The sequence below is a fragment of the Vibrio sp. 10N.261.55.A10 genome (assembly GCF_041470825.1).
GTDB classification, from domain to species: Bacteria; Pseudomonadota; Gammaproteobacteria; order Enterobacterales; family Vibrionaceae; genus Vibrio; species Vibrio crassostreae_C.
Map to the genome: position 1 here is coordinate 1 of NZ_JBFRNC010000071.1, position 57,671 is coordinate 57,671.

Annotated in this window: 47 protein-coding genes (1 of these 47 running past the window's edge); 24 read left to right on the forward strand and 23 right to left on the reverse strand. The window is 44.2% G+C overall.

All coding sequences use genetic code 11. The annotated features are described in order from the left end of the window. The coding region (locus AB4274_RS19620) for a CHASE domain-containing protein (protein WP_372113012.1) at positions 1-532 on the reverse strand (532 nt) is incomplete at its 3' end. A 348-nt stretch (positions 533-880) separates the two neighbouring features. Here AB4274_RS19620 and AB4274_RS19625 point away from each other — a divergent pair. The 3 genes from AB4274_RS19625 to AB4274_RS19635 all read left to right on the forward strand — a co-directional run bounded on the left by AB4274_RS19625 (position 881) and on the right by AB4274_RS19635 (position 6,465). Further along, positions 881-1,513 (forward strand): DUF2760 domain-containing protein, encoded by a 633-nt coding sequence (locus AB4274_RS19625; RefSeq protein ID WP_017091262.1) that lies wholly within the window; start codon positions 881-883, stop codon positions 1,511-1,513. Beyond that, positions 1,513-3,471, forward strand: coding sequence for an Hsp70 family protein (locus AB4274_RS19630; RefSeq protein WP_372113014.1), 1,959 nt, complete (start codon positions 1,513-1,515; stop codon positions 3,469-3,471). The genes AB4274_RS19625 and AB4274_RS19630 overlap by 1 nt, the downstream gene beginning before the upstream one ends. Before the next feature lie 153 nt (positions 3,472-3,624). Further along, entirely contained in the window at positions 3,625-6,465 is a 2,841-nt protein-coding gene (locus AB4274_RS19635) for an Hsp70 family protein (RefSeq protein ID WP_372058513.1), read from the forward strand. A 171-nt stretch (positions 6,466-6,636) separates the two neighbouring features. On the opposite strand, the gene AB4274_RS19640 is transcribed toward AB4274_RS19635, so the two are convergent. The 8 genes from AB4274_RS19640 to AB4274_RS19675 form a co-directional block, all read right to left on the reverse strand. Beyond that, positions 6,637-6,852 (reverse strand): hypothetical protein, encoded by a 216-nt coding sequence (locus tag AB4274_RS19640; protein WP_017065431.1) that lies wholly within the window; start codon positions 6,850-6,852, stop codon positions 6,637-6,639. Between the two features lie 268 nt (positions 6,853-7,120). Continuing rightward, positions 7,121-7,594: a DUF2947 domain-containing protein gene (locus AB4274_RS19645; RefSeq protein WP_017060433.1), complete on the reverse strand. Its 474-nt coding sequence runs from the start codon at positions 7,592-7,594 to the stop codon at positions 7,121-7,123. A gap of 152 nt (positions 7,595-7,746) precedes the next feature. Further along, positions 7,747-8,334: a ribosomal protein S5-alanine N-acetyltransferase gene (gene rimJ, locus AB4274_RS19650; protein WP_017060432.1), complete on the reverse strand. Its 588-nt coding sequence runs from the start codon at positions 8,332-8,334 to the stop codon at positions 7,747-7,749. An 18-nt stretch (positions 8,335-8,352) separates the two neighbouring features. Beyond that, on the reverse strand, positions 8,353-9,897 hold the full coding sequence (gene tyrR, locus AB4274_RS19655; RefSeq protein WP_372113016.1) for a transcriptional regulator TyrR: 1,545 nt from the start codon (positions 9,895-9,897) through the stop codon (positions 8,353-8,355). A gap of 123 nt (positions 9,898-10,020) precedes the next feature. After that, positions 10,021-11,073, reverse strand: coding sequence for a YcjF family protein (locus AB4274_RS19660; protein ID WP_372113018.1), 1,053 nt, complete (start codon positions 11,071-11,073; stop codon positions 10,021-10,023). A gap of 14 nt (positions 11,074-11,087) precedes the next feature. Continuing rightward, positions 11,088-12,461, reverse strand: a complete 1,374-nt coding sequence (locus AB4274_RS19665; RefSeq protein WP_372051713.1) for a YcjX family protein — start codon at positions 12,459-12,461, stop codon at positions 11,088-11,090. A 199-nt stretch (positions 12,462-12,660) separates the two neighbouring features. Continuing rightward, positions 12,661-12,846, reverse strand: coding sequence for a hypothetical protein (locus tag AB4274_RS19670; protein WP_004734731.1), 186 nt, complete (start codon positions 12,844-12,846; stop codon positions 12,661-12,663). A gap of 164 nt (positions 12,847-13,010) precedes the next feature. Continuing rightward, complete coding sequence (locus AB4274_RS19675; protein WP_102320448.1) at positions 13,011-14,528, reverse strand: fumarate hydratase; 1,518 nt, start codon at positions 14,526-14,528, stop codon at positions 13,011-13,013. Between the two features lie 254 nt (positions 14,529-14,782). On the opposite strand from AB4274_RS19675, the gene pabB reads away from it, so the two are divergent. Continuing rightward, the gene (gene pabB, locus AB4274_RS19680) at positions 14,783-16,162 is read left to right on the forward strand and encodes an aminodeoxychorismate synthase component I (RefSeq protein ID WP_102320449.1); all 1,380 of its coding nucleotides are present in this window, start codon (positions 14,783-14,785) and stop codon (positions 16,160-16,162) included. A gap of 142 nt (positions 16,163-16,304) precedes the next feature. On the opposite strand, the gene AB4274_RS19685 is transcribed toward pabB, so the two are convergent. Together AB4274_RS19685 and AB4274_RS19690 are read right to left on the reverse strand one after the other, a co-directional pair. After that, positions 16,305-18,023: an ATP-binding protein gene (locus AB4274_RS19685; protein WP_102320450.1), complete on the reverse strand. Its 1,719-nt coding sequence runs from the start codon at positions 18,021-18,023 to the stop codon at positions 16,305-16,307. 1 nt (position 18,024) lies between these two features. After that, on the reverse strand, positions 18,025-18,567 hold the full coding sequence (locus AB4274_RS19690; protein WP_065584176.1) for a heme NO-binding domain-containing protein: 543 nt from the start codon (positions 18,565-18,567) through the stop codon (positions 18,025-18,027). Positions 18,568-18,870: 303 nt separating this feature from the next. Between AB4274_RS19690 and AB4274_RS19695 the strand changes: the two genes are divergently transcribed. From AB4274_RS19695 to AB4274_RS19705, 3 genes are all read left to right on the forward strand, one after another. Beyond that, the gene (locus AB4274_RS19695; protein ID WP_102320451.1) at positions 18,871-19,470 is read left to right on the forward strand and encodes a CoA pyrophosphatase; all 600 of its coding nucleotides are present in this window, start codon (positions 18,871-18,873) and stop codon (positions 19,468-19,470) included. Positions 19,471-19,779: 309 nt separating this feature from the next. Further along, positions 19,780-21,033, forward strand: a complete 1,254-nt coding sequence (locus tag AB4274_RS19700; protein WP_102320452.1) for an aromatic amino acid transport family protein — start codon at positions 19,780-19,782, stop codon at positions 21,031-21,033. A 120-nt stretch (positions 21,034-21,153) separates the two neighbouring features. After that, on the forward strand, positions 21,154-22,515 hold the full coding sequence (locus tag AB4274_RS19705) for an L-serine ammonia-lyase (RefSeq protein WP_017060420.1): 1,362 nt from the start codon (positions 21,154-21,156) through the stop codon (positions 22,513-22,515). 119 nt (positions 22,516-22,634) lie between these two features. Here AB4274_RS19705 and AB4274_RS19710 read toward each other — a convergent pair whose 3' ends face one another. After that, the gene (locus AB4274_RS19710; protein ID WP_017060419.1) at positions 22,635-23,777 is read right to left on the reverse strand and encodes an amino acid permease; all 1,143 of its coding nucleotides are present in this window, start codon (positions 23,775-23,777) and stop codon (positions 22,635-22,637) included. Between the two features lie 81 nt (positions 23,778-23,858). Continuing rightward, positions 23,859-24,056 (reverse strand): hypothetical protein, encoded by a 198-nt coding sequence (locus AB4274_RS19715; protein WP_048611631.1) that lies wholly within the window; start codon positions 24,054-24,056, stop codon positions 23,859-23,861. Positions 24,057-24,557: 501 nt separating this feature from the next. Here AB4274_RS19715 and AB4274_RS19720 point away from each other — a divergent pair. After that, positions 24,558-26,180: a methyl-accepting chemotaxis protein gene (locus AB4274_RS19720; protein WP_017065420.1), complete on the forward strand. Its 1,623-nt coding sequence runs from the start codon at positions 24,558-24,560 to the stop codon at positions 26,178-26,180. A 102-nt stretch (positions 26,181-26,282) separates the two neighbouring features. Here the strand turns inward: AB4274_RS19720 and AB4274_RS19725 are convergent, their stop codons facing one another. Further along, positions 26,283-27,773, reverse strand: coding sequence for a SulP family inorganic anion transporter (locus tag AB4274_RS19725; protein ID WP_229647224.1), 1,491 nt, complete (start codon positions 27,771-27,773; stop codon positions 26,283-26,285). A 557-nt stretch (positions 27,774-28,330) separates the two neighbouring features. On the opposite strand from AB4274_RS19725, the gene asnS reads away from it, so the two are divergent. Continuing rightward, positions 28,331-29,731, forward strand: coding sequence for an asparagine--tRNA ligase (gene asnS / locus AB4274_RS19730; RefSeq protein ID WP_017060416.1), 1,401 nt, complete (start codon positions 28,331-28,333; stop codon positions 29,729-29,731). Between the two features lie 133 nt (positions 29,732-29,864). Here asnS and AB4274_RS19735 read toward each other — a convergent pair whose 3' ends face one another. Both AB4274_RS19735 and AB4274_RS19740 read right to left on the reverse strand, forming a co-directional pair. Continuing rightward, complete coding sequence (locus AB4274_RS19735) at positions 29,865-30,071, reverse strand: hypothetical protein (protein ID WP_004734707.1); 207 nt, start codon at positions 30,069-30,071, stop codon at positions 29,865-29,867. Between the two features lie 127 nt (positions 30,072-30,198). Then, positions 30,199-31,602, reverse strand: coding sequence for a PLP-dependent aminotransferase family protein (locus AB4274_RS19740; protein WP_017065418.1), 1,404 nt, complete (start codon positions 31,600-31,602; stop codon positions 30,199-30,201). Between the two features lie 218 nt (positions 31,603-31,820). Here AB4274_RS19740 and AB4274_RS19745 point away from each other — a divergent pair, with 218 nt between their 5' ends. The 3 genes from AB4274_RS19745 (at position 31,821) to AB4274_RS19755 (ending at position 35,304) form a co-directional block, all read left to right on the forward strand. Continuing rightward, positions 31,821-32,120 (forward strand): hypothetical protein, encoded by a 300-nt coding sequence (locus AB4274_RS19745; protein ID WP_017060414.1) that lies wholly within the window; start codon positions 31,821-31,823, stop codon positions 32,118-32,120. 249 nt (positions 32,121-32,369) lie between these two features. Further along, positions 32,370-33,911 (forward strand): HD-GYP domain-containing protein, encoded by a 1,542-nt coding sequence (locus AB4274_RS19750; RefSeq protein ID WP_372113020.1) that lies wholly within the window; start codon positions 32,370-32,372, stop codon positions 33,909-33,911. Between the two features lie 202 nt (positions 33,912-34,113). Further along, positions 34,114-35,304: an amino acid aminotransferase gene (locus AB4274_RS19755; RefSeq protein WP_017065416.1), complete on the forward strand. Its 1,191-nt coding sequence runs from the start codon at positions 34,114-34,116 to the stop codon at positions 35,302-35,304. A 124-nt stretch (positions 35,305-35,428) separates the two neighbouring features. Here the strand turns inward: AB4274_RS19755 and AB4274_RS19760 are convergent, their stop codons facing one another. Continuing rightward, on the reverse strand, positions 35,429-36,070 hold the full coding sequence (locus AB4274_RS19760) for an outer membrane beta-barrel protein (protein WP_017068768.1): 642 nt from the start codon (positions 36,068-36,070) through the stop codon (positions 35,429-35,431). 150 nt (positions 36,071-36,220) lie between these two features. On the opposite strand from AB4274_RS19760, the gene AB4274_RS19765 reads away from it, so the two are divergent. After that, a complete protein-coding gene (locus AB4274_RS19765; RefSeq protein WP_017060410.1) occupies positions 36,221-38,110 on the forward strand; it encodes a DUF294 nucleotidyltransferase-like domain-containing protein in 1,890 nt (629 codons plus the stop codon). A gap of 5 nt (positions 38,111-38,115) precedes the next feature. Continuing rightward, entirely contained in the window at positions 38,116-38,832 is a 717-nt protein-coding gene (locus AB4274_RS19770) for a 3'-5' exonuclease (protein WP_017060409.1), read from the forward strand. Positions 38,833-39,043: 211 nt separating this feature from the next. Here AB4274_RS19770 and AB4274_RS19775 read toward each other — a convergent pair whose 3' ends face one another. The 4 genes from AB4274_RS19775 to AB4274_RS19790 form a co-directional block, all read right to left on the reverse strand. Continuing rightward, positions 39,044-40,933, reverse strand: a complete 1,890-nt coding sequence (locus AB4274_RS19775) for a GGDEF domain-containing protein (RefSeq protein ID WP_229647311.1) — start codon at positions 40,931-40,933, stop codon at positions 39,044-39,046. Positions 40,934-40,953: 20 nt separating this feature from the next. Continuing rightward, positions 40,954-42,102: an extracellular solute-binding protein gene (locus AB4274_RS19780; protein ID WP_372055821.1), complete on the reverse strand. Its 1,149-nt coding sequence runs from the start codon at positions 42,100-42,102 to the stop codon at positions 40,954-40,956. Between the two features lie 351 nt (positions 42,103-42,453). Then, entirely contained in the window at positions 42,454-43,548 is a 1,095-nt protein-coding gene (gene serC / locus AB4274_RS19785; RefSeq protein WP_017065411.1) for a 3-phosphoserine/phosphohydroxythreonine transaminase, read from the reverse strand. 163 nt (positions 43,549-43,711) lie between these two features. Next, positions 43,712-44,974 (reverse strand): DUF945 family protein, encoded by a 1,263-nt coding sequence (locus tag AB4274_RS19790; protein ID WP_017060405.1) that lies wholly within the window; start codon positions 44,972-44,974, stop codon positions 43,712-43,714. A 183-nt stretch (positions 44,975-45,157) separates the two neighbouring features. Here AB4274_RS19790 and AB4274_RS19795 point away from each other — a divergent pair, with 183 nt between their 5' ends. The 3 genes from AB4274_RS19795 (at position 45,158) to AB4274_RS19805 (ending at position 48,420) form a co-directional block, all read left to right on the forward strand. Further along, positions 45,158-47,101, forward strand: a complete 1,944-nt coding sequence (locus tag AB4274_RS19795) for an ATP-binding protein (RefSeq protein ID WP_017060404.1) — start codon at positions 45,158-45,160, stop codon at positions 47,099-47,101. Then, complete coding sequence (locus AB4274_RS19800; RefSeq protein WP_017065410.1) at positions 47,094-47,591, forward strand: response regulator; 498 nt, start codon at positions 47,094-47,096, stop codon at positions 47,589-47,591. The genes AB4274_RS19795 and AB4274_RS19800 overlap by 8 nt, the downstream gene beginning before the upstream one ends. 286 nt (positions 47,592-47,877) lie before the next feature. Next, positions 47,878-48,420: a hypothetical protein gene (locus AB4274_RS19805; RefSeq protein WP_017065409.1), complete on the forward strand. Its 543-nt coding sequence runs from the start codon at positions 47,878-47,880 to the stop codon at positions 48,418-48,420. 161 nt (positions 48,421-48,581) lie between these two features. Here AB4274_RS19805 and AB4274_RS19810 read toward each other — a convergent pair whose 3' ends face one another. After that, positions 48,582-49,163, reverse strand: a complete 582-nt coding sequence (locus AB4274_RS19810; RefSeq protein WP_017060401.1) for a TfoX/Sxy family DNA transformation protein — start codon at positions 49,161-49,163, stop codon at positions 48,582-48,584. A gap of 357 nt (positions 49,164-49,520) precedes the next feature. On the opposite strand from AB4274_RS19810, the gene AB4274_RS19815 reads away from it, so the two are divergent. The 5 genes from AB4274_RS19815 to AB4274_RS19835 all read left to right on the forward strand — a co-directional run bounded on the left by AB4274_RS19815 (position 49,521) and on the right by AB4274_RS19835 (position 55,077). Then, positions 49,521-50,441 (forward strand): HDOD domain-containing protein, encoded by a 921-nt coding sequence (locus tag AB4274_RS19815; RefSeq protein WP_017066065.1) that lies wholly within the window; start codon positions 49,521-49,523, stop codon positions 50,439-50,441. Positions 50,442-50,495: 54 nt separating this feature from the next. Further along, positions 50,496-51,401, forward strand: a complete 906-nt coding sequence (locus tag AB4274_RS19820) for a lysine exporter LysO family protein (protein WP_017071961.1) — start codon at positions 50,496-50,498, stop codon at positions 51,399-51,401. A gap of 173 nt (positions 51,402-51,574) precedes the next feature. Next, positions 51,575-52,102 (forward strand): hypothetical protein, encoded by a 528-nt coding sequence (locus AB4274_RS19825; protein WP_017066066.1) that lies wholly within the window; start codon positions 51,575-51,577, stop codon positions 52,100-52,102. A gap of 118 nt (positions 52,103-52,220) precedes the next feature. Next, the gene (gene panP / locus AB4274_RS19830; RefSeq protein WP_017068759.1) at positions 52,221-53,864 is read left to right on the forward strand and encodes a pyridoxal-dependent aspartate 1-decarboxylase PanP; all 1,644 of its coding nucleotides are present in this window, start codon (positions 52,221-52,223) and stop codon (positions 53,862-53,864) included. A gap of 358 nt (positions 53,865-54,222) precedes the next feature. After that, positions 54,223-55,077 carry a MurR/RpiR family transcriptional regulator gene (locus AB4274_RS19835; protein ID WP_004734686.1) on the forward strand — a complete coding sequence of 285 codons (855 nt, stop codon included), beginning with the start codon at positions 54,223-54,225 and terminating at the stop codon, positions 55,075-55,077. A gap of 123 nt (positions 55,078-55,200) precedes the next feature. Here AB4274_RS19835 and AB4274_RS19840 read toward each other — a convergent pair whose 3' ends face one another. Next, the gene (locus tag AB4274_RS19840) at positions 55,201-56,493 is read right to left on the reverse strand and encodes an iron-containing alcohol dehydrogenase (protein WP_017060396.1); all 1,293 of its coding nucleotides are present in this window, start codon (positions 56,491-56,493) and stop codon (positions 55,201-55,203) included. A 406-nt stretch (positions 56,494-56,899) separates the two neighbouring features. Between AB4274_RS19840 and AB4274_RS19845 the strand changes: the two genes are divergently transcribed. Further along, entirely contained in the window at positions 56,900-57,163 is a 264-nt protein-coding gene (locus AB4274_RS19845) for a GrxA family glutaredoxin (RefSeq protein ID WP_009847069.1), read from the forward strand. 249 nt (positions 57,164-57,412) lie between these two features. After that, positions 57,413-57,671: the start of an aspartate:alanine antiporter gene (locus AB4274_RS19850; protein ID WP_017060395.1), read on the forward strand. The gene runs 1,424 nt beyond the window's last position; only the first 259 of its 1,683 coding nucleotides appear in the window; it begins with the start codon at positions 57,413-57,415; its stop codon lies off the right edge, out of view.

The window sequence follows — 57,671 nt, forward strand, 5'->3', positions numbered from 1 at the left end:
CTAATCCGCGATGAACCAAATAAAAGCCAACTACATTGTCGTTTGCTTGTGTGTTGGGATACAGGTCACTAGCAATGAACGCCGGCTCACCATCTAAGATGTAACCAAAGACTTTGGCTTCGTGTTTTGGAATAGTGAACAGCTCGCAAGACGGGTATTTTTCTTTCATCTTAGCGGTATGCTCGGCAATCTCGTCTGCTGCCACTTTTTGCATCCACTGCAAGCCAATTAGACTTTTTGAAACATTAATCGTTTGTTGTGCAAAACGATCAAACTTATCCCAGTTTTCAGGATCATTTGCGTAGAAAAAATTAGCACCAGAACCAATGTAAGCCACGTCATTAGCGATAAACGCTTCCAAACTCAGTGTCTGGTGAGTAGCAAAGCTATCCAAATTCATATTTAACGCGCGGTTTTGGTTTAACGCGACTAATATAAAACACAACACAGTAATCAAAAAACTGACCAAAAATACGACCAATGGGAGAGTTCGTCTCTTCAACCCTGTAAGTGGGTCGGTAGTTTGCGGCATGTGGCTTCCAAATAGTCTCTAATGAGTTAAAAGTATATAACGGAAGGGAATCATGCTCCATTTCTGTTTAGTCTTAAAACTGACATAAAACGGGCATTGTTTACCTTGCCCTCACATCGACGACCAATATTCGACCGAATCTCGACTAAATTTCAAGCTAACACACCAAAAACCCACTTGATTAAAAACATTAAATACCACTCTTAAGCCTTGAATATGCTAGTATCCATCCATATTTATAGCTTGAAAGTGACCGTTTCGGCTTAGTGCCAATGAGTTTCTTTCCAACCTGTATATTCCTTTGAACCGACGAATATACCGTTAAATCAATTTTAAAGAGAAATCACTATGATCGTTGATTTGAACCTAATCCCACAAACGTTTGATATGCTTCACGCAGGCCTAACTGCATCAAGCGTTTTACTACTGTTAATTGCCGTTTCTCGTAAAACCAAAGTGGTTGAGAAAGTCGTAGAAAAACCAGTAGAAAAGATCGTTGAAGTTGAAAAGCCAGTTGAGAAAATTGTCGAAGTAGAGAAAGTAGTAGAAGTTGAACGTGTGATCGAAAAAGTAGTAGAAGTTGAATCTAAGCTTGCTACAGCACCAACAGACTCTGCAATGCAGCTACTGTCTATCATGCAGCAAGAAGCGCGCCTTATCGACTTCTTAAAAGAAGACCTAACGTCATTCTCTGATGAAGAAGTTGGCGCAGCAGCTCGTGTTATTCACACTGGCGGTCAAAAAGTATTGGCTGATTACGTAACGCTGTCTCACATCCGCACTGAAGATGAAGAAACACGTATCACTATCGCTGAAGGTTTCAACCCTCAAGAAATTCGCCTAACTGGCAACGTAACGGGCAATGCACCATTCAACGGCACACTAGTTCACAAAGGTTGGAAAGCAACTGACATGAACCTGCCTAAGCTTGCTGAAAACTACGATGCATCTGTAATTGCACCGGCAGAGGTGGAGCTATAATGGAACACCAAAGTCATTCAGCTCAAGAGCCATCTTCTCAAGAGCAAAACCAGGTACCCAAGTTCAGTGTTGGTATCGATTTAGGTACTACACATTGCGTTTTGTCTTACATAGACACAAGCAATGAAGACGCTCGCGTTGAGGTGATGCAAATCCCTCAACTGACGGCGCCAGGTACAGTAGAAACTCGCAGCCAACTTGGCTCGTTCCTATACCAACCGCACGAACATGAAATGAATGCGGGCTCTCGCGTTCTTCCTTGGTCTTCAGAGCCAAAAGCGCTAGTGGGTGCAATTGCTCGTAACCTTGGTTCTAAAACCCCTATCCGTTTGGTAGCAAGTGCAAAATCTTGGTTATGCCACGGTGGTGTTAACCGTCGCGATGCTTTCCTTCCTGCAGGCAGCCCTGAAGAAGTTGAAAAAGTATCTCCGCTTAAGACAACTGAATTGTACCTTGAGCATCTTAAAGACGCATGGAACCACGCAAACCCAGAACACAAACTGGCAGACCAAGATGTAACGATCACGGTTCCAGCTTCGTTTGATCCTGCGGCTCGTGACCTAACAGCAGAAGCTGCACGTAATGTTGGTTTCACTCACCTAACGCTTCTTGAAGAGCCACAAGCGGCTCTGTACAGCTGGATTGATAACAGCAACGACACATGGCGTGATGAAGTAAACGTTGGTGACATCGTTCTTGTTGTCGATATCGGTGGTGGTACAACCGACCTTTCGTTAGTTGAAGTAACACAAGATGACGGCAACCTAAGCCTGAACCGTATCGCAGTAGGTGAACATATCCTACTTGGCGGCGACAACATGGACTTAGCACTGGCTTACCGCTTGAAGATGAAACTGGCGCAAGAAGGCAAAGAACTGGCTCATTGGCAGGTTCAAGCAATGACTCACGCATGTCGTGATGCGAAAGAAGCACTGCTTAACGATGCTGAACTGCAATCTGTGCCTATCGTTGTTCCAAGCCGTGGTTCTAAACTGCTTGGCGCAACACTGAAAACAGAACTGACTCAGCAAGAAGTTCAACAAACATTAGTGGACGGCTTCTTCCCTAAAGTTGCTGTAACTGAGCACCCTGTACAAAAGACGCGTGGCGCACTGACTCAAATGGGTCTGCCTTACGCTCAAGACGCAGGTATTACTCGTCACATTGCCGCATTCCTTTCTAAGCAAGCGAACGCGCTTTCTGGAAATAGCGAAACGGCTCAGCAAGATTTCAACCCGTTTGCAAACATGCCCGGTATGCCCGGTACGCAAGGGTCAGAAGCGCCAGCGGCAGACTTCATCAAGCCAACAGCAATCCTGTTCAATGGTGGTGTTCTAAAATCGAACCTACTTGCTGATCGTCTTTCAGATACGATCAACGAATGGTTGATCAATGCTGACGAAGAGTTCGCAAAACAGCTTTCAGGTTTAGATTTAGACCTAGCGGTTGCAAGTGGCGCTTCATACTACGGCGCAGTTCGTCGTGGCCAAGGCGTTCGTATCCGCGGTGGTATCGCTTCTTCTTACTACGTAGGAATTGAAAGCGCGATGCCAGCTATCCCAGGTATGGCTCCTCCGATGGAAGCTTTGTGTGTTGCACCATTTGGTATGGAAGAAGGTTCAAGCGTACAAGTACCTAGCCAAGAATTCGGTCTAGTGATTGGTCAGCCAGTACACTTCCAGTTCTTCGGTTCAACCATTCGTCGTGAAGATGAAGCGGGTACGCACCTTGATCACTGGGCGCCTGAAGAGCTTGATGAGCTTCCTGAAATCCAAGTGACATTGCCGGTTTCTGAAGGCCGTCGCGAAGGTGAAGTGGTTCCAGTGACTTTGGCTTCTCGCGTTACTGAGCTAGGCACCTTACACCTAGAAGCGATTGCTACTGACAACGGTCAGAAGTGGCACGTTGAGTTCGATGTTCGTGAAGACTCGAATAACGACTCAAACGAACAAGCATAATGAATCAACGGCACCTTAGCGGGTGCCGTTACTTTATCAATGCATTTCTCAATCTAGTCCTGCCTGTTTCTCAGGAATGACGTTTACGAATAACAACAATAAGACCAAAGCTATCAAAAAACTGGTCATCACTCTGGAAGAATAAGGTTTTGTATGGCAACTCCTCGTTTTTTAGTCGGCATTGACTTAGGTACAACCAATACGGTTGTCGCTTACTGTGAAATCAACGACGACCTACAACATGCTCCCGTTTCTCTTTTCGATATTGACCAACTCATCGGCCCCGGTGAAGTGGTTCGCAAGCCCCTACTTCCATCCTTTCGTTACCACCCAGCACAAGGTCAAATCTCCCCTTCTGACCTGACGATGCCGTGGGAACCAAGCCCCGTTGAAGGCGATATTAAGAACGTTATCGTCGGTGAATGGGCTCGTGAATTAGGCGCTAAGGTTGAAGGCCGCCAAGTATCGAGTGCTAAGAGTTGGCTATCACACCAAGCGGTTGATCGTAACTCCGACATTCTGCCTTGGGCTGGCGCAGCTGATGTCGATAAAGTCTCGCCAGTTGTGGCGAGTGCAAGCTACCTCAACCACATTCGCCAAGCATGGAACTACCGTAACCCGAGCAACAAGCTGGAAGACCAAGATGTTGTGGTTACCGTTCCTGCTTCCTTCGATGAGACAGCACGTAAGCTAACACTCGAAGCCGCAGAACTGGCGGGCTTAGGTAAGATTCTATTACTCGAAGAGCCGCAAGCCGTTTGTTATGACTGGTATGCCCGTCACCAACAAACCGCAGCAGATGAACTTCAACAAATCCCACTGATTCTAGTGTGTGATGTTGGAGGTGGTACCACCGATTTAAGCTTAATTGAAGCCAAATTCGATGCGAACAGCGACGGTAATAACGAGCTCGCACTCGACCGTATTGGTGTTGGTGAACACTTGATGCTTGGTGGTGATAACCTCGATTTAGCCCTTGCCCACCTTGCAGAGCAACGCTTCAATCAAAACAAAAAGCTGAATGCCTCTAGCCTAACCAAACTGATTCAACAGACTCGCGCCGCAAAAGAGAGCCTGCTTTCTGCCAATGCGCCCGATGATGTAAAGATCACCATGCTGGGCAGCGGTTCAAAACTGCTTGGCGGTACTAAGAGTATTGGTTTAACTAAACAAGAAGTCCATCAAATCGCATTGGAAGGTTTCTTCCCGCTTTCTGAGTTTACTGAAACACCCGACAAACGCCGCAGTGCTGTGGTTGAGTTTGGTCTGCCTTACGTGGCTGACCCTGCGGTGAGTAAGCACGTTGCAGAATTCCTAGCAACGCACCAACAAGTGTCTAAAGCCGCATTGGAAAACTCAGACTCTATTGAGTTCGATGACACCAAACCTGCAATTCCAGTTGGCGTGCTGCTCAATGGTGGTGTGTTTAACAGTGAACTGGTAACAGAGCGAATTACTCAGCTACTGGGCAACTGGAACGGTTCTCCTATCACAGTGCTTGATAACCCTCATCCAGATTGGTCTGTTGCCCTTGGCGCGGTTGCCTTTGGTAAAGCACGCCGCGGTGCACAGCTGAAAATCGGTGGCGGTGCTGCCCGTTCTTACTTCTTGCATCTGCAAGAGAAAAACAAGATGGGTAAAGCGCTTTGTCTGCTTGCCAAAGGAACCGAAGAAGGCCAAGAGATACGCTTGAACAGCCGTCGTTTCTCGCTGACTTTAGGCGAACCGGTACGATTTAATCTTCTGACTTCAACACACGATCAAATTGCTCATGACACCGCTATTCAAAATGGTGTGATGGTCAATGTCGACGCTGACTTGTTCTCCCCTCTTCCACCGTATATTTCTACACTGGAAGGTTCAGGTACTGCAGAGCTCCAAGCCAACCAAAAAGAACGCGTCGAAGTATTGCTCGCGTGTCAATTAACGGAAGTCGGCACACTGAAAATGGAATGTGTGAGTACAGAAGATGACTCTAAACGTTGGTTGCTCGAGTTTGAAGTAAGAAACAAGCAAGGTGATGAGTCTGATACCGCTAAACTTCACCCAAGACTGGATGAATGTAAGGAATTGATTTCTCGTCTGTACAGCGGCAACAAGAAGAGTGCTGAATCAAAAGAGATCAAAACACTATCGAAAGATCTTGAGAAGCGACTCGGTAAGCGTGATGAATGGGATTTCACGACCCTTCGTCATCTATTTGATACCTTCTCATTAGGTCGTAAACGTCGTCGCCGCTCAGAAGCACACGAGAAGAACTGGCTACGTTTGGCGGGATACTCGCTACGTCCTGGCTTTGGCGATCCGACTGACTCATGGCGTATCGAACAGATTTGGGGCCTTTACCAACAGAACATTCAGTTCAAGAACCACCAAGGCTGGACAGACTGGTGGGTATTCTGGCGTCGTGTCGCTGGTGGGCTAAACCAAGAGCAGCAAGAGAGTATCTTGGCTGACATCGCTAAATACCTTCACCCAGGTGCAATGAAGAACCCTAAGACAGCCAAAGATGCGCAAGATAATGGTTATGAAGCCATGGTCCGTTTAGCGGCGTCACTTGAGCAACTTGAGGTTGAAGACAAAGTGCTGCTGGCAAGTTGGTTCTTAAGCAAAGCGATCAACCATAACCAATTTGAACAGGCTCACTGGTGGGCGCTAGGACGATTAGCATCAAGAACGCCTTTGTATGGCAGCCAACACAGCGTAATTCCTAGAGAGCAAGCTGAACAGTGGTTACCAAAACTGCTTGAACAGAACTGGCAGAAAGAGCAGATGATCGCCTTCGCAGCGGTGATGATTTGTCGAAAAACCGGTGACCGTCAGTTTGATATCTCTGACGACTATCGCAATCAAGTGATTGAGAAGCTTAAGCAAAGCAAGGTACCTGACTCATGGTTAACACTAGTGAGTGAAGTGACTGAGCTTTCTGAGAGTGAATCTAAGCGTGTGTTTGGTGATGCGTTACCAAGCGGATTAAGCCTAATCAATAACTAGGTTTGAAAACGATTAGCTTTCGTTGCTAATGGTAAAGAAGCTAGCAAGAAAAGAAAAAGCCACTTTCGATTCGTTGAAAGTGGCTTTTTTATTGGTGGCTTAAGGCTGGTATGTGTAATCGACTTATAGCTTTTTGGTTAAGAGCCTTAGCCGTGTTGCAGTTCATCATTGTTAATGTTTGGTTCCAGTTGGGTTGATAGGAAAATCCGTATTTTCATAAATGTCAGATAGTTTTTTCGGTTTATTCTCTTTTGCTCCTTTGTTCGATTGATTATGAGTTTCGCTTAAAAGCCATTCCTCATGCATTTTTGCTGAATCCAAAAACTCTGGATCCTCCATTGCTTCCTTGCGAAGTTTATTTACACGTTCGAGAGTATCCCAAATCATAATACTTCACCTCCACTAAGGCAGTAATATAAAGATAGCTCAACCCCATGAAACTTCAACTAACCCAATGAGATAGCGATCTCAATTTCGTAATTCACTCGCTTTAAATGAGTGGATATGGTCACCTTTAGTTGGGCTCAAATAGTGGGTCTTTCCCCATGATCTTCGAAGATCATTAGGCACAAAAAAAGCGAGCTCGATGCTCGCTTTTTGTTTTTCTATCTGTTGATCGAAACACCAACACTCACTCGATTAAATCACACCGAGATTAAGCACGGTTACCGATTTTCACCTTGCCATTGGTAGCAAACCAAAGGGCTTCTGAACGACGACGACCGATTAAAATCGGGCCATCATCGTAGAACAAAAAGTTCTTCCAATGCTTCTTGAAAATCGCCCATTTGGTTTCAAGAACATTGTACTTTTCATAACAAAAATAAACAGTTACGTCATCTTGCCAATCAATAAAGTTAAGAATCTCTTCTGGCATTTCAGGCTCATCCGCTTCCCAATGCGCCATCCAGCTGATCTCTTCATTCCAGTTCGATGCTTTGCTTGGCCAGTCTTGCGAGCTCAGTCGTTCTGCGTCTGGGCTTTGAGGGCTCACGTTCTCTTTCCAGAACTGAGAAGCTCTCGCCTGTGTCATTGGCTTAATCTTTTCCAAGTCCTCTGCCGGCAGCGGCATTGACTGGTGTGTGAAAATCCATTTTCTTTGGTATTCGTCCAAAGTTGTGTATGACATCAAAATTCCTCAAATATCTTCTCAGGCTGATGGATTTACCATGCCTATCTGTTCTTTTTGATGCAGTGACGGTTTCATTTTATCTATGTCGTCACTGCCTCTAAATCTGTATTTACGCTTAATTGGTACTTACGCCTAATGACTATTGATCTCTATACAGCGCGTCTATCTTCCCAGTTTGGGTTAACTAATGCCGTCAGTATATGGTCTTCCCATTTACCGTTAATCTGTAGGTAGTCTTTAGCAAAACCTTCTCGGACAAAACCAAGATGTTCTAATACACCAGCACTGCGTTCGTTGTGAGGCATGTAGCCCGCCATTAAGCGGTGCATGTTCTGCACATCAAACATGTAGTCTTTGGCCATGCTCAAACCTCTGCGCATGTAACCGTGGCCTTGTGCACTTTGCGCCAATGAGTAACCGACATTACAAGCGTAGAACGGGAAACGCGACAAATTACTGAACGATATGGTGCCTAACATTTCATTAGAGTCAGCGTTAATCAGTAAACAGTAATAGCCTAGCCCCATTTTATGAAGCTCGTTTAACTTAATCAGTCGCTGCGCCCAACTCGCTCTATCAAAGAACGCGTCTTCGCGAATCGGTTCCCAAGGTTTCAGATACTCTCTGTTAACCTGAAAGTACTCGCTGATCATGCCAGCATCATCGATTTCAGCCGTGCGTAGAATCAGATTACCATCATGCTTATAAATGCGCTCTGGTGTACTCAAATCTTCCATAATCTTGTTCTTATTCGATCAGTTCTTTCTGATACCGTAATCACGAAGCTTATTCGCAATTGAGGTATGAGATACATTCAAACGTTTTGCTAGCTTACGGCTTGATGGGAAAGACTGATAAAGCTTCTCTAGAATCTGAGATTCATAGTCTTTCATGATTTCATCGAGCGAACCATCTAAGCTCAGGTTCGCCATTCCTGCCGTCATTGTTTCAAGCTGTGGCAAGTGGAATTGCTCAACCGTTAGCGTGTCTGAATCCAACTCTGTTAGTGCGCGTAGAACCATGTTGTCTAACTGACGAATGTTGCCCGGCCATTGGTAATTACCAAGCTGGTCGACTAACTCTTGAGTCAATTTTGGTTTTAACATACCTAACTGCTGCGCGTACTTTGCAACGAACAGTTCCAATAGCGGTGCTACGTCGTTTGAGCGCTCACGCAATGCAGGGATAGACAGAGTCAGTACATTCAAGCGGTAAAACAAATCTTCACGGAACGAACCCGAGTCGGCTAATTCAGAAAGACGGTGGCGCGTTGATGCAATAATACGAACATCAGCGTGCATCTCTTCTTCTTCACCAACACGACGGAATGAACCATCTTGTAGGAAACGCAGCAATTTGATTTGTAGATGCGGGCTCATCTCGCCAATTTCATCTAAAAATACGGTACCGCCATTCGCTTGTTCGAAAATACCTTTATGACCTTGCTCATGGTTGAATGAACCCGGCGCATGACCAAACAATTCCGTTTCCGCTACGTCATCAGGCATCGATGCACAGCTTAGAATCAAGAATGGGAAAGACGATCGATTTGAACGGTTATGACACGCTTTTGCCAACATCTCTTTGCCTGTCCCTGTATCGCCTTCAATTAATAGAGGCTGATCCAGCATAGCCAATTTCTTAGCTTGGCTGATCAAGGCTTTATGGCGATTAGAGACACCAACAAAGTGTTCGAAACCAAGGTTGTTCTGTTCTGGGATTAAATCTGGCGAGTTCATCTCTTGATTACAAGAGCGAATCGTCATTACTGCGCTTGCCAGTACCGCTTCGTTGACATCACCACCAAGGTAAATCGGCAGGATCTCAATAGAGAAATCTAAGCCATCCAACACGACAACTTCACGATGGCGCGTTACATCGCCTTCGATCCAGCGAGCAAAGTTAAAACTAGGAACAAACGTCGCGAGCGGTTCACCGATGACTGCGTCTTCTTGCTTATTAAAAAGGTTCAATGCAGCGTGGTTAGCCATATCGACTGAGCCTTTAAGGTCAATCGCAATAACAGGATCAGGTAGGTTTGCCAGCAGAGCAATCAGCTCTGTGTTATGCCTTTCGCTTGGCATAAATTGGATTTTACGTACATCCTTCACACCTGAAATTCGGCGAATTTCAGCCATAAGTTCACTAAAAGCATCAAAATCGATATCAGGGCAGTTTAGGTAAATAATACCTTTAACATCAATTTCGATTCCTCTTAAATCAATGCTTTTTGAGGCCAAGATATCGAGCAACTCACGTGTTAAGCCGAGTCTGTCTTCACACAATACTTCAAGACGCACAAATAGTCCTATTATAGGTGTCAGGATAAGTTGACAGTAGTGTGGATTAAGCTCTGAGTTCAGTCAAGAAGAAGAGTAAACATATGTTTACTCTTCTTCTCAAACTATTGAGCTTTAAATGCTTTATTTGAGAGTGATACGCTTTATTTCTGAAAGGACGGCTTTGCGGAGGTCTGCCAGTTTTACTTTTCTCTCGTTATGCCAAGGCATAGGTCGAAGCAATGTCATGGCTTTTAGACCCAGTCTTGCAGTAAGAATACCAACACCTAGCCCCTGCCCTGCTCGAGCTGAGACTTTGCCTGCAAGATCCATCGAGACGAGATCCATACTTGCATCAATTGCGAGTTCACTGGCTCCCGCTGCTGCCATGTTGATTAACACCAATTTAAATAGCTTAATCCTAGACCAGTAGCCAAGCTCAATGCCATACACATCAGCAAGCTTGTCGATCATGGTGAAATTTCGCCAAGCCACCAGCAACATATCAGCCGCCGCCAATGGACTCACTGCAACCAAAGCCGCCGATTCGGTCGAAAACTTAGTGACGATTTGAGTCGCTACTTTGTCTTGTTGACTCACGACTAACGCATCGTACATATCCAACACTTCTGCATCACTGTGTGCTGGGTTAATGCTGTTTCGCCACTTATCGTACGAAGGAGACTCAGCGATAATGCCACCTTGCTTGGCGATGTTTTCACAGAACGCTTTGCCCTTGCCGACACTTTGACTTTGGAGTAGCTCTTCACTCTGCTCTTGCACACTAAAGTGATCTTTAAGTGAACGCAGTTTCCACAGCTCTTTGCCTATTGCGCCTAAACCCAATGAAGCAATGGCAGCAATAAAGCCTGCCCAACCTAACGCAAGCCAATCAGCAGTTTGAATTGCGGTAATGACCGATTCAATTGCTTGCCATCCAACTAGGCCAGAAAAAGCGACCAATAAACCCGTTCCAAACCACTTCTTCTTTTTGCTCGGTCGAATCACTTGTTCCAATTGCTGCTCAGCTTCACCATCAAGTTCGGCTTCCACTTGCGGTGCGACAGGGACAAATTTCTCTTGCTCTGTGAACAGTTGTTGAGCACCTAAATCCGGGCCAACGTCACTCTTGTCTTGCTCATCAAAAGAGGTCTTCAACGGTTCATTAAAGACCTGCTTTGTTTTTAATTCACTCATTTTGATTGCCTCAATTACTTCAACTTGTCGCCAATGAGATACTCTAAAACCTTGTCGACTCTTAGATGTTGGCAAGGCTCATCGGAATGTTGCTCCATCGGTCTAAAGCTCGTGAAATCAAACTGGTTGGTTTCCCAATACTGTTTGTTGGGCAACTTACGCGGCACCTCTCCCGGATACATGGTTTGAGGGACATTATCCAAAGTCACACCTTGCAACGCCGGAACATTGTCTGAGCCAGACGAGATATAACCCGCGCTGGTCGCTTGAATAGACGCGATACTCATACAACTCATGTCGATGTGTTCAAACGCCGCCTGCTGCCAAGCCGGATGTACCATCTGTTGTAACAGTGACACCAAGTTCGGATGTTGATCCGGTGTCACGTGGTCAGCCTTGGTGGCTGCAAACAAGATCTTGTCGATCTTCGGCGCAAATAAACGTCTTAAGATATTGCTTCGACCGTACTTAAAGCTCTTAAGTAACTGTTCTAACGCGCCACGCATATCCATGAAAGAGTCATAGCCCGCATTAAGTGGCTGTAAGCAATCCACCAACACGATTTGTCTGTCGAACGTCGCGAAGTGATTCTTGTAGAACGCTTTCACTACCTTCTGTTGATACTCTTCATAACGCGCTTTCAGTACCGCATAGTTACTTGTTTTTGAGAACTTACCCTCAGGTGCGAGACACGGGAAGAATTGCAACACAGGCGCGCCTTCAAGCTCACCCGGTAATACGAATCGACCCGGTTGTACCCAATGCAGTCCGTTACTTTTACAAGTATGAAGGTACTGGGTGTAGCTATCGGCAATCGCGACCAGTTTCTTTTCGTCCGCTTCTGCTAGCAAATCGATATCACCACGCATTACGTTCCACTGTTGCGAGTAAGTTTCTCTGTCGCCTTTCAATGCGGCAAACTGAGATTGGCTCCAGGTATCGAAGTCCATATCCAGTAACGGCAAATCAAGCAACCATTCACCTGGATAATCGACAATATCGAGATAAAGGGTGCTGTTTTTACTCAGTAGCTTTTTTGCGCCCTTCGCAGGCTTATATTTGATGGCTAAACGAATCTCACTGACATCACGCGTTGGTACCGGCCATTCTGGTGGCTGTGCATTCAACGACTCCATCGCTTCATCATAAGAGAAGCGTGGAATCATCATGTTGTGTTGCGGGATGCGCTTTGCGCCAATAATTCTTCCATCTCTCGCAGATGCAAGCAGTGGCAAGTTTTTGTGGGTAGACGTATGAAGAAGCTGATTAACCAGCGAAGTAATGAATGCTGTCTTACCCGCACGAGAGAGCCCCGTGACCGCTACTCGAATATGAGAATCCGTTCCTCTGCTTATAAAGTCACTCATTTCTTGAGTTAGGTGTTTCATTTGAACGACTCCGTGATAGTTAGGCTAGCTGGTTATGATAATAGAAAGGCAAGCCTATGTTCTTTCCCCGTTGGGATAGTTTGTATGCTTTTGCTTATGTTGATGAGTATGCAATACACATTCTTAATGCTAGATGAATAAAAGCCCCTGACTACATTCATAATCAGGGGCTTTAGAATTTTTGCACGATATCCGACGTCTAATCGTCTTCAATCAACTTGTAGATAACAAACAGTGCAATCTCTGCAATTAGCCAAAGCGCACATGTAATCGTCACGTATTTATTATCAAAGATACTGATCCCTTTCAAGATCAGGTCGTAGCCAACAAAAGCACCAATCACCACTGCCAAGATAATCTGTAGGATCTGAATAAAACGAGGCATTCCTCTCTCCTATGTTCTTATATCAAACTATGTGTTTATCACTATATCATTGATAATAAGACAAAAGTGCAGATAATGCTGCACTTTTGTCTTTAACTTTCTGTCAAAAATTGCAATTCAAACGCTGAAGTTAGCGACAATTACGATTTTTTGGCGTCGATTAATTACGCTTTCTCAGCTTCAGCAATCTTCACTTTCCACGTGTCAGGGCCGATCTGGTGTGCGTTCACGCCGTTAGAGTCAACCGCTACCGTTACAGGCATATCTTCAACTTCAAACTCGTAAATCGCTTCCATACCGAGATCTTCAAACGCAACAACGCGTGCTTTTTTAATTGCTTTTGCGACTAAATAAGCTGCACCACCAACCGCCATTAGGTAAACCGCTTTGTGCTCTTTGATTGATTCAACCGTTGCAGGGCCACGTTCCGCTTTACCGATCATGCCCATAATGCCAGTTTCGTTCAGCATCATGTCAGTGAACTTATCCATACGTGTTGAAGTTGTTGGGCCCGCAGGACCTACCGCTTCATCACCTACAGCATCAACAGGACCCACGTAGTAAATGAACTTGCCTTTGAAATCAACGCCGGCTGGTAAGCCTTCGCCGCTTTCTAGCATGCCTTGAATACGTTTATGAGCAGCATCACGACCGGTTAAGATCTTACCTGACAGAAGAACCGTTTCGCCGGTCTTCCACTCTTGTACGTCTTCTTTAGTCACTTCATCAAGGTTAACACGACGTGTATTTGCGCCCGCTTCCCAAGTGATGTCTGGCCACTCTTCTAACTTAGGTGGCGTTAGCTCTGCTGGGCCGCTGCCATCTAGTGTGAAGTGAACGTGACGCGTTGCTGCACAGTTCGGGATTAAGCAAACTGGCTTAGATGCTGCGTGTGTTGGTGCTGTTTTGATTTTTACGTCAACCACAGTCGTTAGACCGCCAAGACCTTGTGCACCAATACCTAGCTTGTTTACACGGTTGAAGATGTCTAGGCGAAGCTCTTCTTCTGCGTTCTCAGGGCCTTTTTCGATAAGCTCTTGAATATCGATGTGTTCCATCAAAGATTCTTTCGCTAGTACCGCTGCTTTCTCAGCCGTACCGCCAATGCCTATACCTAGCATACCCGGTGGACACCAGCCTGCACCCATTGTTGGCAGCGTCTTCTCTACCCATTCTGCAATATCATCAGAAGGGTTCAACATAACCATCTTGGTTTTGTTCTCAGAACCGCCGCCCTTAGCCGCGATTTGAATTTCAACTTTGTTGCCTGGAATCATATTAATGTGGACAACCGCTGGTGTGTTGTCTTTGGTATTAATACGCTTACCTGCAGGGTCCATTAGGACAGATGCACGCAATGGGTTATCTGGGTTGTTGTAAGCTTGACGAACGCCTTCATCAACCATCTGTTGTACTGTTTGATCCGTTTCCCACCTAACATCCATACCGATGTTCACGAAACAAGTAACAATACCCGTATCCTGACAAATTGGACGATGGCCTTCCGCAGACATGCGCGAGTTGATAAGAATCTGAGCGATCGCATCTTTAGCTGCTTGGCTCTCTTCTTTCTCGTACGCTTTTTCTAGGGCTTGGACAAAGTCTAAAGGGTGATAATAAGAAATGTACTGAAGTGCGTCAGCGACACTGCTGATCACATCTTGCTTACGAATAACCGTCATTGCATGCCTCTTTATTGTTCTGGTTCCATGTGGGTTCACAGTTTGACTATATGTGCCAAATCGAATTAGGTGGTTTAGCTTTTTATTGTGTTGAGCTGTATTTAGTTGCTTTAGCAATCACTTGCATAGCTTTAAACTAAACCACTTGGATTACTCCGTTCTAATCAAGAACCCATTTTATTTTCAATTTATGATACTCTTGCTTCCTCTCACACGCCATGCAGTGATCGAACTCTTTGTCACAAATTAAACAAATGAATAACAACGAATTTCGCTCTATCCAAATCAAGCCGCTTGAATATCAATCAACTTTAGCTAAACAGCTGTTTTCCCATATTGAAAACCTGCCGTGGGCAATGCTATTACGCTCCGCTTCAGAAAGCCACGTTGATAGTCGATACGATATTTTAGTTGCTCAACCCATCGCCACCTTCGAGACAATCGGTGCAGAAACGACCGTTAATGTTAATGAGACGTGCGAGGTTTCAGACTCTGATCCTTTCGAACTACTCGACCAATATCAGCAACAATTATTGCCTGCGACTAAAGAGCACACTCAGTTGCCATTCGTTGGCGGCGCTTTAGGCTATTTTAGCTATGATTTAGGGCGCAGAGTCGAGACACTTCCATCACTCGCAAAGCGTGATATTGAAGCACCTGACATGGCAGTTGGCTTGTATGAATGGGCTGTTATCGTTGACCACCAATTGAAAACGGCGTGTATTGTCGGTAGCAATATCGATGAACATCATGATTGGCTAATGCAGCAGATGGCTCAATCACACCTATCACATGCGCCCTTTGGGTTAACCACACCGTGGCAATCCAATATGAGCGAAGAGAGCTACGCCACTAAGTTCGATAGTGTTCAAGAGTACCTGTTATCCGGGGACTGCTATCAGATTAACTTAGCTCAGCGCTTCAATGCCCAATACCAAGGTAGTGAATGGCTGGCTTATGACAAGTTAGAACAGTACAACTCAGCGCCCTTTTCGGGTTTTATCCGTTTGGCCGACTGCGCAATCATCAGTGTTTCGCCAGAGCGTTTCTTAGAACTCAAAGACAACGTCATTGAAACCAAGCCAATCAAAGGCACACGACCTCGTTCTGAGGACCCGATGATTGATAATGCCAACGCGCAAGACCTAGCAAGCGCCGATAAAGATCAGGCGGAAAACTTGATGATCGTCGACCTACTTCGTAATGACATTGGCCGAGTAGCAAAACCGGGCACAGTGCATGTACCAAAGCTCTTCGATATTGAAAGCTTCCCTGCCGTGCACCACTTAGTGAGCACGATACGAGCGGACCTTGATGACCAATACTCTGCAACTGACCTTCTGAGAGCCTGTTTCCCTGGAGGATCGATTACTGGCGCACCAAAAGTTCGCGCGATGCAGATCATTGAAGAGTTAGAACCGCATCGACGTTCAGCGTACTGCGGCAGTATTGGCTACATCAGCCGAAATGGCAGAATGGATACCAGTATTACCATTCGTACATTAGTCGCCGAGAACAACACGCTTTATGCTTGGGCTGGCGGTGGTGTGGTATTTGATAGTGATTGTGCTTCTGAATACCAAGAAACACTGGATAAGCTGAGTCGAATTCTACCGATACTTGAAGATTGCTAAACCTAGTGTCATTAACTGCGAGTTCCGTAGCTTAACGGCTAGCAAAAGTTCGATATAAAAAGAAACCGAAGGATCGTAAGATCACTTCGGTTTTTTAGTCTGTAAGTTAGAGTACATAACTCACAACGCTTTATTCGCGTGTTTAAGCGACCTTCACCGCAGATACACCCCACTTCTTAAGCATCTCTTTCAGATCGTTGGCGGTGTAAGGTTTACTCAAAATGTCATCCATCCCACACTGAATACAACGTTCGCGTTCTTCCAATGTCGTTCCGGCGGTCAGTGCCACAATAGATTTAACGTAACCCTTCTCTCTTAGCTTCTCTGTTGCTTCAAACCCGTCCATAACAGGCATTCTGCAATCCATGAATACAATATCGTATTCATTGTCTGACGCGAGTTCAAACCCTTCGACACCATTGCTTGCGATAGCAGGTTCAATCTCATGTTTACGAAGCATTTGCTGGATGATGATCTGGTTCATCTTAATATCATCAACCACCAGCACTTTAAGTAGTGACAATTCCGCCTCATACTCAAAGCCCTTGGCGACACTATCACTCTCTGCCGGAACATCGACAACTTGAAGAGGAATCGAGATGGTAAAGGTCGTGCCTGAACCAACGACACTGGTCACCCCAATATCACCATTCATCAGAGCCACCAGTTTGCGACAAATCGCTAACCCAAGTCCTGTACCCTCATAGTTCCGACTACTTGAGTTATCTGCCTGCGTAAAAGGTTCAAACAGCGTCTTATGTGCTGATTCAGCAATTCCGACTCCAGTATCTTCTACAGAGAAAACAAATTGGTTTTTGTCCCATTCGATATCGACATTCACATGTCCTTCTTCTGTAAATTTAATCGCATTACCGATTAAGTTCACAAACAGCTGAGTGATGCGCTCTAAATCACCTTGGAAATGGGAGGGAACATTTGACGCAACACTGATATTAAATTCAAGCTGCTTCTCGATTGCTCGATTGACGAAAATACTATCAATCGTGTTTCGCAAGTCATTCAGGGCAAATTTCTTTGGAATAAGCTCTAACATCCCTGCGTTAATTTTGCTGTAATCCAATAGATCATTAATGATGGTTCGGAGAAACTCTCCAGATTGGCTCAGGTTGTTCACTATCTCACGCTGAGAGCTATTCAGTTCGGTATCACTGATCAACTCGGCACTGCCTAGTAAGCCATTAAGTGGAGTTCTTAACTCATGATTAATCATGGCCACAAAGTCACGCGTTGCCCTTTCGGACTCTTCCGCTCGTTTACGTGATTCAATATTTCGGTTGATTGCTAGTTGATGGGTTAAGGCACTGCAGATAAGGTCCGTGACCAACAACAGTTGGCTTTGGATAAACTCGTAGTCTTGGTCTAACAACCTGACTCTGACGATTAACGCACCAACTATGACTTTTTCAACCTCTAAGGGCACGGTCAGTAGGTTGTCTTGCCAATGAGGTTCTTGAATGTCTTGCTCTAACACCTCGACAGTCTCATCGCCATAATCATAGGTCTGTAACTGAGGGATGAGCTTGGGAGGTAGAATCAAACGACTGGCTTCGATTAAGTAACTGTTAGTCACGTTGGTCGTTAGTTCAGATAGCATGACATCATCGAGATCATTTCTTAGAAACGCGCGCCCAAAATCAATCAACAGGTTGTCGATTTGTTCTTGGAATTCAATGCGGCGTATATTCGCGTTGGAGCGCTTTTCTAACTGACGCAAAGCAAGCTCAAGCTGTTGGTTAGCCTCGAACAGTTCGAGGCTCTTCTGTTCCAACAATCCTTCAGCCGCTTTCCTTGCCGCGATTTGACGCTTAAGCTTCTTCTCTAGGGCAGATGCCAGATCCATATTACTTTTCTACTTTGAGATTAAACCTAACCACGCTTTGGTCATCATTTTGTGGCGTCATCTCCACCGCGATAGATTCACCGTGGTATTCAGCACATCCTTCAATAAGCCCTAAGCAAACATGAGACATACACCTTGCGCTTTTGTAGTCAAAAACAAGTTGTGCTTCGTTCGTGGTGATAAAACTGAATTCAGGTGGCTCAGCATCTGGATAGAGCTTCTTCACTTCAACATGAATGTAACGCTCTACGTGCTGAATAAATTGAAAGGTGGTATTGCTGTGAGCAAGGCTCGCTTTATTCGGTAATGAGGCCAGTAAGTTCTTAAATACAGACTGCCCAAACACGCGTTGCAAGCTTGCCGCATCAATATCGGTTTTCTTACTCAAGTTGATAATCAACCTGACAAGGTCTTTGTGGTCGTAGCTGCCGACCGACGTATAGATCCCTTCATCTTCTGACATTTCTAGAACTTCTTCCAAAAGCTCTAGCCCAAACTTGTCTTCAACAAGCTCTAAAAATTCGGTGAATATGATTCCTTTCATCTCATACCTTTTCTTCTATTTCTTTTTAGAATGGTCCACTAAGTTATTGTTATCAAATTCTTAAACAAAAAATCTACGTTTCGTCACCCAATTTTATGACATGGGTAACGCTTACTCGCCTGTATGCACATATTGAATATAGCAAAAATCGTCATTTTGAGGAGATTCATCGGTAAACAGCCTCTCATGACGCCCAATTGATAACTAAAAGAGGGAAAGTGAATGAAGAAAAACTCGATATTGGTAATCAACCCACGGTTATGTCTATACTTAAAATCATAATAATCAATATATTGGCTTGATATGAATAAAGAAAACTTCCTTCAGCAATTCCAACTTAACCCTACCGTTGGCTATCATCCTGAGTCAGTAGAGCGTGTTTCGCACATCAGTGGCGAGCAATTACGTAAAGCGGCAGTGGTGGTAGGTTTAGTTGAAAGAGAAGATGGTTTACATGTCATTTTTACTAAAAGAGCGGCTCATTTAAAGCATCACCCCGGCCAAGTCAGCTTTCCTGGTGGTAAACACGAACTTTCTGACCCTTCTATGCAATTCACTGCACTCAGAGAGCTCCATGAGGAGGTGGGAATTCGATCGGATCAAGTTAAAATTATTGGGCAATTACCAGCATTGAGTACTATTAGTAAATTTTCTGTGACGCCGATTATTGCCATGGTCGATCCTGACTATGAAGCCATCATTGATGAGAACGAAGTTGCCTCAATTTTTGAGGTACCCGCTACCTATGTTTTAGACCAAGCCAAGTTACACAGCCACACTGTTAACTTTAAACAAATCAAGCATCGGGTTTTTGCGATGCCTTTCCAAGAGCACCTAATTTGGGGCGTTACGGCGCAAATTATCCAATCGCTGCAGCAACACGTACTGCAACGAATCACATAGCAACTACGTTTTGTTTAATCTCTGTTAACAAAATCCAGACTTTCTATGGAACAGATTTATTAATGCAATTTTACGCAAACGTTTCCCTGGTATAAATCTATACAACCCCGCCTTTCGCATAAATAAAACTAATACCAGGCATAAACATAAATCACATGTAGCACGCTATTTTCGTGATCAAAAATTCGTTTTTCGCATATCATGTGACACGCCGTTTCATTACATGATTTAGATCTATTTTTTGCAGAAGAAAATTCTGCAGAATTAGCCCCGACTTATTTCCTGTTCCCAAAAAATGAGTAATTTAACATGAACACAACAACTTCTTCGGCAAATGCCGTTAAAGATTCAAGCAAGTTTAACTATAAAGATTTTACCTGGTGTTTATCACTATTCGGTACAGCAGTTGGTGCTGGCGTACTATTCCTTCCAATCAAAGCTGGTGCGGGTGGTTTTTGGCCATTAGTTATCCTAGCTCTAATTGCGGCACCAATGACTTGGTTCGCACACAAATCTCTAGCTCGTTTCGTACTGTCTGCTAAAAACCCTGAAGCTGATATTACAGACACAGTTGAAGAGCACTTCGGTAAGACTGGCGCAAACATTATTACTTTTGCTTACTTCTTCGCTATCTACCCGATCGTTCTTATCTACGGTGTTGGTATCACAAACACAGTTGATTCTTTCCTAGTAAACCAAATGGGTATGGAATCTATTCCTCGTCCTCTTCTTTCTGGTGCACTTATCCTTGCTATGACAGCAGGTGTTGTATTCGGTAAAGAGCTGATGCTTAAAGCAACTTCAGCAATGGTTTACCCACTAGTATTCATCCTACTAGCGCTATCTTTTTACCTAGTTCCTGATTGGAACACTTCAATGATGGACGTAAGCCCAGAATGGTCAACAATGCCTTCTATTATCTGGCTTGCTATTCCAATCATCGTGTTCTCTTTCAACCACAGCCCAATCATTTCACAGTTCTCTAAAGAGCAACGTCGTGTATACGGTGATGACGCAGTTAAGAAAACTGACGCGATCACTGGTGGCGCAGCAATGATGCTGATGGGTTTTGTAATGTTCTTCGTATTCTCTGTAGTGCTTTCTCTATCTCCAGAGCAACTAGCAACAGCACAAGCACAGAACATCTCTGTTCTTTCTTACCTAGCAAACGTACATGAGTCTCCACTTATCTCTTACATGGGTCCTCTAGTAGCGTTCGCAGCGATTACTTCTAGCTACTTCGGTCACTTCCTAGGTGCTCACGAAGGTCTTGTTGGTCTAATCAAGTCTCGCTCTGGTTCTTCAGTAAGCACTATCGAAAAAGCATCTCTAGCGTTCATCGTTGTTACTACTTGGATTGTTGCGGTAGTTAACCCAAGTATCCTAGGTATGATTGAAACAATGGGTGCTCCAATGATTGCAGCTATCCTGTTCCTAATGCCTGTATTCGCGATGCAAAAAGTACCAGCAATGGCTAAGTACAAAACTTCAGCACCTGTACAAATCTTTACAGCTTTATGTGGTCTAGCGGCTATTAGTTCTGTAATCTACGGCGCTCTTTAATCTCAAGCCCTTTTTATAAGATGGCATCCATCTTATATCACGAGATTAGACAAAAAATATAATGATAATAAATGAGCCTCCCTACTCCCCTTGGGAGGCTCTCTTTTTGAGGTAATCGCTATGATTAGTGTATTTGATATCTATAAAATCGGTGTTGGTCCATCGAGCTCACACACAGTTGGACCAATGAAAGCGGGTAAAGAATTTATTGATGACCTACGTTCAATGGGAAAATTGCGCGACATCACTAAAATCACCGTGGACGTATATGGATCACTATCACTGACAGGGAAAGGTCACCACACAGATATCGCAATCATCATGGGTCTTGCTGGCAATACTCCTGAGCGTGTTGATATCGATTCTATTGCTGGCTTCATTGCTCGCGTAGAAGAAACTGAGCGCCTTCCTGTTGGCATGCACTGTCATACAGTATCGTTCCCACGCGATGGCGGTATGAACTTCCACACTAGCAACCTTTCTCTACACGAGAACGGCATGAGCATTCATGCATGGGTTGGTGACGAAGTTGCATACTCAAAAACGTACTACTCAATTGGTGGCGGTTTCATCGTTGACGAAGAGAACTTCGGCAAAGAAGAAGAAAACCCAATCAAAGCACCTTACGAATTCACAACAGCTGAAGAGCTGGTTAATCAGTGCAAAGAAAGCGGTCTTTCTATCAGTACACTGGTTATGAAAAACCAAGCAGCGTTCCACTCAGACGAAGAGTCTCGCACTTACTTCGCTAACATCTGGAAAACTATGCGTGAGTGTATGGATCGCGGTATGAATACTGAAGGTATCCTGCCTGGTCCACTACGTGTTCCTCGCCGTGCAGCAGCACTTCGCCAACAGCTAATGACTTCAGAAAAAACAACCAATGATCCAATGTCGGTTGTTGACTGGGTAAACATGTTTGCTTTCGCAGTAAACGAAGAAAATGCAGCTGGCGGCCGTGTAGTAACGGCACCAACAAACGGCGCATGTGGCATCATCCCTGCTGTATTGGCTTACTACGATAAGTTCATCCAAACAGTGACAGAGAAAGATTACATCCGTTACTTCGCAGCTTCTGGCGCGATCGGTGGTCTTTACAAGCGTAACGCTTCAATCTCTGGTGCTGAAGTTGGCTGTCAGGGTGAAGTTGGTGTGGCATGCTCTATGGCTGCTGCTGGTCTTGCTGAGCTTATGGGTGGTAGCCCTGAGCAAGTATGTATGGCTGCAGAAATCGGCATGGAGCACAACCTAGGTCTAACATGTGACCCAGTTGCTGGCCAAGTACAAGTACCATGTATCGAGCGTAACGGTATTGCTGCAGTTAAAGCAATCAACTCGACTCGTATGGCGCTTCGTCGCTCTTCTGCTCCTACTGTTTCTCTAGATAAAGTTATCGAAACAATGCTAGAAACAGGTAAAGACATGAACGCTAAATACCGTGAGACATCTCAAGGTGGTTTGGCTGTTAAGGTTGTTTGTTAATCATTCTGAATTAATAAACCGATAATAAAAAAGGAACGCCGCGGCGTTCCTTTTTTGTATCTGAAGCTTTTGGAGCTAAAGCTTGGTGACTGATTGATTCAACCGACCAAATTGTTTTGTTAAATCACTTGCGAGATAAGCAGGAAACAACCAAACAGCAGTGAGAACAACATCATTGCGCTGCCACCTTCTGCTCGGTATCGGTCATCAGCAACTTTCATGAAGCGCTGCTTGTGAACCATAACCAGAGGAACAAACACCGCTAGGAACACCAAGATGATGCCTGCGTAATTCAGCACTTGTAGGAACTTGTCTGCAGCAAGCAATGAACCCGCCAACGGCAAGATAAAGCTAATGCAGTACGTTACCGCTGTATTTTGGTTGAACATGTCTTTGTTCTGGTTGAACAACGCCATTGCTACGCCAAAGAAAGAAGTCAACAACGCCAAGCCAGTGAAGGTAGACAAGACGTTACCCACCCAAGGAGACTGAGCCTCAAACGCCGCCATCAAATCTGATACGTTCTCAAAGCTACGGAATTGCTCTTCACTCAAGTTACCCACTACCGCAAACAACCAACACAAGTAACACACTAATGGGATCAGAGAACCGATGATCACCATGTTACGCAGCTGTTTGTCTGTCGCTTCGTGGTTGTAAGAAACCAAGGTTGGAATCACCACCATAAAGCCAAAGCTCGTAAACAGGATGGCACTGGTTTTGATTAGGTCAACGTGGTCATGGCTGGTTACCTGCATCAAGTTTTCTTGAGTCATGCTCGGCGCTAAGAAGGCCATGGTTGCAAACAAACTAGCAAGCATCACGAAGAACAATGCTCGATTGAGCTTATCAATCACACCAGTACCACTTGCGACTACTGCGCCAGCAAGCAAGGTAAACACGGTTTGGCTGGTAGTCGCGGTAATTTCGACGCCAAAGTTAGACAGTAACTTACTCAGCAAGTCACCTGCGCCCAGAATGTAAGCCATTAATAGGCAAATCAACAACGCGTATAGCAAGCCGTTGGTAAGCAACTGACCTTGTTTACCCAAGGTTTTTCGGGCAATAGAGTTTAATCCTAGACCGCCACCCGCTTTGATGGTCGCTTCTAGAAGTAGTAATGCTGCGTAAGTCGTACCGAAACAGATCAGTACCATAAGCAGTGTGCCGTAAAGCAATCCGAATTGAGCTAATACCATTGGGATCGCAAGCATACCAGCACCGAGAGCGGTACCAGCGATAATTAGGGAGCTACCCATCATTTTAATATTCATTGTTTTTAACTTATTTGTTTAGTTTTTATAGATGTGAGTCTTCGTTCATCGAGCGGATGACAAAGGAGTTCAGATAGAAATAAAGTTATAAAACGAATAACAATAGGAGCGATAAGCGGTAAAGAAGCGTGCAGAGACGTTGTCGAACAGGGCGTTCAAAGGGGAGCTTGTCTTAAAAGAGGTAAAACGAGAAGCGTGAGTAAGCATTAACTGATGTGGTGAACCTTCCGTAGGTTCAATAATCGGTGATGTAATCTTGAATTTCATGTATGTGTCCAATAAGTCACATTCCATAGTATTTGAAGCAGCGTATCCGTTGCTGCCCTACCTCTATCATAGAGGTCTTTTCATCTTATCGAATGAGCCTCGAAACACAACGCTATAACCACAATTTTTGCTATTAAATTGAACAAAACAACCATTTGGATATAAATTGACCACTAAGTCGTCTAAAACAATAGTCTTTATTGATAAAAGACAAGCGGACAAATACATCGAGCTAATTAACAACCTAGGCTTTTCTAATTATCAGCACAATCAAAACTCGATGCTGCACTTCAATTTTCCCAAAACAACAGTCTGTTTTAAGAACAGCGAGGAGCTTGAAGCGCGTTCCATTTCAACATCAGGTTCCGCACAAACTTGCTACATCACAGAAGCATAACCACAACCGGAGTGTGGTCACACAATTCGTTATACCCCATAGGTGGTAGGAATTCTTACTAGTACAGTATTTGCGTCATTATAATTAATAAAAACAAACACCTTATGCGCTCAACAATCACCTTTAAAATCCTAGTGGCCCTCGCCATCGTGTTCACCTTTTTGCTGGCAATATCGACCTATTTCCAATATTCGCAACAAAAGCAACTTGTAAACTCAGTGTTAAGTGAGCAGCTTCACGACAAAGCAAGTAACTACTTCGATAGCCTCAATATGATGATGCTCACCGGCACCATGGCACAAAAAGAGACCCTTCGTCAGAAAGCACTGGCTCAAGAAGGCATTGAAGACGTTCGTGTTTTACGCGCCGACGCTGTCAGCAAGTTATATGGCCCAGGTAATGACAACCAAACACCGGTTGACGATATTGATAAACGAGCGCTAGCGGGCGAAACCGTTATCGAACCTTTTTCTGCTGATTGGGGCAAAGGCTTGGTTATTGCTCTGCCAATGAAGTCGAGTGAAGATTACCGAGGAACCAATTGTGTCGCCTGTCATATGGCACCAGAAGGTGAAGTCTTGGGTGCGATTCGTCTCGAATATAACCTTAACCATGTTAACTCGCTGATTAACACTCAAACCATGGCTGCTATTGGCATTATGGCAGTGATCTCGTTTGCCGGATTTGTCCTTACGATGGGATTAATTCGTAAGATTATCGTGCGCCCGCTGCAACAGACTTCTCGCTTTATGACCCAAGTCAGCAACGATAAAAACCTATCCACTCGCCTGCCGGAACAAAGCAAGGATGAGATTGGCACGCTGGCTAACTCCATCAACTCGTTCATGGGAACCGTATCTGACAGCTTAGAAAAGGTACAAAGCACCTCGCACAAGTTAAATGCGTCTGCCAACCAACTGACTAGTGTCGCGCAAATTACCGAGCAAGCCGCCAGCGACCAGCAAAGCGAAACCGCAGAAGTGCAACACAATGTCGAAGGAATACAGGCACAGCAAGTCAATGTAGAACAAGCGACTTTAACAGCTTCAGAGCTTATCAATCACACCGCTGATGTGGCGTGTAAGAGTGCCAACCAAGCACACGAAGCAAGCAGTGAGATAAAAAACCTCGTTAGCAGCATAGAAGAAGTGAAACACAAAATACTGACACTCAATGAGCAAACCGGAGAGGTCTCTTCAATATTGAGTGTGATTCGTGGCATTGCTGACCAAACCAATCTTCTGGCCTTGAATGCAGCAATTGAAGCGGCACGTGCGGGAGAACAAGGTCGTGGGTTTGCGGTGGTGGCTGATGAAGTTCGCCATCTTGCATCACGAACCGCTGAAGCAACAGGCAGTATTGAGTCAATCATTCATCAGTTCCAGCAAGGCAGCGAAGAGTCGCTGACTTCTGCCGATCGCGTTTGCGAACAAGCCCATCAAAGCTCAACCGATATCGACGCACTTTCAATTGAAATGAATGGTGTGGTCGAAGAGATGAAACAGGTGCTGGCTCACGCACAGAATATTCAGCAGCAAACGCAATCCACCACACAAGCGACTCAAGATGTTCAACAAAAGGTTGAAACCATCACCTCTCACGCCAACAACACATCGCAATCCGCGGCTGAAACTCGCAACATCAGCAATGACTTAGAAGAGCTATCTGATCATCTTGAATCGCTGATTAATCAGTTTACTTTGTCGAGTACAAAGAAGAAGTCATAGATCGCCAACAAAAAAGCGCTCAACAATGAGCGCTTTATCTTCATAGCAACGTCTAATTCAGGCTTTCAGGCTTTCAGGCTTTAAAAGAACCGTAAACCAAGATTAGTGCGTAATGGAAACCGCGGTTAAGTCTTTATGCTTGTGATACATCGCGTGTTTGACTATCAGGTTCGCACTCACGCTATCCATTCCTGACACTTCAACGTAAGCCCCTTTTTTACGGAACTTGAACACAACCTTATCAAGCGCCTCGACCGAGGTATTATCTAAGAATGACGCATCCGATATATCGATGGTCACTAAAGAGGTCGCGTTGTCATAATCAAATAAGTCGACAAACGCATCTGACGAAGCAAAGAAGACATGGCCTTTTACTCGGTGAATGGTGTGCATTTCGTTTGTCACGACTTCATCGGATATAAACACCATGGATTTGCTGGCATGTGCATAAAACAGAGCCGACAGCACCACGCCAACCGCAACACCTATTGCTAAATTATGAGTAAACACCACCACCGCCACGGTTGCTAGCATGGTTACATTGGTTGGCAGTGTGTGATCTTTAAGCTCAACAATGGAACGCCATGAGAATGTGCCGATAGAAACCATGATCATCACAGACACTAAAGCGGCCATCGGTATCAGCTTCAACCAATCAGAAACAAACACCACCATTAGCAACAAAACCACCCCAGCGATCATGCTGGACAATCGGGTTAAGCCACCTGATTTGATGTTAATGATCGACTGACCGATCATTGCGCAGCCCGCCATTCCACCAAAAAGGGAAGCCACGATGTTCGCAACGCCCTGCCCTTTACACTCATTGTTTTTATTGCTTTCAGTATCAGTCAGGTCATCGACTATGGTCGCTGTCATCAAGGATTCCAACAAGCCAACCAGAGACAGAGCAATCGAATATGGCAGGATGGTTGCAAGCGTCTCAAACGTGAATGGAATATTAGGAATCAAGAACACAGGCAGTGAATCGGGAAGCTTTCCCATATCGCCAATCGTTCTCACATCTAAGCCGAAGAGCAAACTAATGATTGTCAGAGCAACAATCGCGACCAGTGGGGAAGGTATTGCACGACCAAACTTGGGAAAATAAGGAAGCAGATAAATGATCGCCAAACCCAAAGCGACTAACACGTAAACGCTTGACGGGAAGTTGATTAATTCAGGAAGTTGAGCCATGAAAATTAGAATGGCGAGCGCGTTAACAAATCCAGTAATCACCGATTTGGAAACGAAATTCATCAGGTTACCAAGCTTGAGATACCCAGCTGCGATCTGAATGACGCCAGCTAGAAATGAAGCGGCGAGTAGATATTCTAGTCCGTGCTCTCTCACTAAAGTGACCATTAGTAGCGCCATAGCGCCTGTTGCACCGGAAATCATTCCCGGACGACTGCCAACCAAAGCAGTGACGACACAAATACAGAACGAGGCATAGAGCCCTACTTTAGGGTCAACGCCTGCAATAATTGAAAATGCGATGGCTTCAGGGATCAATGCGAGTGCAACCACAATCCCAGATAATGAATCTCCTTTAACGTTTGATAACCAATGTTTTTTTAAATAATTAAGCATGTAATTCTCTTTTACTTGTACAGCCAGTCCTGCCTTGTTGAGACATAATTTGATCGACTGTTTTTCTTGAATGAGCGAGCGCTCGAAAAGTGCGGGTGTAGAGAGAATGCAGGGGTTAAGGCGGCGTAATTAACACGTAGATATTAAACTCCTCTTGTACTTTAGTGGGAAATTAAGAAGGTGATCAAGTCCAAAATGACTGAATCCGCGCCAATATAGAGTGAGTCTCAACACAATCACACTCCCATTATTGAAAACAAAGGTTTCGATTACCCCATGCTCGTTCAGCAGCTCACATAGGGTGAAAGGTAAGGCTGACGCTAAGATCGAACAAAAAACACACCCTCAAACCTATTTATCGTCAGTAGACACAATATTTCTTTCACCAAGCAAGAATAAAGGTTGAAGCTGTCGGTATGACAGGTAATATGTTCAATCGATTTAAAAAGTTTATACAACTTAATGTTTCGGCTAATTATTGTGCAAATGTATATTTATTTGCAGCAATGCCAGAGACTTTGAGTTGAATTTGTCCCTCAATGGAGAATGAAATCAACATGACTTACGCGCCTGTAACAGACGTACTTGGCGGCAAGCTAGCGGTAGACAGTGAAGTAACTGTTCGCGGCTGGATCCGTTCACGTCGTGATTCCAAAGCTGGAATCTCTTTCCTTGCCATTTATGACGGCTCTTGTTTCGACCCGATTCAGGCCGTGGTTCCTAATAATCTTAATAATTACGAAAACGAAGTATTAAAGCTAACAACTGGCTGCTCTGTTGAAGTAACGGGTAAGATTGTTGAGTCTCCTGCGAAAGGTCAAGACTTCGAACTAGCAGCAACTGACGTTAAAGTTGTAGGCTGGGTTGAAGACGCTGACACTTACCCAATGGCTAAGACGCGTCACTCTATCGAGTACCTTCGTGAAGTTGCTCACCTACGTCCACGTACAAACGTGATTGGCGCAGTAGCACGTGTACGTAACTGTCTATCTCAAGCGATTCACCGTTTCTACCACGAGCAAGGTTTCTTCTGGACTTCTGCTCCGCTTATTACTGCATCTGATGCAGAAGGCGCTGGTGAAATGTTCCGTGTTTCTACGCTAGACATGGAAAACCTACCACGCACTGAAAAAGGCGACGTAGACTTCAACGAAGATTTTTTCGGTAAAGAGACGTTCCTAACAGTATCTGGCCAACTTAATGCTGAAGCTTATGCTTGTGCACTAAGCAAGGTTTACACGTTCGGTCCTACGTTCCGTGCTGAAAACTCAAACACAAGCCGCCACCTAGCTGAGTTCTGGATGGTTGAGCCTGAAGTTGCGTTTGCAGACCTTAACGATGTAGCGAAACTGGCTGAAGACATGCTTAAGTACGTTTTCGCTGCTGTTCTTGAAGAGCGCCGCGACGACCTTGAGTTCTTCGCTTCTCGCATCGACAAGCAAGCAATTACTCGTCTAGAGCAATTCGTAGACGCTGATTTCGCACAAGTTGACTACACTGACGCAATCCAAATCCTACTAGACTCTGGTAAGAAATTTGAGTTTGACGTTGAGTGGGGCATCGACATGTCTTCTGAGCATGAGCGTTACCTAGCTGAAGAGCACTTCAAAGCACCTGTTATTGTTAAGAACTACCCGAAAGACATCAAAGCTTTCTACATGCGCTTAAACGACGACGGCAAAACAGTTGCAGCAATGGACGTACTTGCACCAGGCATCGGTGAAATCATCGGTGGTGCACAACGTGAAGAGCGTCTAGACATTCTAGACGAGCGTATGATTGCTATGGGTATCGACCCTGAGCACATGAGCTGGTACCGCGACCTACGTAAATACGGTACAGTGCCACACGCTGGTTTCGGTCTTGGTTTCGAGCGTCTAGTATCTTACGTAACAGGTATGGGTAACGTTCGTGACGTGATTCCATTCCCACGTACACCACGCTCTGCAAACTTCTAATTCGAAACCTATTCGATATTAAAAGTTAAGAACAAACAAAAACCTCCGCACTTGCGGAGGTTTTTTTATGTTCGGAATAAAACGAGTCCAGATGCTTCTGCGTGCCACTATCTGAGACTCATTATTTCAAAAGCTAATCCACATCTTGGTCGATAGCGTATTTTATTGCAAGACCGCAAATTGCCATCATAACGAATGGGATCGCGGCAGTGGTGTATTCCGCCCACGCCATATCAGCGAATGCTTTTGCCAGCAGTACGTGGCCGAGAATAAGCAGAAGCGCACACACAATAGCGACAATAATCAGCTTAACTTCATTTCCCATAGTCATTTTCAACATAACGGTATCTCCAATATTTGGTCTACCGTTATTGAATCACAACTCTTTGGTCAATTAGGCGTACAGTTACCCCACAAACAACCCGTACAGTTGGAATGATTGTCTTTTTTATGAGGGACTTAAGGTTTTACGAATGCGTAAGTTGATGTGCCAGTTTGCCAAGCCAGATGAGCGCCTGTTCTTTCTCTTCTGTCAGTTCATAAGAGAAGTTCAATCGTATCGCGTTATCCACTCTGCCATGCTCACTAAACAGATCGCCAGATGCAACGCTAATACCTTGTTCGATAGCCAGTTGATGAAACTGTTGGCTGTCGAATTTTTCAGAAAAGCGAATCCATATCAAGTAACCACCAGCCGGCTCTTCAATCTCGATTGAATGCGGAAAGTACTGCTTAATGACATCGATAAATCGCTCTTTCCTGACGACAAGGTTTTTACGCAGTTTACGAAGGTGATTGTCGTAGCTTTCATGCGTTAAGAAATGAGCGACACCAAGTTGAACAGGAGCGCTACTCGATAACGTAGAAAGAAGCTGTAACTTTTGAATCGCGTCGTTAAAACGCGTGTTCACAACCCACCCTACTCGATAACCAGGACACAAACTTTTTGAATACGACCCACAAAGCAAGACGGAATCGGTCTTATCGAAGGCCTTTAGTGGCTTCGGCTTATGCCCTTCGTAATAAAGATCGCCATACACGTCATCTTCAATAATGTAGGTTCCATGCTGTTCTGCAATCTCTACCACACGGCGCTTTGCCTGTTCCGACAAACTGGTTCCCGTTGGGTTTTGAAAAGTCGTCATCAGCCAACACGCTTTAACATCTTGGTTTTGTAGCGCGTTTTCAAACTGCTCTATATTCAACCCATTGATTGGGCAAACGTCCACTTCGATAGGGTTAAGCCCGAGCCTCTCGACAGCCTGCAGAGCACCATAGAAGGCGGGAGACTCAATCACGACGTTATCACCCGACTTGGTGACCGTTTGCAGGCTCAAGTTGAGCGCTTCCATAGCACCCGACGTAATCACGATGTCTTGATGATTAACCGTAATCCCTTGCTGCAGATAACGCTGTGCGATTTGCCTTCTCAAGGACTCACTGCCCGGTGGTAAATTATTTATCACACTCGCGCCAGTCATCTTCCTACCCGCGCTGGCAAGGTTTCGAGTCAAGGTAGGTAACGGGAAAAGGTCGGGATCTGGGAATGCAGAGCCGAAAGGAATCACACCTTCGGCTGAACTCGACTTCAAGAAATCAAATAAGCGGTCATTAATGGCTTTCTTTTCACTAACGAGTGGCTGTGCGTAGTCAACGCCGTCCAGCCTTGGCGCTACAAAGTAGCCCGACTGAGGTTTAGCGATGATCCACCCTTCGCTTTCTAGCAACTGGTAGGCTTGTAAGACAGTACTATTGCTGACGTTGTAATTTCGACAACTCATGCGTACCGAAGGGATCTTCTCTCCGGATCGCCACGTATTGTTGGCTATCTGAGTTCGAATATCCTTTGCAAGCTCTTCATAACGCGCCATCTAATTGTACTACCTAGAGAAATTCTGTGAGCCGGTGATTTTATCACTTACGCCAACAACTATTGCTGCTATCCATATGATCGCACCTAATTTCCACAATAGTGTGAATTGGTTCACAGATAACTTTGTAAGCTTTGCTAAGTTTGTACCCAAGGTAGGAGCTAAGTTGGCTTTCTACCTCAATAATTTGATGTAACCCAAAAACATGCGAGATAACAATGAAAAAAATAGAAGCAGACCAATTAAGTTATAAAGGAGAGTCAAACGGTGTTCACAGTTGGACAACACCAAGCGGTCAGCCATATTACTGGCACCCAGATTGGCTCCATATTGCTGAAGATGCGACAGGCTCACATCCAAAGCAAAAGATCGATGTCGAACAAGACCAAGCACCAACGGAAAAACACGCGGTGTCTGCTATTCTGAAACACATCAACCAATGGGCTGCAGACAAACTAGCGTCTCACCCTGAGATTGAAACCGGCTCAATCGAAGCTGAAATCAATCTCAAAAAGTAACGGGGTAAAGTAGATAGCAAACTCAATCACTCGCGATTCTAACCAGTACACAGACTGAATAGCCTCGAACCTCGACCGAGGCTATTCAAGTATCTTCATAAAAATGCTGCAATAACCCCCACCTAGCTAACAAATCTCTAACACAAACCAGTTTCTTGTATCAATCCACGAAAGCTATCGATAGAATTTCCGGTCTTATTCACGTCACTTATGCTAATCATTCGCAATTCTAAAGTCGTGAATCAATGAATGCGCAAATCTAATAAGAATGAGAACAAAGGCTTACCGATGGATACTTCAAATTACAATCAATCGCTAACGACTAAGTTATACGTCATTGCTGGCGTGCTGTTTGGCACCTATGGCAGTCGGGTGTGCCCTATGCTCGATAGCTTAACGACGTTAGAGATTTTCACACAAGTCAGTATTGTGTTTATCTTATTATGGCTCGCACGTCGTTACCCATTGGCGCAACATACCTTGGTCAAGCAAGGCCGATTCGCGCAACTCGATACCCTGCTATTTTTTGCTGCAAGTGTGCCTTTCGCGCTCTACTACAACTTAAGCTATGAATTCACCATAGATAGTAATTTGAAGGTGCTGTTTGGCATGAGTCTATTCGGCTTATTTACCGGAACCATTCTTCAATTGAATGCCAAGCTCAGCCAAATGGATAAAATGGAGACGACTGGACAATTCGACTTCCAACTGGTTGGTGAAAGAAGTTCACTGGTCAAGCAGATGATAGGCTTGGTTATCGTGCTTCTGGTAACACTGACGACTATGTTGACGATGGTTGCCGTTAAAGACATCTTCTGGCTAGAACACAACCCTGACCGCTTATTGGATGGCACCGGCAAGATCAGCGTGATCAAAGAGTTTATTTATTTGGCTGTGGTACTGGGTGGCTACGCGATAACCATCATGACGCTTTGGAGTAAGCTAATTAAGCGTATTCTCCTAAGCCAAGAGCACGCATTAAACAAAGTCACCAATGGCGAGCAAGGCGTTCGCTTACCTATTTTCGGCTACAACGAGCTTGGATCAATGGCATCTATGACCAATACCATGCTTGATAGCCTTGAAACCGCGCAAAACGAAGTGAAAACCACACGTGACGTGGCCATTGTGAGCTTATCGGCATTGGCTGAATCTCGAGACAATGAAACGGGCGCACATATCCTAAGAACTCAAGAGTACGTCAAGGTACTCGCACAAGAGCTCAGCAAATCAGAAACCCACTCAAGCTTGTTAACTCCAAACTACATCGAGTTGCTCTACAAATCTGCGCCTTTGCACGACGTGGGCAAAGTAGGTGTTCCTGATAGTGTGTTATTGAAGCCGGGCAAATTGACGGACGAAGAGTTTGAGATAATGAAAGGTCACCCCGCGATTGGGGCTGAAGCGTTATCTATTGCAGAAAAGCAGTTGGGAAGTAGCTCTTTCTTAAGAGTCGCAAAGGAGATATCTCTGACTCACCACGAGAAATGGAATGGCAGTGGTTATCCTAATCAGTTGTCTGGTGAAGATATCCCGTTATCTGGCCGTTTAATGGCATTAGCTGATGTTTATGATGCGCTCATCTCGAAGCGAGTCTACAAGCCACCCTTTACTCATGAACAAGCTAAACAGATCATCTTAAAGGGCAATGGGACGCATTTTGATCCGCAAGTTGTCCAAGCTTTTCTGGTCGTCGAACAAGCGTTTGTTTCAATTGCTGCGACCTACAAAGATGGCAAAAATGTAGCGAGTGAACTCGAGCGCGAAAGCTTTATTGCTCAACCTGCGTAATCTATTCAAAATCCACTAACTTCTTGCACCCTATAGGTTAATCCGTAGGGTGTTTTGTTATCAAATATCCTCTTTAGTCAATAAATCTGATTGAAATGGATTTTTTTTGGTCTTTCTGTTCACTTCGTATTGTCTTAAAAATTCCATACAGGTATAACTACCCATAGATACTATCCCCTCTCAATTGACATGGATGAAGATTATGTTTGAAAAAGTGTTAGCTGCTCCCGCCGATCCTATCCTCGGCCTTACTGAAGAGTTTAAAAAAGACTCTCGTGCAGAGAAAATCAACCTTGGCGTTGGCATCTACAAAAATGAAGATGGTCAAACACCAGTACTTAAAACAGTAAAGAAAGCAGAAGCTGCACTTCTTGAAAACGAAAAAACCAAATCTTACCTAACGATTGAAGGTACAGCTGAATACGGTCTAGCGGTTCAGAAACTTCTTTTCGGTTCAGACGCAGAGATCGTTGCATCTCAACGCGCTAAAACAGCACAAGCTCCAGGTGGTACAGGTGCACTTCGCGTAGCGGGTGAATTCATCAAGCGCCAACTGGGCGAAGTGAAAATCTGGATCAGTAACCCAACTTGGGCTAACCACAACGGCGTTTTCGCAGCTGCGGGGATCGAAACTGCTCAATACAGCTACTACAACGCTGAAACTAAAGACAAAGACTTCGCTGGTATGGTTGCTGACCTAGAGAAAGCTTCTGAAGGCGATATCGTTCTTCTTCACGGCTGCTGTCACAACCCAACAGGTATCGACCCAACAACTGAAGAGTGGGAAGTACTGGCTAAATTGGTTGCTGAGAAGAAACTGCTGCCTCTATTCGATTTTGCTTACCAAGGTTTTGCAAAAGGCGTTGAAGAAGATGCTGCTGGCCTACGTATTTTTGCTCAATACAACAAAGAGATCCTTGTTGCTAGCTCGTTCTCTAAGAACTTCGGCTTGTACAACGAGCGTGTTGGTGCATTCACTCTGGTTGCTGAATCAGCAGACGTAGCAACGACAGCATTCTCTCAAGTTAAGAGCATTATCCGCTCTATCTACTCTAACCCACCAGCCCACGGCAGTGCTGTCGTTACTCACATCCTTGGTGATGCTGATCTACGTGCTGAATGGGAAGCAGAAGTGGCAGAAATGCGTGACCGTATCCAAGAGATGCGTGAACTATTCGTAACGACACTGAAATCAGAAGGTGTTGATGCAGACTTCACATTCATCGAACGTCAAAACGGCATGTTCTCGTTCTCAGGTCTAAGCAAAGAGCAAGTAACTCGCCTAAAAGACGAATTCGCAATCTACATTGTTGGTTCTGGCCGTATCAGTGTTGCTGGTATGACTAAGTCAAACATGGGTCCTCTATGTAAAGGTATCGCTGCGGTTCTTTAATCGAAAAGCGAAACCTGTATTTGCAGACCAATAGATGTGTAAAAGCCAGCAATTAAGCTGGCTTTTTTGTGTCTGTCTCTTTGTATATAAGAGCTATTAGTGCACTTAGCCTTTTCGTTACTGGCTAATACTCTAGGAAAAATTCCACTCCTAGCTCGTGAGTACGCTCGCTACGAATTTTACCTTCACCATCTCGATGTTGATATGACCCACCAATCGCAAACTTATTGGTCACTAGATAACGTAAACCTAAGTGATAGACCTCTTCATCAAACAGGTCACTTCGATTCACTTGCACACTCCCGTTAGCTATCCAACGTTTCGCAAAGCCATAGTTAAGCTCAGCTTTTACCCCTTGGATGAACTCAGTGTCTGAAGATTCAGTTCGGTTGGTGTCATTATCTTCAACCTTACCTTTTGTGATACCAAGCAGGTAGTAAGCCACTATATCTAAATCTTTCTTAATGCTGTAACGGTAACCAACACCTGGCATCAGCGTATCAATTCGAGTTGTGGTGTCATCAGGGTGAATAAAGCGTGCGCTGTAGTCTCCCAGCAACAACCAATCATCCGTCATCGCGTAACTGACGCCTAATCCATACGACGAGGCGTTATTATTACTGCCTGCATCTTCATTTAAACTGCCCGAATGCGCCGTGGCATAAATATGGTCGTAATCTAAAATATCCACCGCGTTAGTGTCCGCCCACAAACTTGGAGAAAACATAAAAACCGCAGATACAAAACTAAGCTTCCACTTCGACATTCCTATCATCCTTAAACTGTCACTCCATTAATTGAAAGGTTAGTCTATCCATAAGACTTTAAAAAGGTTTTAGCTCACAGATTGATTTGTGACGGCAAAATATTATCAAATGTTGTACCATGAAATCATACAAACCAATGGATGATCATTATGGATGCTGAGTTATTAGAGATTCAAAACTTTCTGGCACAATACCCCCCTTTCACAGAACTCCCTGAGGAGATGTTGGCGAAAGTGACCAGTAGCGTGGAAATTTCTTATTACCGCCAAGATACCCCTATCATTCACTTTGGTGATCAAATTCATGACTTATATATCGTTCGAAGTGGCGAAGTCGAAGTCTACCGTCGTAAAGGCGAACTCTATAACCGCCTTGATGAAGGCCACTTGTTCGGGCAAATGGGTCTACTGACCAACAACAAGGTTCGTTTCCCAGTAAAAGCGACCGAAGATACTCTTCTCTACTGCATTCCTGAGCCAATTTTCCAAGAGCTCTACGACAACTACGACTCCTTTGCAGATTTCGTAGAAGTAGAAGACAACGCCCGTCTTCGCCAAGCAAACTCAGACAGCAACGACGCTAACGACCTAACAACATCCAAGGTTAAAACGCTGCTGACCAGCGAAGCGCCAATGATCGAAAAAACGCGCACGATTCAGCAAGCTGCAACCATGATGGCGCAAGATAATGTTTCCTCTTTGCTGATCATCGATCCAGAAATCGTTGAAGATGATGAAGATGACTCAACACCCGTGATTGGCATCATCACCGACCGAGATTTATGTACTCGCGTTTTAGCTGAAGGGCTTGACCCATCGGATGAAGTCTCTAGCGTAATGACACCTGAGGTTATCTCTCTCGATCACAATGCTTACGTATACGAAGCTATGATGACCATGCTTCGCTATAACGTGCATCATTTACCAGTGCTTAAAGATAAGAAGCCGATTGGTATTATCGAAGCGACCGATATTGTTCGTTATGAGTCTCAAAACTCGCTATTATTGGTAAGTAGTATCTTCCAGCAACAAAGTATCGAAGATCTGAAGGTGCTTTCCGAGCAAGTAAAAGACAGCTTTGTGCGCTTAGTTAACGAAGATGCCAACGCCCACATGGTGGGTACTGCAATGTCGGTAATTGGTCGTAGCTTTAAGCAGCGAATTATCGAACTGGGCGAAGAGAAATTGGGCAAGTCGCCTATTCCTTACTGTTTCCTCGCACTGGGCTCTATGGGGCGTGATGAGCAGCTGCTGGTTACCGACCAAGATAACGCAATCATTCTTGATGATACCTACGACGAGAAAAAGCACGGTAAATACTTTGAGGAGCTGTCGACCTTTATTTGTGATGGCTTAGATCAGTGTGGCTATGTGTATTGTACTGGCGATATCATGGCGACTAACCCAACGTGGCGTATGACTCGTCGACAATGGGAAGAGTGCTTTGCCGATTGGATTGATGATCCAAACCCGAAAGCACTGTTAAATGCTTCAATCTTCTTCGACTTAGATGGCGTTTATGGTCGTCTGAAATGGGCCGAGCAATTGAACAGCTTTATTGTTCGACGCGCACGTAAGAACAATCGCTTCTTGGCGTGCCTTGCACGTAACGCACTCAACCGTACACCTCCGCTCGGCTTCTTCAAAGATTTCGTGATGGAGAAAGATGGCCGTCACAACAACTCTATCAACCTTAAGCGTCGTGGTACTGCGCCACTCGCCGATTTGATTCGTGTTCACTCGCTCGCGGTAGCGTCTCGCTCTAAGAACTCGTTCGAACGCTTAGATGACATTATTGACGCCGGTATTCTGCCAAAAGGCCGAGCTCAAGATTTGAAAGATGCGATGGAGTTTATCTCTCTGGTTCGTATTCGCCACCAAGCACACGATGTCGACAACAACATCGAGCCTGATAACAACATCGAGCCAGAGAACCTGTCTGACTTCGAACGACGTAACCTAAAGGATGCATTCCAAATATTAAGTAATGCGCAAAACTTCCTTAAGTTCCGTTATCAAGCCAGCAACAAGTTTAAGTAGGGCCTATGAACAAACTATTCAGATCACCTGCGGTCGATTGGCCATTTAAGTTTGCTCAGAAGCTTGAACGAGCGAGAGACGAGCGCTTAAAGCACTTTTATAGCCAGCCTCTTCCTGCGCCTGATACGCCACTTTCAGAAGTGATGTTTTTGGCTGTCGACTTTGAGACAACGGGGTTAAACCCAAACAAAGACGGCATCATTACCATTGGTTTAGTGCCATTTACGCTCAATCGCATCTACTTGCGACAAGCCAAACACTGGACTCTAAGACCAAAACAGAAACTTGAAGAAGAGTCTGTCGTGATTCATGGCATCACTCACAATGACATCATTGATGCGCCAGACCTTAGCGAAGTGTTGGGCGAGATCTTAGAATCAATGGCGGGACATATCCCTGTGGTTCACTATCGTCGTATCGAACGTGACTTTTTGGACAATGCATTGAAAGTGCGACTCGGTGAAGGCATTGAGTTCCCAGTCCTCGACACGCTGGAGATTGAATCTCAGATCCAAAATAAACTGGCTGGCGGCTTGTGGAACAAGCTGAAAGGTAAGAAGCCAGCTTCAGTGAGACTGGGTCAGAGTCGTCGTCGATACCATCTGCCCGACTACACGCCGCATCATGCATTAACTGACGCTATTGCGACCGCTGAGCTACTCCAAGCGCAAATTGCTCATCACTTTGACTCTGAGATGCCTCTGAAGAGTTTCTGGCTCTAGCTGAGTTACGTAAGCTAAATACAAACACAAAGCCCATCAACTTTCCATTGGTGGGCTTTTTCATTTTTATCGTCTGTGTTTAAGCAACGGTTGGCCCGACTAAGCGCATTTCCCATAAGCGTTTAAACATATTATAACGTCACACCGCAGCAGTTCCGCTCTAATGGACGTCGAAAATCGTGATCGCTATTTGTCAGCGTGATTGGCATTATTACTTCCCAACCACAGACAACGTTTGGTAATAAAGACGCTTTTGCTGATACATATTCTCATCAGCGACTGAGAACAATTGCTCAACGTCTGTTGAATCACTAGAGGCTGCACCAATCGAGAATCTGACAGGAATAGAGATACCCGCTTTAGTCTCGATTGCCTGTTGCTCCTGAGCAATGTACAACTGCTCAGTCATCTTTGCGACATTGAGCGAACTCGACTCACCAGACGTTAAGGTAAGCACCGCAAATTCATCTCCACCCAAACGGTATAGATTACTGGCAGGTGTCAATTCGTGGCTGATTACGTCTACGCAGCGCTGTATCAGCTCATCCCCGATCTCATGCCCATGAACATCATTGGTCGTTTTCAAGCCATTGATATCAATAATGATCAAAGAAATCTGATTTTGATTGTCGTTAATGCTGCGTTTACTGAATTCGAGATCTTCATTAAAAGCTTTACGATTCAAACAGCCAGTCGGCATGTTAATCCGTGTAATATTTTCGAGCTCTAGCCAACCAGCTAACTGTTTTTGGTACATGTCAAAAATCAGAAGATCTTCTTCACTGAGGACATCAAATGAACTTGAACAAAAATACCCGATCGCCGTCCCCTGTGAGTCACAGAGTATCAGGTCAGCCTCGCCAGTCCGGTTAAAATGAAACTGAATCGAATGTTGAACAAGTAATGTCTTTAACTCTTGATCGACCATTTGAGGAATCAACCGATATTCAGCCGCGTGTCTTGATGATGCAAACTGAACGATCTTCAAAATACGATGCTTCTGGGATTCTTCACGCGCGAGCGAATTAGTTAACTTGCTGGTTTTCTCTTCGACTAAGTCCTCTAGCTGAACATTAAATCTTTCGAGTTTATCGTTACTTTCGGTAAGCTCACGGACTTGATATTGTATGCGACCCCACAAGGTTTCCAATAAACGACTCAGCGTGACGAACTCTGTAAAACGATGTTCATCCACACTATGAGTCGGTGACTGGTTATGCGAATACGACGTAACAGATTCAGCCAACAAGTTTAACTGCCCTGAGAACCAGCGGCTTAGGAACAGAGCAAACACAATCGAGATGGCAAGCGTCGCCACCAATATTCTGACAAAGACCACCTGAGCTTGTTGCATCTCTAATAAACGCTCACTGTCGGAAATATGATGTTTGACGTTCAGTACCAATTTGTCGGTAAAGAATGTGCTGTCGATAGAGATAATGTTCGCACTTTGTTCAGAAGATTGAGCATCCGTTGAATCAATATAGTTAAACTCAACCGACTCATTTTGATAAAGGAAAGGCGTCACTTTAGTCTTAAGTCTGTCATACCCCATAAGAACCACAAGATAACCCTGCGGCGTGTATGTAGAACCTTCTATCAAACGATAAGGTAAAATCGGCGCGACAAAAGCGATACCTGCAGCGGCATTATCCGCCACTTCAGTTTCGGTAAACTCGGTGTGGAACAATTTCCCTTGCCCATAAACCGATTGAGGACGTTTCAAGCTTTCTAATAACTGGCTCTGCTCAAAATGGTACAAGCTGCCTTTGCTGTCATAAATGGGCTTCCAGTTTTGGTCCAGAATATAAGTCGCGGACACACTCTCCGCTAGCGCATTGAAGCTATCCATCTTGTCCCAAACAACACTCGAGAAAAAGATATTACCACCCGCTTTAATCAATGATCGGTCATGCGAATACCATTGAGTTAGGCTCGCCGTCAGCTTAATTTGCTCTTGTACGGTTTGACGAATACCGGTCGTAGAGTTGTCCAGCTTGGTTTCTTTTTGCTCTAAAGAACTTTGGTTTTGTTTATTGAGAATCAACTGTCCCGCTAGGTAAACAGGAAGCATTGAGCAAGCCAGCAACACCAAGCCCATGGTGTATTTTAATGATAGCTTCAATCTCTTACCCTCATATTCGCCGAGTAATATTGAACAAAATCATTGTAAAATTTATGCAGTTCACTCTTTGGCATCCCTGACTTGTAACGCTGATACGCCCGAGCCGATGCCTCCCAAACGATCGCCATCTTGTAGTCACTCGACATCATTTGCGATGCTTGAAACTCATCGTACATATTTGAAAGTGTCTGGTTACCTTCCTCAACACGGCGTTGATTAACCTCATAAAACGGCGAAACCATGGCACTCGAGTGAGCTAAAGAGGTGAAACTGTTTGATTGCAGGTATTGAACGACTTCTTTCAAAGCCAATTTCTTATCTGGGTTTTGCATGCCTTTTTCCGTGACAGCAAAAACCTTTGCGCCACTAAATGAAGACATACTTTCACCACGATAGGTCGGCAACGAATTGATGTACAAATCTCGACCAAAGGCGGCATCGAGTTCGCTGAACGCCCAATCACCGTCAATCAAAAACTCGACTTCCCCATTGATGAACCTCTGCCTCGCGCAAATATCGCTGCACGATGATTCGATGACTTTTTTCTGCTGCAACATGTCGATGAAATCAAAGATAGCAACTAACCCTTCACCATTAACATTCTTCGACGATAATAAGTCTTCAGAAAAAAGCTGATAGAAAGCTAGATAGAAGTACATGTTTGGATTGGGAAAAAGCACGCTCACTTGATCGGACTGAGCAGAGCGTTCAATTAGGCTCTCCCATGTCACGACTTGCGCTTGAGGCTTGCTCGAATACAGAACGACTTGGTTTCCAATACCAACCGGTAACGCCTTAAGCTCACCGTTGATGACCACTGCATCAAGCGCTTTTTTCTCATAGCGTTGGGTATCGACCCAAGCATCAGGAAGCGTCGCTAAATCGATATATTCAGTTAGACCTAAGAAGTCAGAAGGAACCCAGATGGCGTCGGGAAAGGTATTGTCTCTAGGATCAGCAACAAGCAGTTCAGAACGAATACTGTTGACGTCAAACGAACGAATTTCTACACGATGATCAGTCATCGCTTCGATATGTTCTTTTACATAATCGGCCGTTTCATAATTAATACCAGCCCATATTTCAAGTGTGGACGAACAAGCAACGGCCGGAAATAGCATCGCAAATAGACTCAATAACCTCACACTTGGTTCCTTGTGGTAAAAATTAGACGTTGGATTTTAATCGCCCATCAATAAACCGGGCGATGCGGCTTATCGCTCACTGCTCATGATTAGAGACCTAGCTTTGGGCGACACGTTATATAGTAAAAAGTGCCTAAATAACAGTTGATACTCTCGCTTTAAGAGAAAGGTCTGCTCATTCTGATACATCCGTCATATCTCTGGATGACTGTTCTTACAATAAATCAACATACCATACCCTTTATTATTAACGACAAAAAAAATGCCGCAAAAGCGGCATCTATCTCGTTCGGTGCATTCGACACAATAAAAATCAAATAAGCAATTTATCAGTCAAAGCCCTATCATCGATTAAGCGTATTTCTCTTCGAAATCTTTCATGAAGCTAACCAGCGCTTGAACGCCTTCCAGAGACATTGCGTTGTAAAGTGAAGCTCTCATTCCACCTACTGCTCTATGCCCTTTCAGTGATTTCAGACCTGCAGCATCAGCCAATTCTAGGAACTTGCCATCTAACTCAGGTTTCGCCAGTTGGAACGGCACGTTCATTCTAGAACGGTTTGCAGTGTGAACATCGTTTTTGTAGAAAGCTGAGCTATCGATTGCATCGTAAAGCAGCGCTGCTTTCTCTTTGTTCACCAACTCCATCGCTTCAACGCCACCTTGAGCTTTCAGCCACTTGAACACAAGGCCTGATAGGTACCAAGCGTACGTTGGTGGTGTGTTGAACATTGAGTCTTTTTCAGCAAGTACTTTGTAGTTCAGAATACTCGGCAACACGTCGTTTGCGAGTTCGAGTAGATCATCACGTACGATTGCAATGCAGATACCCGCAGGGCCGATATTCTTTTGCGCGCCCGCGTAGATAACACCGTACTGAGACACATCAATCTTACGAGACAGAATGTTAGATGACATATCCGCTACGATTGGCTTATCCGTTTGAGGAAGCTCGCTGATTTCAATACCATCGATGGTTTCATTCGGACAGAAATGTACATACGCAGCTTCCGGGTCAATTTTCCAATCTTTAGCTGGAACAACCGCTGCTTTACCATCAATTGACGTCTTCGCGTTGAATACATCGATTTCGCAATATTTGCTCGCTTCAGTCACTGCACTTTCTGCCCAGTAACCCGCATCAATGTAAGTCGCTTTCGTCGCATCACCTAAAAGGTTTAGAGGAACAGCAGCGAATTGAGCACGAGCGCCCCCCTGACAGAAAAGAACTTTGTAGTTGTCTGGGATGTTCAGAAGATCACGTAGGTCCTGTTCGGACTCGTCAGCAACTTGAATAAATTCCTTGCTGCGATGGCTGATTTCCATCACGGAAGTCCCTAAACCATTCCAATCAATAAAGTCCGCTTGCGCTTGTTTCATTACCGGTTTAGGCAGTGCAGCTGGGCCAGCACTGAAGTTGAATACGTTATCTAATGTAAGTTCCATGGGGATGATTGCTCCTGCTAAATAATAACTATGCAAGTAATACCATGTTTTACCCAACATAAAAACAACAAAAGAGGTCTTAAGACCTCTTTTGTTTTGTACCGTATAAAATGTTTAAGCTTAACCTGCTAAATCACCCTATCAGTATTCACGCCTGCTCTGTTTATTGAACAAAAACCGGCATAAGTAGAGCGATTAATGGAATTTCTTGTCCATTTTCGAACACTAGGTTTCCATTTTCTAAGTCAGCGCTGATTTCATAACCACTGTCTGTTTCCTTGATCATTTCCATCACAAGCAATTCATCGATACCTTCACGGATGAATGGATACTCTTCAACAAGTTCATTTGAGAAGCTAGAGTGAACGTTGCCCGTTAATGCAGGCATGATCATCGAAGGGTTGCTGCTGATGTTTTCGGTCCCTTCCGGCACGCTCACCAACCACTTAGATTCGAACTGTCCCTTACCTAACTCTAACGACATGTTGTTCATTGAAAGGTCGAAACCTTTAGCAAACAGGATATCGATAAATGGAATGATCTCTGCAACGTCTTCTTGCGTCATCACAGGATTAGATTGGTAAATCTCAAAGATTTTCTCAAACGACTCGCTATCCAACTTCGACATTTCAAAATCGACGTTTAGGTTGTTCAACTGGCCTTCACTGGTCTCGATGTTTGCGATATCCAGCTTGAGGTTGCTGCGCAGACGCTTAGTTGCTTCATCTAGATGTGATTCAAAATCGTACTTAGAATTTTCAATGGTCATGAAAGGCTGCATTGCAGAATCTGAAACCAAGAAGCTATCGATAGTAAAATTCTGAGTACCTAACCAGTAGCCTTTCGCTTGTTGGCCTGAACCCACACCTTTCAGATTAGACAGCGTTACCTCTTCACCGGTTTCAAAATCAATTTGAACTGAAGGGATTGAAAGCTCGTAATCAACTTGGCCTAAAACAGTCGCATGGCCAGAAAGATTCGATTTAGTGATCGAGACCGAAGTCCCATTCTCATCAGAACCTTGGTGATTGAACTGGCTTAACTCAAAGTTAAAGTCAGTGTTGCCGTTTAGCTCAGTACTAGTGGTCAGAGTTAAAGGCAGAATATCGGTATTCTCAAACGTCGACAGTGCATTTAGACTCACCAAACCATGGCTAACCGCACTATTTATGACAAACTCACTCGGCAACCCATCAATCGCAAGTTGCTCTTTCAGGTTTTCATCCGTCACAGTTAAACGAGTGGTTACGTTGGAAGACAAGTAACCTCTATCGTATTCCACGATCTCAGCTTGAATGCTTGAATTGTTAAGCTTTGCAACGCCATCGGTAATCGCATTTTGTCCAATTTGCCCAACCGCTAGCGGCCAACAAAGTGCCAGTGAGATTGCTCCGCCAATAGCACCAATTTTTCTTAACTGTTCCATGAGTTCTCTTTCTACACGTGTCTATTTTTTTTAGTCTAACCCATCAGTAGCAAACAAGAAACATTGAGTTAAATCAGTCTATTGCTCGATACTTCGATTGCCTCAATAAATTAACGGCTAGCTCTCATCCTTATTCGGCGGTTCTTGCTAGGCTAAAGACGTCGCTACTATTAAGGTTGAGCTGTGAATCAATACGCTGTTATCTGTTTGGACAATAATCCGGTTAGCATTGAAAGAATACGTTCGGAGCTGGCTCCGTTGGCTTCTGTATTCGATATTTATACTGCCGAGAACATAGAAGACGCACATCACGCATTAGAAGATATTCATGATCACAACCAAACCGTTGCCTTGGTGATCACTCATCATCATTCTGAATTTAATGGCGTGCAATTCCTGATTGAACTTCAACAGCTGCCCCATAGTAATACCGCAAGAACGATATTAGTCAGCGCTTCGTCAGACATTCAATCCATTTTAACCGCTGTGAATGAAGGTAGGCTCAACCACTGTTTAACCAAACCGGTTCAAGATCAGGTTCTGTTCAAATCAGCGCAAAAAGAGCTGACCTCTTTTGTTATCCAATACGACTCAGAAAACCTGCTCTCTTACAGCGATGCATTGGATCAACAACGCTTACTCAGAGCGCACATTGAGCAAAAGATTCACTCTTTCCAATCGGGTTTCATTCACGACTACCACCAGCTTTCTGATAATGCCCTTGCAGAACGTGTCGTCAGTGCCTTACAAGATGTGTTTTCAAAAGATGACAAAACTAAGGCCATTCGTGACTATTCCCCCGAGCATCTACTCACTGTGGAAGGCGAAGACAATCGCTTTTTATGGCTGATCATTGAGGGTGAAGCAGCTCTTTATAAGAAAGATGAACTTGGGCAACAGCGGGAAGTGGTACGTCACTCCAAAGGGAACATTGTTGGCGGGATGTCATTTGTAACAGGCGAGCCTTCGTTTTCTACGGCGATCACCCTAACGCAGACTCGCGTTATCAAACTGGATAAAGATAGCTTTGCTCAGGTGATGCATTCAAACAATACCCTGCTGCCTTTATTTACCAATCTATTGCTCCGTCATTTTAATCGACGTTTGCAACGCAGCATCACCAATAAGATCAAACTGCAGCAGACACTAGAATCATTAGAGTCTGCACATCAACAACTGATCGAGAAAGAGAAAATGGCGATGCTCGGGCAGCTAGTCGCGGGAGTCGCACATGAGCTGAATAACCCGATTGCTGCCATATTAAGAAGCATCGAAACTCTGTCAGACCATCTCGACCAAATATTGGCAAACCTATCCGTTCCAGAGTCCAATAAAGGGACTGACGTACTGGCACATTCAAAGTTAGCTAAGCCACTATCAACAGCCCAAGAAAGACAGCTCGTAAAGCATCTTACGTCGACGATTAATGACCGTGCTTTAGCAAAAAAAGCCGTGAGACTAAACCTAAGCCAAGACTCTACGGTTCTAAACACATTAAAGGCGTCCCCTGTCGCAGGCAAAGAGCTGCTCAATGACTTAGAGCATTACCATTATGTTGGAAACTCTATCCGCTCAATTCAAGTGTGCAGCAAGCGTATTGCCGATATGGTCAAAAGCTTAAAAAGCTATGCTAGAGAAGATGAAGAAGTTCGCCACTACACAGATATCCACGAAGGGCTTGAAGATACCTTAGTGATCTTCGAAAACAGGCTTAAACACCACCAACTCGAAAAGCATTACGATACCGACTTACCGCCTTTATTGTGCCAGTCGCTCTCGCTGCAACAAGTGTGGACCAACCTTATCTCCAATGCGCTCGATGCCCTATCTGAACGAGGAAAAGTGACCATCACCACTTCTCAACAGACAAAAGGCGACGACGCGTTTCTTGTGGTGCAAATCTCCGATACTGGCCACGGCATTGCCAAAGAAGACATCAACACCATTTTCAACCCAAATTTCACGACTAAAAAAGAAGGCAACTTTGGTTTAGGGATTGGGTTATCCATTTCTCAACAAATCGTTTCGGCTCATCAAGGGTTTATTTTGGTGGAGTCAGAGGTAGGCAGCCATACAAACATGCAAGTGTGGCTTCCATTCAAACAAGAAGGAGCACCTCATGAATAAGTACCTAATTTTATGTGTCGATGATGAACCTGAAGTTCTCAATAGTGTCCTTCAGGACTTGGCGATATTTGAAGAGAACTTTCTGGTTGAAGGTGCAGAGTCGGTCGATGAAGCCAAGCAAGTAATCAAAGAAATGGGACAAGATGGTATTAAGCTCGCGTTAATCTTATGCGACCACATCATGCCAGAAGAAACCGGCATTGATTTTCTGATCGAACTCAACCAACACGACGCTACTAAACCAACGCGTAAGCTGTTGCTCACCGGGCAAGCTGGGCTAGAAGATACCGTCACAGCCATTAACAACGCAGCACTTGATTTCTATATTTCAAAACCTTGGCAAGGCGACCAACTGAGAGACACGATTACTCAACAATTGACTGACTATGTCATTGCCAACGACAAGCAATTGCTAAACTGGACTTCCATCTTAGATACCGAGCGCATACTGACTTCAATGGCGGATAAACGCACCAGTTTTGGTGAATAGCACTGATTGGTTAATGGATACTGAGAATAGCGTCATCCGATATAAAAACCTTCCGAATGTATACAAATTTTGGATAATTCGCTCGTCTATTTTTCTCTTTCGCCCTAAACATGAGATCTCCGTTACATACTGATCCTTAATTTGCTTGTTTTTTAACTAAATGAGTAAGGTTTTACATTTTAAAGGATTACTTTTCCGTGAGTTAGATTAAACTGTCTCAATGTTTATGGTTTGCCGATTTGTCTCAAACCAAAGGAATTAACACTAATATAGGTTTACGGTCGTTATGCGCAAAATTCTACTTACTACCGCTATGCTATTGGCTTCTGGTCAAGCACTAGCTGTTGATGAACAACCACAGGTAATGAGCAACTTTAACTATGATTACTTTGAAGCACGTATCGGTGCTAGCCCAGTAACATTTGGTGGTGCGTTCAGTAAGTCCATTCACCCGAACGCTCACGCTATAGCACGTATCGATTCAGAATTTGAAAGCGATTACGACTCAGCTGTAGGTCTTGGTTTCCACGCTCCATTAAACAACTGGGCAGACCTAACAGGTGAAATGCTAGCTCGTATCGTTCAACCTGAGAACTCAAGCTCTACTGATATCGGTATGGAAATCAACATTGGTGTTCGCCAATGGCTTGGTCCACAACTAGAAGTTGGTGGTAAAGGTGGTTACGTTTCTATCGATGACAACGATGATTGGACAGGTTCTGTTTACGCGCGTTTCCACTCTACAGAGCTTTTCTCTTTAGGTGCTGAAGCTCGTATTAACGACTTCTACGGTGACCAACTTATGTTCACTGCTCGCTTCAAGTACTAATACTTAAAGCTCAAGCCCTAGCAAATAAGCTCTCTATGAGCACTTAGCCTTTTGATACTTAGTCTTTTAAGAAATCCGGCTAAGACAGAAACAAAAAAACCGAGGACATTCCTCGGTTTTTATTTATTAACAGTAATCTTAAGCATATAAGGTAAACTTCTTTAGTGGCAGCTCTTTAGTAATTGCTGCTTGCGTGGCTCTTGTAATAGTTTCCAGTGAATACCATCAATTGCACCCGCAAATTTCCAAAGTAGTTTTAGGTCAACATCGTTTCCGTACGCTTCGCGAACCTTATTAAACACTTCAGGTGCGCCCAACTGCATAAACATTGAAACATCATCCACACCCGCCTTTTTAACCATGCGCTCTAACGTAAGCTGCATGTTTGGTAGATCTCTTAATCTACGGCTAGCTGATGACTTCTTGAAGCTACGCTGCTGAATTGAATTATCGATTGAAGTACGAATAATACTATCCAATTCAGGATGTTCACAGGTAAACAGATCCGTAATGTCGTAATAGTTTACGGTTGCTGTTGTCTGCTTCTTTACATGACGATACTTTTCACAATCAAGATCGGTCAGTTTTTTATCTAATGATTTTCCACCTCTAATGAATAAACAACCTTCACTCAATAAAGCGAACATAGCGTCATTTTGAAAGAGGCCAATACCTCCGAACATAGAACGTTTTTGATGCTCACCAAATTGATTCACGTAATTAATAAATGCTGTCTCGGTCATATCCGTTGATCCTTAATCAAATTACCCCGATTAGGTTGATCACCAGACAAGCAGCTTGTTATGCGAAAATTTTAAATCTATTTTGTTATTCTATAGGTGAATATTATGGTTTCGTTTTTCACCTTTAAATAAATCATACTTCGAAAAGAAAAATAAGTCTGGACTTAGTTCACATCAATCAATTGAGTATTCCGGTTTTTCATGATTGACTTCACAGTAAACTATCAAACCATGCTTGAATTTGGACACCTAGTGATACACCGGTTCAAATTATTAAAGGTTATGTAGACGGGTGAGTATTGCCTCGCAGCATCGTGGCTTGTAAAATGGCAGGACAGACCTGTTTTTACTTTTTATATGAATCATTTATCGTTTTTCTGGCTACCTCAAAATAAGACTCTTCTCTTAAAGGGTCTAGAATCAGAGTTTGCCCAACTTGTTGGACATTCTATCTCAGCGGGAAAAATAACACTTCCTCCTATCCCTAACGTTGTACTGAAGATTCAATCGCTTTGTACCCTTGAATCAACTGGGATTGCTGACGTTGCCGAGTGCTTACTCGAAGACCCAGGCCTCGCTGCTATTGTCATTCGTGTGGCTAACTCTGTCGTCTTTAACCGACGTAATATTACTTGTGTTGATATTATGACGGCGGTGTCGCGCCTTGGCATATTAAGAGTACGTGACATCGTGACGGCTCAGGCTATTGAGCAACTCAAACACTCAGTCAACCTCAGTAAAGAATGTAATAAGGTATTGGTTCAGAGCGCTTCTGTATCAAAAGAGCTGGGCGCTACTATGGTGCTTGTTACCAACAGCTTCAAAGAGCTCTCCCCTACTGAATACCGTTACCTTGAGCATGAAAAATCGCTGCTTGTTGGATTACTGGCTGATATTGGTTTGTTCTGTTTGGTTAGCGAATACCACCTCTACCTCGAAAATGGCAATTACCTAGATCACGACATCGCTCTACAAATCTTCCAAGGCCAATGTTCTGCTACCAGTAAATTGGTGCTTAACCGTTGGGGCTTCGACAGCGACTTTATTGATGTGTGCAGCAATACCATCAATAACCACGAACAGCGTGAAGTCTCTTACTTAGATATCGCTCGAATCGCTAACCACCTGCTGATGTTCAGAAACAAGGATGAGAACATCGATGATCACGAAGTTGAACTTAACGTGACAGGTGCAGAGGTGCTTTATAAATTAAGCAACTTGAGCAAGCATGATTTTAATGCAAAGCTAAGCGACGTGATCAATACTAGCGGCTTCTAAGTCACTGTTAAATTACAAGTAAGTGTAATATGAAGTAAATGCAATGGGGAAAGCATGTTTACAGGGATGATCTTTATATTTGCGCCACTCGTCGTGGGGTATCTTTTTGCAATTTCGAACGCTCAGACATTAGAATTTATCAACCGCTCAACATCGCGGTTGATCTACGTGATTCTGGCGTTAATGGGACTAAGCTTAGCCGCCCTCGATAACCTAGGCAGTAACCTGCAGACAATCCTTCTATATACCGTCACTTTCTTTGTCTGCTTAAGCGTATGTAACCTAATGGCACTGCCCGCTATTGATAAGTTATTGCCACTCAAAACCGACAGTAGCAAGAAGAAGCTTCCCCTCTCTTCTATGGCGATGGAATCTGCAAAACTCATCTTAGTGGTAGGTTCAGGGCTAATCGCTGGCTTAGTGCTGCCTATTGGCCTTGATTGGGTTGATACCGCAAGCGAATGGATTCTGTTTGTTCTTCTATTCTTTATCGGCATTCAGCTGCGTAATAGCGGACTCACACTTCGTCAGATCTTACTCAACAAACACGGTATGGTTATCGCAATCACCATTATCATCACCTCAATGTTAGGTGGTGTAATCGCGGCTTACATCCTAGATATCCCTCTGTTCAAAGCCTTGGCAATGTCTTCTGGATTTGGTTGGTACTCTCTGGCTGGTATCTTAATGGGTGACGCCTTTGGTCCTGTCTATGGTGGCGCTTCTTTCATGCTTGAGCTGTTAAGAGAGTTAGTTGCCTTGGTACTGATTCCAGTGCTAATTCGCAGCTACCCATGCACTTCCATTGGTTATGCTGGTGCGACTGCGATGGACTTCACCTTACCGGTCATTCAAACAACAGGCGGCGTTAGATGTGTGCCTATCGCTATCGTCAGTGGCTTTATCCTCAGTTTGCTTGTTCCGATATTGATGTTGTTCTTTGTATCTCTTGCTAACTAGATCGCAGGAATAGCGTTTGTTTTAGATTAGAATGCAACTCGAATACCAATGCCCAGACACCGATACAGTTACCGAAATAAAAAGACACTAAGTGTCATTGCTCAACAAATAACGATCACGGTAACCTGTAACGACAAAGTTATAAAAAGAATAAACTTACAAAAGGAACCACTATGAAACGCCTTTGCGTCGCATTACTGCTAGCTTCAACTTCTACTTTCTCTTTTGCAGCAGATTCAATGTCTGAGACAAACCAGTGCCAAGCAAAAAAATATGATGCGTACATCGACGCTTCTTTGAATTGGTATGCCGACCTTGCTGCATTAACCTCTGAGCAATATCCAGAGCTAACAGAAGTGAGTGAGTGGTTCCTAGAAGGTCGTAAGCACCACTTTGAGCTTAACCGTGCTGCGGTTCACTACTACTTAGTAAACGACTCAAGCAAAGTGGCAACAGAGCAACCTGTAGAAGGTTGGTTGCAACTTGAGCAACACGACATTAAAACGCTATCAACACGTGATGATGAGCTTGGTAAAATCGCGAAAACAACATTCGATGACCGCCAATCAACGCCTCACGCTCAAAACTACGAACTACGTTCTGCCTTTGCAGAACTGCTTAGTCACCCTAAGCAAATCGACTCAGCGCTGCAGCGTTACAACCAGTCGATCAGTAAACTTGAAGCGATTAAGTGTAAATAACCCCGCATTTAATATGCTTTTTTGAGAAGTTGGATTTCATAATTAAGACGGGACATTGTTCCCGTTTTCGTTTAGATTGTCCCGCTCGCGTCAATATTAGAAAAATAACTCGCTTGCTATGGTTACGGAACAAAAAACAGCAGATGTTAGCTTCGACAGTCTTCTACGTATCTTCACGGTACCTGAAGGCCCAGATTCAACACTCACTCAAATTGAAGACAAACTTTCACGAAACCTGAATCAATTCTTACGTGAACATATTGTGGCTGAAGAAAAGCCGCTACGTGAAATTGAGAAAGATTTTTCAAATGCTCATATCCCAGAGCAGCCTGAGTTTGTTTCTGAACATACTGAGCATCTCCTCGATTCTCTTGTGTCTCATTCGGTTCACACGTCTTCGCCAAGTTTTATTGGCCATATGACCTCTGCGTTGCCGTACTTCCTGATGCCGCTTTCAAAAATCATGATTGCGTTGAATCAGAATCTAGTAAAAATCGAGACCTCAAAAGCTTTCACTCCCCTAGAACGTCAAGTTCTGGGCATGTTACATCGCCTGATTTATCAAGATAGTGACCAGTTTTATTCTCGTTGGATGCACAGCGCAAACCACTCTTTAGGTGCGTTTTGTTCTGGCGGTACCATCGCGAACATTACAGCGCTCTGGGTTGCACGTAACAACGCACTAAAAGCGCAAGGTTCGTTCAAAGGTGTAGAAAAAGAAGGCCTGTTTAAAGCCATGAAGCACTACGACTACGAAGGCCTTGCCATCTTAGTCTCTGAACGTGGCCACTACTCTCTGAAAAAAGCCGCGGATGTCCTTGGTATTGGTCAAGAAGGTCTAGTGTCTGTTAAAACAGATAACGACAACCGTATTTGTACTGATGATTTAAGACTCAAGATCGAGCAGCTCAAGCAGAACAAGATCAAACCTTTCGCCGTCATTGGTGTGGCTGGTACAACCGAAACCGGTAATATCGACCCGCTAAGAGACATTGCTGAGGTGTGTGCCGAATCCGATTGTCATTTCCACGTTGATGCAGCTTGGGGCGGTGCGACTCTGATGTCTAACAATCATCGTCACCTACTTGATGGTATTGAACTGGCGGATTCAGTCACGATTGATGCGCATAAACAGCTTTATATCCCTATGGGTGCGGGTATGGTTCTGTTTAAGAAGCCAGATGCGATGACTGCGATTGAACATCATGCTCAATACATTCTTCGTAAAGGCTCAAAAGATTTAGGCAGCCATACGTTAGAAGGTTCTCGTTCAGGTATGGCAATGCTGGTTTACGCCGCAATGCACATCATTAGCCGCCCAGGTTATGAACTGCTGATCGACCAAAGCATCAACAAAGCGCGCTACTTTGCCGACCTAATTAAAGATCATAGCGACTTCGAGCTGGTTTCAGAACCTGAGCTTTGCCTACTGACTTATCGCTATGTCCCTGAGTCAGTCAAAGCGGCACTGCTTAAAGCTGAGCCTGAACATCGTGTCGAACTGAATGAGTTGCTCAATGAGCTGACTAAGTTTATTCAGAAGAAGCAGCGTGAAACAGGTAAGTCTTTCGTGTCACGTACACGCTTAAACCCTGAAGCATGGGTACATCAGCCAATCATCGTTTTCCGCGTGGTATTAGCAAACCCACTAACAGGCAATGACATTCTTTCGTCAGTGCTTGAAGAACAGCGTGAGATCTCTAAACTAGCACCAAACTTGATGGGCAAAATCAACAAACTGGTTACGCAAATCAACGCATAGTCATTCAATTTTAGTTGCATCAAATTGAAAATTTCTTTCTTTTTGATGTAACTAAGCTGTCAGTTCATACCCATTTTGCATTCTTTTTGCTCAAACTCTCTTCCAATTCTGTAGTTTTCTAAAATTTTGTTGAGGTTTGTCATATTCTTAAGCATTCATGCCCTGTTTTTGTATTAGTAAATAGTATGTTGGGTTTATACTGACTCCATGGTGCTAGTTAGCTTGATATCTATTTGACGCAGCAGTATTTACGAAACCGAATATACATCGGCTTTGTGTTTACTGATATTTGCTTCAGCCATACCCCCTGGTAAAAGATATTAACTAGCAAGTTGTTCTCTATACCCTTGTGAACACTATGAATACATTAGAAAAAATACAAAAAAACCTGGAAAATTTCAGCAAGTCTGAGCGCAAGGTAGCCGAAGTAATTATGGCTTCCCCTCAAACTGCAATTCATTCTAGCATTGCTACCTTAGCTAAAATGGCTGACGTGAGTGAGCCTACAGTTAACCGCTTCTGTCGTCGATTAGACACAAAGGGCTTCCCTGACTTCAAACTTCACCTAGCTCAAAGCTTGGCAAACGGTACACCTTACGTGAACCGTAATGTTGAAGAAGATGATGGTCCAGATGCTTATACGCATAAGATTTTCGAATCAACTATGGCTTGTCTAGACGTTGCTAAAAACAGTCTAGACGCGATGCAAGTAAACCGTGCTGTTGACTTGCTGACTCAAGCAAAACGCATTTCGTTCTTCGGACTGGGTGCCTCTTCTGCTGTCGCCAAAGATGCTCAAAACAAGTTTATTCGTTTTAATATCCCAATCACATGTTTCGAAGACATCGTGATGCAACGAATGAGCTGCATTAACTGCAGTGATAACGACGTTATTGTTCTTATCTCTCATACTGGCCGCACTAAAAGCCAAGTTGAGATTGCAAACTTAGCGCGTGAAAACGGTGCGACAGTTATTGCTATCACAGCAAAAGATTCTCCACTGGATAAAGCGAGCTCGTTGTCTATTTCTCTGGATGTTCCAGAAGACACTGACGTTTACATGCCAATGGCAAGTCGCGTTGTTCAGATGACGGTTATCGATGTGCTAGCGACAGGCTTTACGCTACGTCGTGGTTCTGGTTTCAGAGAGAACCTAAAGCGCGTCAAAGAGTCACTTCGTGATTCACGTTACGAGAAGTACTCTCAGTTCTAATCTGCTTAGTCATGAACTGAAAACAGATGACCAGAGAACAAGTTGAATTAAAAAACGGAGCCTAGAGCTCCGTTTTTATTTGTCTGTATAAAATGACTTATACAACGAACAAGTTTAAGACCGTTAGATAGTCCAACTATTGCCCTTCTCAACCACGCTGTTTTCGGACGCATAAGAATTGATAATGGTAAAGCTCGACTCGACAGCTGGCTCTTGCCCAATTTGATTCATTGAAGCTCCCTCATGATGCCCTTCTCTACAACTGCACTTCTCGCATACTTGCTTCAAAATATGCACGAGCCTCTCTTGGTTAAGCGGCAAAGGGTTTCCTTTAATCGCCACTGATTTGAGCGCGTCGGCAGACACCTCATCAAACTGGGCTTCACAGACACCAAATTCCAACAAGTTGGGTAACTTAAGCGTATCAAGCACTTCCGATAACCAAGAAATTGCCTCCTCTTCTATTGCTTCTACGTTACCTGTTACTATCTGAGCGATTCGCTGATAACGCGCTAGGATGTCGCTTCTTTGCTGCTCTTTTGCAACGGCTATGTTCTCCAACATCACAAACGGCGCTAAACGCGCGGTAATCACACTATGAGGCGCAGAAATCTTACCTCCTAGTGCGGAGGCTAAACCATGGGCTGCGCCAAGCTTGGCATTAGTTATCGCCATACCACCGAGCATAGAAGCGAAAGCAAGATCAGAACGCGCTTGAGGCTCATCATAAACACACGCTTTAACCACAGAACCACTCAACTTACGCAGCCCTTCTTCACAAATCATATCGGTTAACGGATTCGGTTCACCACACACGTAGGCTTCCATTAGATGAGTAAAGGCATCCATCGCACCTCGCCCAGATAGATATAGATTGGTTCCATGAGTTAGGGTTGGGTCGACAATCGCAACGTCGGCCAGCATGTCTGGGCTTCTCAGGCTGATTTTCACTTGGTCTTGGCCTGATTTCAGCACCGCGTTTTTAGTGACCTCGGCGCCGGTACTCGCTGTGGTTGGAATTGCGATAAACGGAAGTGGTTTGGTTTTAAGAGGAACATTACGCCCGACCACTTCAACATAGTCATATAAATTGCCTTGATTAGGTAAAACCGCAGCCAACGCTTTGCCCATATCGATGGCGCTACCGCCCCCCATGGCGACAACCATATCTGGCTTAAATCGACGAGCAGAAATAGCCGCCTCTTCAACCATTTTGATATTAGGTTCACCGGAAACGGCAATGTGCTGATAACGCATACTCTGCGCATCAAGATAGTCAGTAACAATTGAAGTGCGCTCTAATGTATTGCCTGTAACCAATAGCACGCTGTAGCCATATTGATTAAAGAGAGACAATGAAGCGGAAAGTGCTCCATCACCAAAGATGATCTTTGTAGATGTCATAAATTGAAACATGGTGCCTCCTGCGCCTATGACCGAACAAAACTGCGAACTCTTGGTTATTGGAATTTAGCCTTTATATAGTGCATCAGTATTAAGATGCCTCGTTCTGTATGCGCTTTTTTTGACGAGGTGCAACTTGTCGCATTAAAGATGGATTAATGTCGTATTCTTAGGGGTAATTCACACTCTTAAATTAAGGGTAATCAATCTGAATACCCATCAGAAATCAGCATGGATCCTTTTTGTGACCATTATTTGCTCTGATAGACAAAACCTATTGTATTAAGAGGTAATTCCATCTTTATTTCCCCATGGCATTGAGGCATAGTTGGTTTTATGAAATTTTGAGTGGCATTCACTAAAGAATAGTTAACATAATCGAGTTAACGAGCCTCATCCCGTATTTAGGAGAAATTAAATGTTTGTAGTTATTTTTGGTCGCCCTGCTTGCCCATTCTGTGTTCGTGCAAAAGAGCATGCTGAAACTCTTAAAGCTAAACGCGATGACTTCAACTACCGTTACGTTGACATCCACGCTGAAGGTATCAGCAAAGCTGATCTAGAGAAGACTGTTGGTAAACCTGTCGATACAGTTCCACAAATCTTCATCGACCAAGACCACATCGGCGGCTGCACAGAATTTGAAGCATACGCAAAAGAAAACCTAGGTCTTTTCGACTAAGCTATGATTTCTCAAACGAGAATCAGGGCTAAAGCCTTAAACAGCTGACCCATTTAGGCGTTAGACTGTACGATTTATAGAAAGCCCGCTCACTGTAGCGGGCTTTTTTATGACCAGTTTTCATACGGAATAAGAATAAGGTCAAAATCAAGTAAATTAACAAAATATTGCTTATAATTTATTTATATTTAGATACAATTCACCTCTCAAACTTACCCTGTGTTCCACGCCAATTATTGAGCGACCACCGTGAATATCGACGTTGTTTTTCTGTTAGAACAAAACCCCATTCTCCTCATCTTTGTTGTTTTATCGATTGGATTAGCCATTGGTAAAATTCGTTTCGGTAGCCTCCAACTTGGTAATTCAATCGGTGTTTTGATTACTTCCCTTATCATGGGACATCTTGGCTTTTCTTTTAACGCAGATGCGCTCACCATTGGTTTCATGCTGTTCATCTACTGTGTTGGCATTGAAGCTGGACCAAACTTCTTCGGTATCTTCTTCA

Excerpts from the sequence above, each read along its gene's own strand:
- AB4274_RS19625 (WP_017091262.1), top strand. The coding sequence starts at position 881 with ATGATCGTTGATTTGAACCTAATCCCACAAACGTTTGATATGCTTCAC.
- AB4274_RS19630 (WP_372113014.1), top strand. The coding sequence starts at position 1,513 with ATGGAACACCAAAGTCATTCAGCTCAAGAGCCATCTTCTCAAGAGCAA.
- AB4274_RS19635 (WP_372058513.1), top strand. The coding sequence starts at position 3,625 with ATGGCAACTCCTCGTTTTTTAGTCGGCATTGACTTAGGTACAACCAAT.
- AB4274_RS19640 (WP_017065431.1), bottom strand. The coding sequence starts at position 6,852 with ATGATTTGGGATACTCTCGAACGTGTAAATAAACTTCGCAAGGAAGCA.
- AB4274_RS19645 (WP_017060433.1), bottom strand. The coding sequence starts at position 7,594 with ATGTCATACACAACTTTGGACGAATACCAAAGAAAATGGATTTTCACA.
- rimJ (WP_017060432.1), bottom strand. The coding sequence starts at position 8,334 with ATGGAAGATTTGAGTACACCAGAGCGCATTTATAAGCATGATGGTAAT.
- AB4274_RS19660 (WP_372113018.1), bottom strand. The coding sequence starts at position 11,073 with ATGAGTGAATTAAAAACAAAGCAGGTCTTTAATGAACCGTTGAAGACC.
- AB4274_RS19665 (WP_372051713.1), bottom strand. The coding sequence starts at position 12,461 with ATGAAACACCTAACTCAAGAAATGAGTGACTTTATAAGCAGAGGAACG.
- AB4274_RS19670 (WP_004734731.1), bottom strand. The coding sequence starts at position 12,846 with ATGCCTCGTTTTATTCAGATCCTACAGATTATCTTGGCAGTGGTGATT.
- AB4274_RS19675 (WP_102320448.1), bottom strand. The coding sequence starts at position 14,528 with ATGACGGTTATTCGTAAGCAAGATGTGATCAGCAGTGTCGCTGACGCA.
- pabB (WP_102320449.1), top strand. The coding sequence starts at position 14,783 with ATGAATAACAACGAATTTCGCTCTATCCAAATCAAGCCGCTTGAATAT.
- AB4274_RS19685 (WP_102320450.1), bottom strand. The coding sequence starts at position 18,023 with ATGGATCTGGCATCTGCCCTAGAGAAGAAGCTTAAGCGTCAAATCGCG.
- AB4274_RS19690 (WP_065584176.1), bottom strand. The coding sequence starts at position 18,567 with ATGAAAGGAATCATATTCACCGAATTTTTAGAGCTTGTTGAAGACAAG.
- AB4274_RS19695 (WP_102320451.1), top strand. The coding sequence starts at position 18,871 with ATGAATAAAGAAAACTTCCTTCAGCAATTCCAACTTAACCCTACCGTT.
- AB4274_RS19700 (WP_102320452.1), top strand. The coding sequence starts at position 19,780 with ATGAACACAACAACTTCTTCGGCAAATGCCGTTAAAGATTCAAGCAAG.
- AB4274_RS19705 (WP_017060420.1), top strand. The coding sequence starts at position 21,154 with ATGATTAGTGTATTTGATATCTATAAAATCGGTGTTGGTCCATCGAGC.
- AB4274_RS19710 (WP_017060419.1), bottom strand. The coding sequence starts at position 23,777 with ATGATGGGTAGCTCCCTAATTATCGCTGGTACCGCTCTCGGTGCTGGT.
- AB4274_RS19715 (WP_048611631.1), bottom strand. The coding sequence starts at position 24,056 with ATGAAATTCAAGATTACATCACCGATTATTGAACCTACGGAAGGTTCA.
- AB4274_RS19720 (WP_017065420.1), top strand. The coding sequence starts at position 24,558 with ATGCGCTCAACAATCACCTTTAAAATCCTAGTGGCCCTCGCCATCGTG.
- AB4274_RS19725 (WP_229647224.1), bottom strand. The coding sequence starts at position 27,773 with ATGCTTAATTATTTAAAAAAACATTGGTTATCAAACGTTAAAGGAGAT.
- asnS (WP_017060416.1), top strand. The coding sequence starts at position 28,331 with ATGACTTACGCGCCTGTAACAGACGTACTTGGCGGCAAGCTAGCGGTA.
- AB4274_RS19735 (WP_004734707.1), bottom strand. The coding sequence starts at position 30,071 with ATGTTGAAAATGACTATGGGAAATGAAGTTAAGCTGATTATTGTCGCT.
- AB4274_RS19740 (WP_017065418.1), bottom strand. The coding sequence starts at position 31,602 with ATGGCGCGTTATGAAGAGCTTGCAAAGGATATTCGAACTCAGATAGCC.
- AB4274_RS19745 (WP_017060414.1), top strand. The coding sequence starts at position 31,821 with ATGAAAAAAATAGAAGCAGACCAATTAAGTTATAAAGGAGAGTCAAAC.
- AB4274_RS19750 (WP_372113020.1), top strand. The coding sequence starts at position 32,370 with ATGCGCAAATCTAATAAGAATGAGAACAAAGGCTTACCGATGGATACT.
- AB4274_RS19755 (WP_017065416.1), top strand. The coding sequence starts at position 34,114 with ATGTTTGAAAAAGTGTTAGCTGCTCCCGCCGATCCTATCCTCGGCCTT.
- AB4274_RS19760 (WP_017068768.1), bottom strand. The coding sequence starts at position 36,070 with ATGTCGAAGTGGAAGCTTAGTTTTGTATCTGCGGTTTTTATGTTTTCT.
- AB4274_RS19765 (WP_017060410.1), top strand. The coding sequence starts at position 36,221 with ATGGATGCTGAGTTATTAGAGATTCAAAACTTTCTGGCACAATACCCC.
- AB4274_RS19770 (WP_017060409.1), top strand. The coding sequence starts at position 38,116 with ATGAACAAACTATTCAGATCACCTGCGGTCGATTGGCCATTTAAGTTT.
- AB4274_RS19775 (WP_229647311.1), bottom strand. The coding sequence starts at position 40,933 with ATGGGCTTGGTGTTGCTGGCTTGCTCAATGCTTCCTGTTTACCTAGCG.
- serC (WP_017065411.1), bottom strand. The coding sequence starts at position 43,548 with ATGGAACTTACATTAGATAACGTATTCAACTTCAGTGCTGGCCCAGCT.
- AB4274_RS19790 (WP_017060405.1), bottom strand. The coding sequence starts at position 44,974 with ATGGAACAGTTAAGAAAAATTGGTGCTATTGGCGGAGCAATCTCACTG.
- AB4274_RS19800 (WP_017065410.1), top strand. The coding sequence starts at position 47,094 with ATGAATAAGTACCTAATTTTATGTGTCGATGATGAACCTGAAGTTCTC.
- AB4274_RS19805 (WP_017065409.1), top strand. The coding sequence starts at position 47,878 with ATGCGCAAAATTCTACTTACTACCGCTATGCTATTGGCTTCTGGTCAA.
- AB4274_RS19810 (WP_017060401.1), bottom strand. The coding sequence starts at position 49,163 with ATGACCGAGACAGCATTTATTAATTACGTGAATCAATTTGGTGAGCAT.
- AB4274_RS19815 (WP_017066065.1), top strand. The coding sequence starts at position 49,521 with ATGAATCATTTATCGTTTTTCTGGCTACCTCAAAATAAGACTCTTCTC.
- AB4274_RS19820 (WP_017071961.1), top strand. The coding sequence starts at position 50,496 with ATGTTTACAGGGATGATCTTTATATTTGCGCCACTCGTCGTGGGGTAT.
- AB4274_RS19825 (WP_017066066.1), top strand. The coding sequence starts at position 51,575 with ATGAAACGCCTTTGCGTCGCATTACTGCTAGCTTCAACTTCTACTTTC.
- panP (WP_017068759.1), top strand. The coding sequence starts at position 52,221 with ATGGTTACGGAACAAAAAACAGCAGATGTTAGCTTCGACAGTCTTCTA.
- AB4274_RS19835 (WP_004734686.1), top strand. The coding sequence starts at position 54,223 with ATGAATACATTAGAAAAAATACAAAAAAACCTGGAAAATTTCAGCAAG.
- AB4274_RS19840 (WP_017060396.1), bottom strand. The coding sequence starts at position 56,493 with ATGTTTCAATTTATGACATCTACAAAGATCATCTTTGGTGATGGAGCA.
- AB4274_RS19845 (WP_009847069.1), top strand. The coding sequence starts at position 56,900 with ATGTTTGTAGTTATTTTTGGTCGCCCTGCTTGCCCATTCTGTGTTCGT.